Raw genomic sequence first — 54,871 nt, 5'->3', positions numbered from 1 at the left:
GAGTTTCGCCAAAACGGCTGATACGTGGTGATCGACAGTCTTCGGAGATACAACGAGTTCCGCCGCTATCGCTGCATTCGTACGACCGCCGCTGATCAACTGCAGCACGTCGTGTTCCCGACGCGTCAGACCAAGCGGGTGAGCACGGGTTGCGCTGCGAGCGCCAATTGGGATCGACTGGATTCCGAGCCAACGCATTTTCTGCCGGACGAGTCGGACGCAGGCATCTGCCTTGAGCGTTGCGAAGGCCGCTAGGGACTCTCGCAAGGCTGGCTCCTCGTCTGAACCGAGCAACGCCATAGCCGCGTTGAAAGGGCAGTCGAGCGCCGTCCAGATCTTCGCCGCCTGGACGAACTCACCTTCGATCTCGTAACGGTAAGGCTCTGGGACTTGCTGTGGGACTGCCTCTGCGGCCGACTCGAGGATTTGGCCACCGTCAGGCATACACGCAACCCGTTGTGTCCATAAGGCAATCGCGCCGCGGGTCCAGGGGTCGCAGGCGCCCTGTACATCAAGGGCACCGTGCACCTCGCGTGCAGTCCCAGCGCCGTCACCCTGAAGCCAGAATGCCTCTGCGCGTGCGAGTCGTACCGCCGCCAGCCGGACGGGATCACCGGAGCCCAGCGCGGCCTGGAGCGCTTCATCGAGGAATCCCCAGGCCGTTGGCTGCCCTCGCCGGGCCGAGATCATGCCCAGGTTCAGCAACGAATTGATCCGGTTTATGGGAGACACAACGCGGTCGAGCAGCTCCTCGCTGAGTTCGACCGCTTCGTCCCATCGACCGAGCTGCGCGAGGACGGAAGTCCGCTCACCTTTCAGACACGAGATGAACGTGCTCAGGTCGCGCTCGTCGCGATAGGCAATTCCCTCTACGTAGTATCGCTCGGCCTCACCGAACCGCCTTTCGTCACAGAGGATTGTGTAGAGATTGAGGTACGCCCGTCCGACCTGTTCCTCGTTTCCGTGCGACAGGGCGATTGCGAGGGCTTCGCTCAGTAGTCCGAACCAGTCGTCCCCGGTGACCGCGGCGCAGCAACCCTCGGTGTTGAGTGCGTCGCTCAGGACGGCGAAGAGACCGAGCGGCTCGGCGATGGTCCTAGCCGTCCGAGCCAACGCGACTGCCTCGGCATGATCGCCGGCAAGCATCCGGCTATTCGCTAGGTTGGAATAGGCCCAGGCGAGCTCGGCAGTTGGTCCGAGCGGTTCTGCGACGGCCACGGCCGATTCGGCGAGAGTCATCGCGTCGTCCCCGCGCGAGAGCCGCCACATTGTGCGCGAAAGTCGCCGCATCGTGTCGGCTTCGCGCCGCCGGTCTCCGGCTGCTCGCCACAATTGCAGGGCGCGGCCGCGGGCCTCGGCGGCGTCGTGCAACCTATCGATCAACGACGCCTCGTAAGCAAGCGCGTCGCACAACTTGGCGATGGTGACCGGATCGGTCTCGGTGGCGAACCGTAGTGCTCGCGCGTACTGCGCTGCGGCCTCGCGATGTGCCGCAAGCTCGCTTGCCCGCGCTGCGGCTGCCGAGGCGTGGCGCAGTACAGCCGCCGCATCGCCAGCGGCCTCGGCGTGAAAGGCCAACCGGGCGTCGTCATCACACGCACGCTCGTTCAGTGCGGCAAGGACGCGAACATGAATCGGTGCTGCCCGATGGGCTGGCACCGCCTGCGCCACGGCAAGCCTTGCGATCTCGTGCCGGAACCTCAGCTCGCTTCGACCGAAACTGGCGTCCACCACGAGCAATCCTGAGGACAGCAGCTCATCTAGGACCGCGGACGGGCAGGTCGCTGCGGACTCAAGCAGCGGCAGCTCGACCCGGTTTCCAATCAGCGCGGCGATGTCCAGCGCCGCGGCGGCGCGTTCGCTCAACCGAGCCGTGCGGGCCAGTACGGCGTCGCGCGCAGATGCGGGAACGTCGGCCATGCCGGCCTGGATTACCTCGGTGACGTAGAAGGGGTTTCCGCCGGTGAGCTGATGTAGCTCGCCCGCCTCGAGACCGCTACCGTCGGCGAGGATCGAAACCGCCTCCGCTGACAGCGGTTCAAGCTCGATCCGCCTGGTGCCACGCTGCGAGGCAAGCTCGCCGAGGGCAACGCGAAGGGGATCGCGTGGTGCCAGACCCTCATCGCGGTAGGTGACAATGAGCAGCACCGTGGCGTCCCGGAGGCGGCGACCCAGAAAACGGAGCAGATCAATCGTCGCTTCGTCGGCCCAATGAACGTCCTCGATAACGACGATGTCGAATTGGTCGGGGCGGCTGATCTGATGCAGCAGCCCGTCGAAGAGTTCCTCCCGCGGTGCACCATTTCGGCACAGTTCGAGCAGTGGGCCGCCCAGCTGGGCCGCGAGATCGAACAGCGGCCCGAGCGGACGCGGGGTGAACAGGCCATCGCAGGAACCCCATGACCACCGTCCGTCCGGAACTTCGCTCGCGACCTGTTCGACCAGCGCGGACTTTCCGACACCGGCTTCACCGGCCACCAGCACCAAACGCCCGTCGCCCCGTCGAGCATCGCCGGCGTATTCGATCAGCGAAGCCACCGACGATTCCCGTTCCAACAATTGCATCCAGGTAGTTTGGCCCGCTAGCAGCTACGGCCGCCAGCGGTTAAACCGACACTCGCGGTCAAAAGGGCGCCATCGCCTACCAAGCGGCGCCTGCTATCTGACGGGTTGTCGCGTTCAGGCGATTGAAGAGATTCGTCACGCCGATCATAAGAACGAGGGCCGCCAAGCCCCTCTCGTCGAAGTGCCGAGCCGCTTCGTCCCAGATGTCGTCCGTAACCGGATCCGGGCGGTCGCTGAGGCGGGTGGCAGCCTCGGCCAGGGCTAACGCGGCGCGCTCGGCGTCGGTGAAGTACGGGGCTTCACGCCATGCTGCCACGGCAAAAAGTCGCTCGGCAGTCTCGCCGGCCTTCTTGGCAGATCGGACGCCTGCGTCGACACAGGCGCTGCAACCATTGACCTGGCTCGCCCGCAGATGGACCAGTTCCATGGTTCTTTCGGGGACGCCGCCGTCATTGGTGACCTGGAAGAGCTTGAGAATGGCGGGCATGGCGTCGGGAAGGATCGTTGCTGGATTGCTTATCCGCGCTTGCATGAAGGTTCCTCTCGTTGTGTCTCATATCGACCAGACCTCGGCCGGTCACTCTTATGACACCTCGCCTCGGATGAATGTGACCGATGGACGAGAGGAGCCTTCGTGCAGTGCGGCTTGACGGTTACGGCTTCTTGTCAGCCTCGAGTAGATCGGCCAACGCAGCCATGCTTTGATCAATTGCCGGTCGCAATTCGTCGCGAAGGTGTAGCAGCGACGGATCGACGTCATCGCCGAGCTCACCTCGCAGATGCAGGTCGAGCGTCACCAAGCGTGGGCCGTAACCGCCGCCCATGCAGTACACGGCGTCGAAGATTTGACCGCCGATCTCATGCGTATCGATCGTTGTCGCGTGCTCGAACTCGAGGACGGTCGCGCCGTTCTCTCCTACGGACAAACGCAATTCGATCTCATCCGGCGCCGGGTCGACTCCGCCGAGAGCGACGGTGAGCAGATTGGGCGCCTCGCAGCGGATGACCTTGCCCGGCCCGAAGTCCCCCTGGCTGAAGCTGCCGCCAACTTTGAGGTCGCCTTCTACCGGCGCGTACCAACGGCGAAGGCGAGCTGGGTTTGTACATGCGTCCCAAACGTCCTCGATCGGGGCGTCGTAGGTTCGACGAAAGACTGCACAGCGCGCTTCGCCGGCCGGGATCTGGCGGCGCCGTAACTCGTGGGTGGTCTTGGTTGCGTCTTCGGTTTCGGTAGTCATTTCTTGTTCATTCCTTTCGCAATGGAGGTGTCAGCGCGGCGTTCGCGCTTGCCGCGGGCCAATTCGGTGCCGAGTGCGTCCAGTCGCTGCGTCCAGAAGCGCCGGTACGGATCGAGCCACTCGTCGACTTCTCGCAACGGCTCGGCGTCCACCGAATAAAGCCTGCGGGTTCCCTCGGCCCGCACTGTCGTGAAACCGCTGTCGCGCAGAACCCGCAGGTGCTGCGAGACCGCTGGTTGGGATATGCCGAACTCGGCCTGCACCACAGCACCGATCTCACCCGCAGATTGTTCGCCGTCTGCGAGCAGCTCCAGGATGCGACGCCGGATCGGGTCACCAAGGATGTCAAGAGCGTGCACGAGGCAAGAATATAGGCAGCCACTTATATAAGCAAGCCCTAATTAAACCTCCGCGAATCGTGTAACGCTCGGCATCGATACGGTGCCGAGCGTTACACGATTCACGGGGTTAGGCGGGCAGATCGGGTTCGTCGAAGTCAGCCGCTTCGCTGAGATAACGCCAGCGTGCGTTCTCCTCGATCCGGGCCCGATCGGCGCCGTCGGTAGTGGCCAGGGCTGCCTTTCCGAGCAGCAGTTGAAGCGGCGGGTCGTCCATTTTCGCAACCTGCAAGATGACCTGGGCCGCCCTGGCGGGGTCACCAGGCTCCTTGCCGGTGCGTTTGCGAACCAGCTCGGCCAGGGCACCCACGGTGGGACGGTAGTCCGGACCGATCTCCTTGATCTGCATGGACGATCCTGCCCAGTCGGTTCGAAACGCGCCGGGTTCGATGACGGTCACCTTGATTCCGATTGGGCCAACTTCCTTTGCCAGCACACCGGAAAAGCCCTCGACCCCGAACTTGGCTGTCTGGTAAGGACCAAGGCCTGGCGCCGTTCCGCGACCGCCCACCGACGAGAACTGGATGATGTGCCCAGCGCGCTGCGCGTGAAACACCGGCAAGGCGGCCTTGGTCACGTTGATCGTCCCCCACAGATTGGTTTCGATCTGGGTACGAAAGTCGGCCAACGACGTCTCCTCGATCGAAGCGATATCGCTGTAGCCGGCATTGTTGACCAAAACGTCGAGCCGCCCGAAGGCATCGGTCGCCGCAGCGATCGCAGCCTCGGCGGCCACCGGGTCCGTCACGTCGAGCGGCACGCCGCGGACCTGATCGCCGTACTGGTCGACGAGGTCTTGCAACTGTTCAGGTGTGCGTGCGGTCGCGATCAACTGATCGCCCGAGGCGAGGACGGCCTCGGCGAGGTTGCGCCCAAAGCCGCGAGAACTGCCGGTGATCAACCAAACCTTCGTCATGGCAGTTAGTACAACACCGTTCTGTTAACAAGTCAACGGCGTTGCGCTATTCTGAACGCGTGATCGAGAGCGCACAGGCCTTTCAGCGGGCCCGCAGCCCCGAGCACAAACATCAGCGGTACGAGGCGATCCTTGCTGCTGCCCGGACGCTTGCGCTGCGCGAGGGTGTGCGAACGGTGACCCTGACCGATATCGCGGCCGAAGTGGGCGTGCACAAATCAGCGCTTTTGCGCTACTTCGAGACGCGGGAAGAGATCTACCTCAAGCTGACCGCCGAGGGCTGGAACGAGTGGGCGCGGGCAATGCACGTCGAGATCGACGGCTCCGCTCACGGAATCGTGTCCAGACGCACTGGCGGCTACCGCGGTGAGTCGGCAGTGGCCCTCGCGACCGCGCTGTCAAAGACCCTCACACAGCGTCCGTTGTTCTGTGATCTGCTTGCGCACGCGCCGCTAAACCTCGAGCGCAACGTGTCGCTGGAGTCCGTTCGCAACTTCAAGATCGAGGCTCTGACCGCGGTTGACGACTTGGCTGCGCTGGTAACCCGTGCCGTTCCCGAGCTTGGTGTGGGCGGTGGTCGCGAACTCATCGCAGCGATAAGTAACCTGGCCGGCTCGCTATGGCAGATCGCGCATCCGCCGGAGACACTCGTTGCACTCTATGCAGAGGACCCGCAATTAGCGCATGCCGCCGTGGACTTCGAGCCCAGGCTCAGCCGCCTCGCGTTGGTGCTTACCACTGGGCTGCTAAGCACATCGGTCGGAACAGGCGATGGTCCGGCAATTTAGGCCCCAGAGAACACGATCCGGGCAAACACAATCGGGCCCAACACGATCCGGGCAAACACGATCCGGGCAAACACGATCCGGGCAAACACGATCCGGCAAAATCTGTCATGACCGTCGCGAGTACTCAGCAGGCTTCCTCGCCGAATCAGGCGCACGACACCAACGGCTTCGCCCACGCTGGAACGGCGTCAGCGGGCAAGCACCGTTCGCAGGGCGCTGACGGTGCGCGTCACGCAAGCACCGCGGCCGACAGCGGAAAGCATCACGCCAGCTCCGGTGGGCACCGCTAGCCGCGTCCGCACGCCTTGATCGTCTCCGCGAGGCTGACCTGAACCATTTCGTTTCCTGAGCGGGCGTGGCCTTCGCGGAGGCGATCAATGGCGCGAGGCCAGGTCGCTATGCTCCGTCACGTGACGATGTCTCGTTCCGGACGAAATGCGGCCTCCATTTGGCATTTGCTAACGGGTCTGGTCATCATCACCGGCCTGATCTGGCAACTCGTTCTCGTCCTGCAGAACGTAAACGTGCTAGCAGACGCCGCAGGAAACCCACCGAGTTCGGCGACTCGTGTCATCCGATTCTTCAGCTACTTCACTGTCGAATCCAACATCCTGGTGGCGATTACGGCGCTCACGTTGGCACGCCGTCCTGATCGGGACGGCAAGGTGTGGCGGGTCCTTCGCTTGTGTGCCTTGTTCGGCATCATCGTCACCGGAATCGTTTATTCGACGTTGCTGCGTGGGGTTGTAGACCTTCATGGCGCGGCTGCCGTGACCAACGCGCTGCTGCATTACGCCGCTCCGCTGATGGCAGCCATCGGCTGGCTCCTGTTCGGCCCGCGGCCCCGCATCGACGAGAACACGCTGGTCCTGTCGCTGATCTGGCCGGCGCTCTACGTGATCTACACCTTCATTCATGGGGCGATCTCAAAGTGGTACCCATACCCGTTCATCGATGTGAACGTCCATGGCTATGTGACGGTGATTCGCAACGGCATCGCGTTGAACGTCCTGCTCATCGGTATTGGCGCGTTGTTGATGTGGCTGGACCACAGACTCCCCCGCGTGAACAGTGGGAGCAAAAGCACGAGTGATCAGCTGACAGCCGATCACCCCACAGGCGATACGACCGCAGAGAATCAGCCAGCGGAGACCGGTAGCCGGCCGTAGCGAATCGCCAGGTCCTGCGGCCACTCGACGATCATCGAGTCACCGTGAGCAACGGCTGACCAGGACGCCAGTGCCTCGCTTAACCGTTGCGAAATTCGCCTGACGACCGGCACGGCTGAGGTGATCTGAACGCCCAGCCTCCCGCCTTGATCGATGCTGTGGTGCCGGTTGAAGGAAGGACCGACGAGGCCCCCGCGCACCCGAAGTTCTTTCAGCGGACTTCTTTCAGCGATGTCGAGTAACGCCCACTGGCTCCGACTGATAGACAGAATGCCGAAGAGGCGTTCCCGACCTGAGGAGACACCGTGAAATACATGCTGATGATCTACGCCAACCAGGCGACCTGGGAGGCATTCTCGGCCGAGGAGCAGCGCAAGGGTATCGCTGAACAGGACGCTTTCAACAAGAGATTCTTCGAATCCGGGGAGCTACTCGGCGCGTACGGGCTTGCCGACGCCGTGGCAGCCAAGACCGTTCGGGTACGCCAGGGGGCGCCGACGGTTACGGACGGCCCGTACTTGGAATCGAAGGAATACCTGGCGAGCTACTACCTCATCGACTGTGACAGCGAAGAACGCGCGGTCGAGCTTGCCGCGGAGATGCCGTGGGCTTCGGTTAGCGCGGTGGAGCTGTGGCCGTTGTTGCACGAAGCAGGTAGCGAGGCCTAATAGTGCAACCGGACCAGCGTGTCGAGGATGTACTGCGGCGGTCGACGCCGCAGGTGCTCGGCGCGCTCGTTCGGCGCTATGGCCAATTCGACATCTGTGAGGATGCAGTGCAAGAAGCGCTGCTAGCAGCCGCCCAGCAATGGCCGGCCGAGGGCGTACCCGCGAATCCGTATGGCTGGTTGCTGAAGGTCGCCTCTCGACGACTCATCGATCAGGTCCGCAGCGAACAAGCCCGGCGACAGCGCGAGACGCGGCTCGCAGCCGCAACGCTCCCAGCGGACCTGATCGCGCCGCCGGCAAGCGACGGTCGCGGCCCCGACCGCGACGACACGCTGTCGCTGTTCTTCCTCTGTTGCCACCCAGCGCTGACACCGCCGACGCAGATCGCCCTCACACTGCGCGCCGTCGGCGGTCTCTCCACAGCCGACATCGCCGCCGCATTTCTGCTGCCGGAGTCCACTATGGCGCAGCGGATCTCTCGTGCAAAGCAGAAGATTCGCGACGCGGGCGCATCCTTCTCGATGCCGACTCAGGCGGAGTGGCCAGGCCGCCTGGACACAGTTCTAAAGGCGCTGTACCTCATCTTCAACGAGGGATACACGGCCTCGTCCGGATCCTTCCTCGCCCGGGCCGAGCTCAGTACCGAGGCGATTCGCCTGACTCGTGAGCTGAAACGCCTTGTGCCGCGCAACGGCGAGGTCGCCGGGCTGCTCGCGCTGATGCTGCTGACCGATGCCCGCAGGCTTGCCCGGGCCGACCCCGCTGGAAACTTGATTCCCCTTGCAGAGCAGGACCGAAGCCGTTGGAATCAGGCATACATTGCTGAGGGCGTCGAGCTGATCAGTAGCGCACTCTCGAGCACTCCGTTGGGTCCGTACCAGCTGCAGGCGGCGATCGCCGCGGTGCACGACGAGGCCCCGTCGGCCGCCGACACCGACTGGCCGCAGATACTTGCCCTGTACGAGACGTTGGATCGGATCGCTCCAAGCCCGGTCGTCACCCTGAATCGGGCAGTGGCCGTGTCGATGGTGACCGGGCCCCTGGCTGGCCTCGAGCTGCTCGAGTCGCTCAACGCCGACGGTGAGCTCCACGGCCACCATCGGGTGAACTCCGTGCGGGCACATCTCCTCGAGAGAGTCGGCCAGCCGGCGGCGGCTCGCACCGAGTACCTGCTTGCCGCGCGTCGTACGAATAGTCTGGCTGAGCGTCGGTTTCTCCTTGACCAGGCTGCCCGACTGGAGAGCCACGTGTGACCTCACGAAGCATCAAGCACGACCTTTCCGGTGGTGGCTCGCTCTTCCAGGGCCGCATGCGCGCCGGCTGCGTTCGGCAGCGCGAATATCTGGATCCATGGTTGCCACTCACCACGAGCTGCTCGGCCGAGTGCCTCAGTCTCGAGGCCTCGCAGACCGCCGGGTCGGTCAGTCATCCGCGGACCGAGAACCCAGGAGACCTTGATGCCGCGCTCTTCGGCAAGATCGGCCACATTGCGCGGCGTGTCCTTGCCCCTCGTAGATTCGTCCTCGACCTTGCTGGGTGACCCCGACGAGTACCCGAATTGCACGATGCGGCCGCCAGGCCTGACCAGGCGGGCGGCCTGAGTGCTCGGCGAGCCCCCCACACCGTCGAGCAACAAGGTCGGTGGCGTCGAGCCCAGCTGCTCGCGCAGCTGATCGGCCCACCCCGCTTGGGAATAGTCGACGGCGATGGCACCCAGTGAACGGATCTTCTCGAGCTTGCTGGACATCTGCTCCGTTGCGGTGCCGCTGGCACAGCCAACGACGGTGGCGCCGATGCGTACTGCCTCTTGGACGAGGAGGCTGCCGAGGCCTCCGGCCGCAGCGAGCACGAGCACGACGTCATCAGCAGCCATCTCCGCCAGCTCCAGTACGCCGACAGCGGTGCGGCCGGTGCCGATCATCGCGATAGCCGTGGCCGAATCGAGGCCTTCGATGTCGTGTAAGGACGACTGCTCTGCGACCGCGATCGTGGCATACCCGCCACTGGCCTGCCCGAGGTGGGCGACGACTCGCCGACCGAGCCAGGCGGAATCGACGTGCGGGCCGACAGCGGTCACAATGCCAGCGACTTCTCGTCCTGGTGTCATCGGCAGCGAAGGCAAGGGGAATGGGCCGCCTGCGACTCCCTTTCGGATGAGGGTGTCAATGAGGTGAACACCCGCCGAGTGAACCTCGACGGTCACCTGGCCATCGCCGGCCACCGGGTCGGGCACCTGTTCGTAGCGCAGCACGGCCGGTGGCCCGAACTCGTATTGCCTGATTGCGTACACAGCTAAACCGTAGAAGTTGAAGTCCGGTTCAGGTCAAGAGTGCGCCGAGGCGAGGCCGTTCGGGTGTTGAAAACCTGCAATGGTTGCTCTAGAGTAACCGTTGCCCATGAGTAACGAACCCGGAGTAGAGGCCGTGCTCGACGCACTCGGCGACCCGATGCGCCGGCGCATTCTCGAGTGCCTGCGAAGCGGCGAAAGACCGGTCGGCGAGCTTGCGCAGGACTTGCCGATAGGTCGGCCCGCGGTGAGCAAACACCTTCGAGTGCTGCAGAACGCAGGCCTTGTCGAACACTCCGCACGCGGGACCCGGAACCTGTACGCCTTGGCGCCAGACGGCTTGGACGAAGTTCAGCACTGGCTGGTGAACCTGTGGGGCACGAGTCTGCAGGCGTTCGCAGACTATGTCGTCGAGGTCGAGCAACGGTAACGACAGCAAAGGCAACGAGATGACTGACTCCGTGAATCTGCCCGAACCAAAGCGAATTGCTCCGGTCCGTCAGCAAGTGTGGGCTAGCGCCGACCTGGATCGCACCTTCGCGCTGTTCACCGAACGTATGACCGCCTGGTGGCCGCTGGCTGAGCACAGTGTCTTCGGTGACGGGACGGTCGCCTTCGAAGATGGCCGCTTGATAGAACGGTCCGGCGACCGGTCGTCGGTATGGGCAGAAGTCATCGAGTGGGACGCACCGCATCTGCTGCGGTTGGCGTGGCATCCGGGCAGCGAGGCGACCAGATCAACAGAGGTGCGCGTGAGCTTCACTCCTGACGGTGAGCGCACGCTGGTCCAGATCGAACATCGCGGGTGGGAGGTGCTCGCAGAGCCTGCAACTGCGGCCGACGAGTACCGCAACGGTTGGCCCGCGGTATTGGCGGCCCTCGCGACTGAAGCCGGCGGCGAACAGCCAGCTGCCGAGGAGTGGTACGCGTTGCTGCACCGCCCTGGTCCAGCGCTGGCTCCAGGGCAATCGGTCTTCGCGGCTGAGGCGTTCAGCGAGCACGTAGCTTTTCTGAATCGATTGCACGGGCTAGGCATGTTGGTCGCTGCCGGGCCACTGCCGGACGAGGACGGCGCGGGCATGACGATCGTCCGGGTCCGCCCTGAGCACGGCGACGTGGACGTGACTGCGATGGCCAGGACGGATGACCAATGTGTAGCTGGCGGATTTCTTGAGGTGACGGTGCGGCCCTGGCGAGTCATGTTCACTGCGTGACTAGCGGTTCAGCAGTGACGGCTCAATCGCGCAGCTTGCGAAGGATGCGCGCGAGTTGTTGGCGGTCGGTCTCGCTCAACGCCCCGAAAGACCGTTCTGCCTCCGCTGCTCGAGCCGCTCGGATGGCCTCCCCAGTGCGCCTGCCTTCGTCGGTGAGGGATATCAGGGTTGCGCGGCGGTCGTCAGGGTCTGGGTGGCGCTCGAGGAAGCCGTGCTCCTGAAGCACGTCGACGACCTCCGTGGTCGACCGTGGGGCAATTCTCAGGTGTTCGGAAAGGTCACTCAGTCGCATCTGGCCGTGCCGCATGAGCACGCCGAGGGCGCGGGAATGAGAAGGGGAAATCTGCCACGGCGCCAGTGTCTCGCGTGACGTGTGACGAAGTTTGCGGGCGACTGACCAGAACGCCTCGGACAGCGTCTCGTCGCGTTCATCGCCCACGGGAATACGATATCAGTGACTACTGTTGTACCCTCATGTTGAGGTAACCTCAGTAACGCGCCGACCAGCAGGTCTCAGTCGGCCACCTCAGCACTTGGCGCGCGGTTCGGCCGCGGCCCCTGACATCACAGGTATCGAGCACGACGCTCGCCCCCATCTACACGGGGTGGTTCCCTTGGAATCCAACAATTCAGATTTGAGAAATAGCGCGGCTCCAGCCCGCTCTGGCCGACCCGGCCGCGGCTCTGCGACGGTGACGGCCGCTGAAAAGGTGCAGGCGCGCGAAGTCTCACTGCGCCGCATCGGCAAACTCTTCACCGCTTACAAAGGGCCGCTGACGGTCGTAGTCGGGATCATCGTCGCGTCCTCGATTGTTTCGATGGCCTCGCCCTTCCTGTTGCGGGCAGTCATCGACAAGGCGCTCCCGCGCCAGGACGTGACTCTGCTCGTCTGGCTGGTACTCGGCATGCTCGCCGTAGCGGCAATCACGGCCGCCTTCGGTGTCGTCCAGACCTGGATCAGCACGAGGATCGGTCAGCAGGTCATGCATCGCCTGCGGACGGACGTCTTCGCCCACCTGCAACGCCAATCGATCGCGTTCTTCACCAACACCCGCACCGGCGAGGTCCAATCACGGATCACCAACGACATTGGCGGCATGCAGTCAGTCGTTACCTCGACGGCAACTTCCATCGCGTCGAATCTAACTACCGCGGTCGCCACCATGGTGGCGATGGCAGCGCTCTCCTGGCGCCTGTCGTTGATCTCGCTGGTGGTCACGCCGCATCCTGGCGACCCGGCAATCCACCTGACTCGCCGGGTCGCCAGGATGCGGCGTGAGATCACTGGACAGCGACAGCGTGAGCTCGCTGATCTGAACGTCACGATCGAAGAGGGACTTTCCATCAGCGGAATCCAGCTGAGCAAGACCCTTGGCGCCGGGCCCTCGCTGGTCGACAGGTTCACCGCCTCGTCGATTCGGTTGATCGACTTGGAGCTGCGGTCAGAGCTGGCGGGCCGTTGGCGGATGGCCTCGATGAGCCTCATCTTCGCCGCCATACCTGCCGTGATCTATCTAAGCGCTGGCCTGCCGATGACGGCAGGTGCGATGACCATCGGCACGCTGGTCGCGTTCACTGCCCTGCAATCCGGTTTGTTCCGTCCACTGATGGGTCTGCTGAACGTCGGTGTGTCGATCACGAGTTCTCTCGCCTTGTTCGCACGGATCTTCGAGTACCTGGATCTGCCGATTGACGTTGACGATCCGATCAGCCCGGCCAAGGTCGAGCCAGCACGAATCAAGGGTGAGCTGCGCTTCGAGGACGTGACGTTCGCATACCCGGGCAGCGATTCAGCAGCCGTAGCCGGAGTAAACCTCACGGTACCGGCGGGGACCACGCTGGCCCTGGTTGGCGAGACCGGGTCTGGCAAGAGCACCATGGCTTCGCTGGTAGCGCGCCTGTATGACCCGACATCGGGGCGGGTGACGATCGACGGCATTGACCTGCGCGATCTGCGACTGTCTGATCTGGCAGCGATCGTCGGCGTTGTAAGCCAGGAGACGTATCTGCTGCACACCACGGTTCGAGAGAACTTGCGATACGCCAAGCCGGAAGCCACTGATGCAGAGATCGAGAACGCTGCCCGGGCTGCGCAGGTGCACGAACTGATCGCCGGCCTGCCGGACGGCTACGACACCGTCGTCGGGTCGCGAGGGCATCGGTTCTCTGGCGGGGAGAAGCAGCGCATCGCGATTGCCCGTACGCTTCTGCGCAATCCCCGCGTTCTCGTCCTGGATGAGGCTACGAGTGCTCTGGATACCGAGACCGAGCGGGCAGTGCAGCAGGCGTTCGACGTACTCGCTGCCGGACGCACGACGATCACGATCGCGCACCGGCTGTCCACTGTTCGCGATGCGGACCAGATTGCTGTTGTCGATCAGGGCCGAATCATCGAAACCGGAACGCACCACAGCCTCGTCGAGGACGCGGGCCGGTACGCCGCGCTTGCTTCGTAAAGCTCGGCTCGCGGGCATCAACTCAAGCCCTGCGAGGGACCTCTTGACACGGGTTGGCACGGCTGCCAGTATTCAACCCAGCAGTTAATCAACTGAATGGTTAAATATGTGATGACCGACGAGCTCAGCGCCACCTTCGCGGCCCTCGCCGACCCGACGCGCCGAGCGATTCTCGCCCGGCTCGCGACGAGCGAGGCGACCGTGAACGAGCTTGCTGAACCGTTTGCCATCAGCCTTCAGGCGATATCGAAACACCTGAAGGTTCTCGAAGGCGCCGGGCTGATAACTCGAGGTCGCGAGGGCCAGTTTCGCCCGTGCCGGCTCGAGGCCGCGCCGTTGCAAACCGCGGCGGAATGGATCGAGGGCCAGCGCGCGATCTGGAATGACCGCTTCGACCAGCTCGAGAAGCACCTTCGTCAACTTCAGCAACGTCAGCGCCGGGCCGCTGGTGAGGACCCGCTTAACGGCGCACCGGCAGCAGCGAATCCCCCAGCAGCGAATCCCCCAGCAAAGAAGGGCAGAAAGCCATGAGCGATGTAACGAGCCCGGCAGCGGGCCAAACAGCAGGCACGGTTCCCACGTCTCCCAACGCGCCGTCTGATCTCGGCGAGGTCACCATCGTTCGCGAGTTTGACGCCCCGCGCGAACTCGTGTTCAAGGCGTTCGTCGATCCCGCGCAGTTTGTGATGTTCTGGGGGCCGACCGGTACCCACGTGCCGATCGAGACCGTAGTCATCGAGCCGTGGGCAGGCGGCCGCTTTGAAAGCGTCATGGTCGCCGATGACGGCAGTGGCGAGTATCCGACGAAAGCTACTTTCGTCGAGGTGACTGAGCCCGAGGTCTTTGCCTTCGCTGAATTGGAGTTGGGAATCACCTCGACCGGCACTCTCACTGATCTGGGCGGTGGTCGCTGTCGACTGGTCATCCACCAAACCAACGTGCCGCCCGAGTATCGAACTCCCGAGGCACTGGCGGGTTTCAACACCAGCCTGGACCGTCTGGCGCAGTATCTCGCCACGCTTTGAGCTAGCGTGGCCGCACTGGCTTTGAGTTAGCGCTGCCGCGGTGGGCGGGTCGCTGAGGCACACAGCTGATGGCCTCGGCAGACTGTGCAGGTGACTGTTGATGCGGCGATGGTGGATTCTGCCTCGGTGAGATTGGCCGGGGTGGTGGCCAATACTCCCCTGGAGCGTAATGATCGACTGTCCGAACTGATTTCGGGCGAGGTCTGGCTCAAACGCGAAGATCTGCAAACCGTGCGGTCCTACAAGGTGCGCGGCGCCTACAACCTCATCGCACAACTCGACGCGTTGGCACGAGCTGCCGGCGTCGTGGGCGCCAGTGCCGGCAATCACGCACAGGGCCTCGCATATGCCTGCGCGGCTCTTGGCGTGCACGGCAGGGTCTACCTGCCAAGGACGACGCCGCGTCAGAAGCGCGATCGCATCGCCGCGCTCGGAGGCGAGATGGTCGATGTGATCGTGGCCGGCGATACCTACGACGAGGCGTCCGCGGTTGCAACGTCTGACGCTCAATCCTCTGGCGCCACCTTGGTGCCTGCCTTCGATGACCCACGCACGATCGCCGGCCAAGGCACAGTCGCAAAGGACGTCCTATCCCAACTCGGTTTCGCACCCGATGTACTGGTGATCCCGGTCGGCGGCGGAGGTCTGCTTGCCGGATCGGTCGCGTGGCTCGGTGAGCGACACCCGGAGGTGCGGGTCATCGGTGTCGAACCGGCTGGGGCGGCGTCCGTTGCGGCGGCACTGGCTGCTGGCGGCCCGGTCACGCTCGCAGAGTTGGACAGTTTCGTCGATGGCGCAGCGGTTCGCCGTGCGGGCGACGTCACGTATCCGCTGATTGCAGCCTCGAACGCCGAACTCGTCGCTATCGCTGAAGGTCGGGTATGCATGGAGATGCTGTCGCTGTATCAAGCGGACGGCATCATCGCCGAGCCTGCGGGCGCACTGGCCAGCGCCGCACTCGGTGGCGCCTTCACCGTTGCCGACGGTGCCTCGGTGGTCTGCATTGTCTCCGGCGGCAACAACGACGTCAGTCGTTACGCCGAGGTTGTTGAACGAGCCCTGGTGCACGAGGGTCGTAAGCACTACTTTCTCGTTGATTTTCCTCAAGAACCCGGTGCGCTACGGCGCTTTCTGGACGAGGTGCTCGGACCTGACGACGACATCACCCTGTTCGAGTACGTCAAGCGCAGCAACCGCGAAACGGGGCCGGCGCTCGTCGGTATTGAACTGTCGCGCCCGGAGGATTTGCCCGCTCTGTTGGCCCGGATGGAGGCCTCACCGCCGCATATCGAGATGGTGTCGACGTCCAGCCCGCTGTTTCGTTTCCTGCTTTAGGCCGGTGGTTTTGCAGCCCGGTGGTTCGCTACCGCGCAGGCTCGTCCTGCCTGACCAGGGTTACCCCGGCGAGAATGCATGCGCCGCCGAAGAGTTGCCAGGCGTGCGGCCATTCCCCAAGCAGCAACCAGGATGCGAGTACCGCAAACAAGACCTCGGTCAGCGCCACGAATGATGCGAGCTTGGCTCCGAGCCGACCGATCGCAGCGACTCCCGTCAGGTACGCGATGACAGTAGGGACGAGTACCAGCAGGGCGCCCGGCACGAACCACGCGAAGTCGTTACCAGCCAGGCGCGTGGTGTTCGCGGTGAAGGTGAGCGGGGCGAGACCGATGACTCCCGCGATCGCCACTGCGGCGGCGCCGACGGTGGTGCCACCGGCGGCGAGCAACAGCGGAGGTAGGTCGTCCTGCTGGTTGCCCGCCATGACGAAGTAACAGCACAGGCACAGCGCGGCGGTCAGCCCCCACGCGACCCCGATGAGGTTGACCGATACACCGCTACCGATGCCTACAACGAAACCCATGCCGATGACCGCGACTGCCGCTCCGAGGCTGGTTCGCCGACCGGGGGCCCGCTTGGTTCGCCACCACGACCAGAAGATCATCAGCACCGGCGCCAGATACTCGATCATCAAAGCGACCCCGACCGACAGGTAGTGCACCGCGTTGAAGAAACAGATCTGAAGGCCGCCCACCGCGACAACGCCATAGAGGAGCAGCGTCTTCGAGTTTCGCCACAGGCTCCTCCACTGACCGCGCAGCAGGAGCAAGGTCGGTATGGCCAGGACGGCAGCCGCTCCGGCCAGCCGAAGTAGCACCGCCGCCCCCGCCGACCAGCCCGCGTCGAGCAATGACTTCGCCAGCGGCCCGGACAGCCCGAACGTCGCAGCAGACAGCATCGCCAGGCTCAGTCCGGTCCGCGACGCCCGGGACGCGGTCGGTCGGCCGGCGATTACGCCGTCAGCTGCCGGAATAGCGGCCTGAGCCACCTTTGACACAGCGTCACTCCCGTCAGACCGGCTTCCGGTGAAGCTTGTCACTACCTAAAGTCATCTATGGTGATGACACTAGAGTTAGGCGGGTAAGGAGTCAACATGCTTTTTGCTCATGACACCGAAGTTGCTCTGGTGGCTGCCGCCGCGCTGGTCAACACCGACCTGAACGGTGTCGACGCACTGGCCGAACCGGATGGCCGCCAGGGTCTGGACGACTTCCTGCGCGCGTACCCCTACACCGGCCTGATTGCCGGCGACGGAGCCGAACTCAGCGCCGTTCGCGCGCTTCGCGATCGGCTCCGTGCTGTGTGGTCCGCCGCAGAATCGTCGGCTGAAAGCCCGGGCGGCGAGGCGGTCACTGCCGCGGTCGGCATCGTCAACGCGCTGCTCGCCGACGCTGGCGCCCAGCCGTACCTCACCCGTCACGACGAGTGGGATTGGCACCTGCACGTCACCGAACCTGACGCGCCGTTGGTCGAGCGGATCGGGGCGGAGGCGGCCATGGGATTTGTCGATCTCATCCGTTCCAACGAGCTGTCGCGGTTGCGTCATTGTGCGGCCGATGATTGCGATGCGGTGCTCGTCGATTTCTCAAGAAACTCGTCTCGGCGTTACTGCGACACCGGAAACTGCGGTAACCGCGCCAACGTCGCCGCGTATCGCGCCCGAAAGGCTGCCCGTACCGAACCGGGGATTGGGACTGGTCGGCCCGACGACCCCTCGCGGGCCGGTAGGCTCGACCCTGATGAGTAACCCTGAAAATGAACCCCAACCGTCCTTCGCCGACCTCGGTATCGGCGAGCCGGTTCTGCGCGCGCTGTCTGACGTAGGCTACGAAACCCCCTCGCCGATTCAGGCCGCAACAATTCCGCCGCTGATGGCTGGACGCCACGTGGTCGGCCTTGCCCAGACCGGTACTGGCAAAACCGCTGCGTTCGCGCTGCCGATTCTGTCGCGCATCGATCTGAACCAGCGAACTCCGCAAGCTCTGATCCTGGCGCCGACCCGCGAGTTGGCGTTGCAGGTTTCCGAGGCGATCAGCAGGTACGCGCACTACCTTCCGGGCCTCAATGTGCTGCCCATCTATGGCGGGCAGAGCTACGGCATCCAACTTTCCGGCCTGCGCCGCGGTGCCCACATCATCGTGGGCACTCCCGGTCGGATCATGGACCACCTCGACAAGAAGACCCTCGACCTGACCGAGCTGCGCTTTCTCGTTCTCGACGAGGCCGATGAGATGCTCAACATGGGATTCGCTGAGGACGTCGAAACAATCCTCGCTGACACGCCCGACGACAAGCAGGTTGCGCTGTTCTCTGCGACTATGCCGAGCCAGATCCGTCGGATCGCGAAGAAGTATCTGAACGACGCTGCCGAGATCACCGTCAAGTCCAAGACGATGACGTTGGCCAACACCCGTCAGCGATATATCTATCTCGCGCATTCGGCAAAGATGGACGCTCTCACGCGCATCCTCGAAGTCGAGACCTTCGACGCGATGATCATCTTCGTCCGCACGAAATCAGCCACCGAGGACGTCGCCGAGCGGCTACGTGCACGAGGTCATTCAGCCGCCGCGATCAACGGTGATCTCGTGCAAGCCCAGCGGGAGCGAACAATCGGTCAGCTCAAGTCCGGCGCGCTCGACATCCTGGTGGCGACGGACGTCGCGGCCCGCGGCCTCGACGTCGAGCGGATCAGCCACGTCGTCAACTACGACATCCCGCAGGATTCCGAGTCCTACGTCCACCGCATCGGCCGGACGGGTCGAGCCGGACGGTCGGGCGAGGCGTTGCTGTTCGTGACACCACGAGAGAAGGGGTTGCTGGCCTCCATCGAGCGAGCCACCAGGCAACCGATCACCGAGATGTCGATTCCTTCGGTGGACGACGTGAACGCCCAACGGGTCACGAAGTTCACCGATTCGATCACCGCCAGCCTGGACTCTCCGGAGCTGGGTTTTTTCCGCACCTTGATCACCGAGTACGAACAGGAACATGACATTCCGGTGGCTGATATCGCCGCCGCGCTTGCCGTGTTGTCCCAGGACGACAAGTCTTTCTTGCTCAAGCCCGATCCGCCGGCCGTGAAGAAGAAAGACCGGGATCGTGAACGACCCCGGGACCGCGAGGGCGTCGAGGCGCGTCCTACGACTCGGGTCGCCGGCCCCAGGGCGCACGGCAAACACAAGTCGGACGTGCCGATGGCCAAGTACCGCATCGCAGTCGGGCGCCGGCACAAGGTGCAGCCCGGCGCAATAGTTGGCGCGCTGGCCAACGAAGGCGGCCTCAGCCGTGGGGACTTCGGCCACATAGACATCCATGGCGACCACACCCTGGTCGAGCTGCCGGCCGACCTTTCCGATCGGACCTTCCAGGCGCTGGAGCGCACTCGGGTGTCCGGTCAGCTCATCCACCTCACCCGCGACGACGGGCCGCCGCCCCGTCGCCGGGTCTCGTCCACCGAGCCGCCGCATTCCAGCAAGGTCGGCGCGAAGTTCAAGAAGCCGCGCCACCAGCACTGACCTGTCCCCGGCCCGAATTGGAACGATGATTCGAAGCAAATCCGTAGCCGCGATCGTAGGGCTCATCCTCATCGCGACGCTCGGCATCACAGCTTGCACGAAGTCCAAATCCACCCCTCCGGAGCAGGTTGCCGCGCAGACCTTTCTCGATGCGTTCGGTCGGGGCGACAGTCAGAGTGCAGCCGCGGTGACCACGGACTCGGCGGCGGCGGCCGCGACGTTGAAGGCGAGCCTGATCGGCTTGTCCGGTGGCACCGCCACCAGCGGCAGCCCGTCCTCAGCGGCGGCGCCGAGTGCAGCCCCTTCGAGCACAGCGTCTTCCCCGAGTGCTTCAGCGTCGAGTGCGTCAGCGCTGAAGGGAACGTTCACCGTCAGCGGTTTGGCCGACCGCACGGACAGCAGTGCGACGGCGAACTATTCAGCCTCGTGGACGATTCCTGGCGTTGGCACGCCGTGGACGTACACGGGCTCGCTGCCGATGACCAAGCAGGGCAGCAATTGGCTCGTGAGCTGGTCGACAAGCGACGTCCATCCGCTACTGGTCACCGGTTCGCATCTGACCCTCAAGCGAACCCAGCCTGCTCGGGGCGCCATCGAGGACAGCGACGGTAAGTCACTGTTCAACCCCACTCCGGTGGTCACGGTCGGCATCGACCCTGCTCAGGTCACCAACCTGGCAAGCGTTGCCGCAACGCTCGGCGCTGTCCTGTCCAGCTACGGCATCACGGCTGCAGACATCGTCAAGAGCGTCCAAGCCGTACCGCCCACCCAGTTCGTCCCGATCATCACCCTTCGCCGACCGGCTTACGAGCAGGTCAAGCCGCAGATCTACAACTTGCCGGGTGTGCAGTTTCCGACCAGTACTGAACTGCTGGCGCCCACCTCGACCTTCGCCCAGCCGCTGCTAGGTCGCGTTGGTACTGCAACGAAAGAGATCATCGACAACTCGAAGGGCCGCATCCAGGCCGGCGATACCACCGGACTCTCGGGTTTGCAGCTAAGTCTCGATGCCCAGCTGGCCGGCACCGTGGGCGTCGAGGTCTACGCAGCCACCGATTCGACCGGTGCGCTCGGGGCAAATCTCGGTTCGGTTGTGGCGGCCAAGGCGGGCACGCCCGTGAGACTCACGCTCAACAGCGCGGCTCAGCTCGCAGCCGACGCCGCGCTGTCCGCAGTGCCGCTGCCCGCCGCGCTGGTGGCAGTTCAACCGTCAACGGGCAAGATCCTGGCCGTCGCCAACAGTTCGGCCGCGACCGACGATATTGCCCTCAACGGTGAATACCCGGCCGGGTCGACGTTCAAGATTGCGACCTACACCGCGGAGTACACGGCCAATCCCACCCTGACCGCGGCATCGCCAGTCGATTGTCCGGCGACGACAGTGGTCAACGGTCAAACCTTCGAGAACGAGAACAAGTTCTCGCACGGCATCATCCCGATGAGCGCAGCGTTCGCGTACTCCTGCAACACCAGCGCCATCAACCTGGCGATGAAGATGCCGACAGACGCGGTCAGCAAGGCCGCAGCCGCGCTCGGCCTCGGCGCGAAGTGGGCGTTGCCGGTCGACGCGTTCTCCGGCTCGTTGCCGCCGCCGACGACCCCGAACGAACAGGCGGCCGCGGCGATTGGTCAGGGCAAGGTGTTGGTGAGCCCGCTGCTCATGGCCTCAATGGCGGGGGCCTCCGCCACCGGTAAGCCGATCGAGCCGTCACTGCTCGCGAACAAACCCGGGAACCCACTGGCACCTCTGCCGGCCGCACTGACCGCCCAGATGAACGTCCTGCTTCGCGCCACCGTGGCCCAACCCGGTGCCACCGCCAATGCGCTAGGCAACCTGCCGGGCGAGGTACGCGGCAAGACCGGCACTGCGGAGTTCGGCACCGACAAGCCGCCGAAGACGCACTCCTGGTTCGCTGGCAGCCGTGGCGATCTGGCGTTCGCGGTCTTCGTATACGGCGGCGATTCGGGCAACGTGCCCGCGCTGCCGATCGTAAACAGCTTCCTGACCGCATATACCGGCTAGGTCCACCTGCGCCGTGGTCGATTTCGGTGCGAGTATGAACATCCGCGTTCATTGCCGGGGGGACGGACTTCATGCTGCTACCGATGTCGCCCACCGACTCGATGTTTCTTGCGGTCGAGGCTCGGCAGCGTCCGATGCACGTCGGTGGGCTGCATCTCTATCAGCCGCCGAGCGATGCGCCCGCAGACTACGTCCAGAATCTGTTCCAGAAGCTGAGCTCGGCGACTGACATCGCTCCGTTGTTTCGTAAGCGTCCCGCGCGCTCGTTGTCCACGCTGGGCCAATGGGGTTGGGAAGACGACGATCAGTTCGATATCGAACATCACGTCCGGCACAACTCATTGCCGAAACCGGGCCGCATTCTCGAGCTCCTGGCGTTGTGCTCGCGGTTGCACGGCACTTTGCTGGACAGAAACCGGCCGTTGTGGGAGGCCCATCTGATCGAAGGTCTCGACGACGGGCGTTTCGCGATCTACTTCAAGATGCACCATGCGCTCGTGGACGGCATCGCTGCCTCGCGATTGCTGCAAATCGTGCTGAGTTCGGATCCCGACGATCGTGACCGGCCGGCACCCTGGTCATATCGACCGGCTGAGCCGAAACGCCCGGCGCAGTCGTTGGCCGTTGAACAGTCCGCCCCGCCGGTCGCGGCCCTGAAATCGGCCCTCGCGATGGCCTCGGACGCGGCCGGGCTCCCCCGTGCCCTTGCGACCACCCTTCGCCGCGGATTCCGGGACGAAGCGGCTTCGGTGTCTTTCAGCGCGCCGAAGACAATGTTCAACGTGCCGATAACCGGTTCGCGCCGGTTTGCTGCCCAGTCCTGGCCGATGGCGCGGATCAGGCGGGTTGGACGAGCCAGCCGCACCACTCTCAATGACGTCGTACTGGCGATGTGTTCTGGCGCCCTTCGCACTTACTTGAACAACTTCGACGCGCTACCCGACGCTCCGCTGATCGCAATGGTTCCGGTCGCCCTGACCCCGAGAGATCGGGATCGCGAGGGCGGCAATGCCGTCGGCGCCGTGATGTGCAACCTCGGCACCGATCTTGCCGACGCCGGCGAGCGACTGGCCGTGGTGCACGCCAGCATGAGCGATGGCAAGGCAGCCCTGAGCGCGATGACGCCGCTACAGATCCTGGCGATGACCGCGCTCGGAGCCGGCCCGCTATTGCTGCAGTCGATGCCCGCATTGCAGAGCTTCGCGCGACCACCGTTCAACCTGATCATCTCCAACGTTCCCGGGCCGCGAAGGCGCCTGTATCTCGACGGCGCCCGCCTCGACGGCGTCTACCCCCTGTCGGTTCCGTTTGACGGTCAGGCGCTGAACATAACCTGTACGAGCTACACGAGCGAGCTGGCGTTTGGCCTGACCGGATGCCGTCGTACGGTGCCACATCTTCAGCGATTGCTGACCTATCTCGAACAAGCCTTATGCGATCTCGAAAAGGCGGTTGAGGCCGACTAGGACGCTTTGCAGTCCGTATCCGTGAGATCGAGAACCTGAACGGTTTGCGACCCGATCGCATATGCCACACCGAGACCGGGAACGACCGGTGCGGAAAGGTCCGTCGTGGTGGTCAGAGTACCTCCGGTCCGCGCGGACAGGCACGAGACGATTCCCTTTTCCACGGACCAGAAAACACCGTCACCCGGCCAGACAGCGATGGAGCCGTCCAAGAGCCTTGTGCTTGGCGCAGTGGCGATCACCTGCAACGTAACGGGATCGATCAGATCGATGATCCCGGATCCTTCGGGTCGTGACCCAGCCGCCCACAAGCCGTGTTCCGTCCAGGCGAAACTGATCTCGCCGATCGGAACTTGGCGAACTACCAGCACGTGAAAGCTCGAACCGTCAATCGTGGTCAAGGTCGAGACGCTACCAGCGGCCGTGCTTGCGATCACGCGATCGCTGGCTGGGTCGAACACGAGTGAGCGCACCGACGTGTTCAGTCCTTTCACCGGTTGCGGCCGCGCGTTGTGTTCAGCGCTGCTCGAGCTGCTGTCGGCGCCGTTCTCGACCGGCAGCAAGTACAAGCCGCGATCAGTTCCGAGCCAGAGCTGGGAGTTGTAGGCAACCGCGGTCGTGACGCCCACATCGACGGTCTGACGGCTGAGCTGGCTCAAGGACAACGGGTCATATTCGTACACAACCGTCTGCCGGGGCCCTTCGCGTTGCAGAGTCCACAGCCGATTCGTCTGGCTGTCCAGGACGAGCTGCACGGCGCCGGTCGGAACGATGGCCGTCGCCAGGACCGCGTGCGGCGCGAGCGGCTCGAGCCTGGTCAGCATGGGCGGACTCGCGGTGAGGGCGAAGACCATGTCGCCACCAGAGACCAGGTCGACGGCGCGTCCGGGAAGGGCAATGGGTGCGACAGCTGGACTGTCGCGGTGTACCTTCGCCGACGGCGCGACGGTTGGCTGAGCAGTTTTGGTCTGGGCCCGGTTGTGGTTGACCAGGCCTACCCCGATCAGAACGACCAAGAGGGCTAAGGCGATCACCACGCGATTGGGCCGGCGCGGCGGCCGCCGGTCGGCATCGACCTCGGTGATCAGCTCTATCACAACTACAGCATGGCCTGTTCCCGGCGATTTACCAGCGATCGATGTGCAGGACCTCATCGAGGGGTTGGCGCGGCGCCGGTTTGAAGGTGTCGCCTGTGTAATACGCCGTAGGAATCATGAGGCCCTGTTTGACGTCGTCCGGCAGCCCGAGGATTTCGGCGGCCTCGTCCTCATAGGTCATGTGCAGGGTTGTCCACGCCGTCCCTATCCCGCGAGCTCGCGCCGCCAGCATGAAACTCCACGCGGCCGGCAGCAGCGATCCCCACAGCCCGGATTGATTGCCGGCGGGCAGCGTCCGTCCCGCTCGAATGCAGGGGATCACCAGGACGGGGACCTCGTCGATGTGGTCGGCCAGGTAGGAGACGCTGTCGCCGATGCGTCGCTGGACCGGGCCGCGCTCGGCATCATCGGCATACAGCCGGCCGGCGTAGCTTGGCGACTCCTGATATTTCGCGACCGCCCGACGGTACAGCTCGCCGAGCTTGGCGCGCTGAGCCTCGTCGTTGATGACCAGCCAGTGCCATCCCTGGGTGTTCGAGCCCGACGGTGCCTGCAGGGCTATCTCCAAGCATTCCCGGATCACCTCGAGGGGCACGGGCCGGGTGAGATCCAAGCGCTTGCGGACCGTCCGGGTGGTCGTGAGCAATTCGTCCGGGCTCAGCGGCATCGTCGTCATGCCCCCATCGTCGCAGAACGCTGATCTGATCCGAACATTGCGACCGGCCCGCTGGTGACGCCGCGAAAGTAGAGTCCTGTTGTGCAGAGCGCGACCCGCGGGTTGATCATGGTGATCGAGGACGAGTCCGCGATTGCTGACATCGTTCGCCTGAATCTGGCTCGAGCGGGCTACGGGGTTCATGTAGAGCGCGACGGCGACGCCGGCCTCGCCGCGATTCGGACACTCAAACCGGCGGCAGTGATCCTCGACATTGGGCTCCCCGGCATGGACGGCATCGAGGTGTGTCGGCGACTTCGGTCAGCCAACGACTGGACCCCGGTCCTATTCGTCACAGCTCGTGATGACGAGGTGGATCGGATCGTGGGACTCGAACTCGGCGCTGATGACTATGTGACGAAACCATTTTCGCCGCGAGAGTTGGTGGCGAGGGTAACCAGCGTGTTGCGCCGGACCCAGGGCAGTCCCGGTGTCGAGCCGAATCTGGTGGTCGACGATGTTCGGCTCGATCCGGTTGAACGCCGGGTCTTCGTGACAGGCGCGGATGGCAGTGGTGCCCTCGAGGTCGAGCTGACGGCCACCGAATTCGATCTGCTGGGATATCTGATGCGCCGCCCGGGGCGGGTGTTCAGCCGTGAACAACTGATCAGCGAGGTCTGGGGCTATTCGGCGGCGGGGGGCGTGCGCACGGTGGACGTGCACATCGCCCAGGTCCGGGCGAAGCTCGGCGACGCGAGCCCGATCAGAACCGTGCGCGGCGTCGGCTATGCCGCGCAGCCACGGGTACGGCAGCCGCATCCACAGCAGGGGGATTCGCCTTGATCCGACGGGCCAGCCTGGCGCAACGGATCTCGTTGCTCGCCACGGCGGTAGCGGTGATCACCGCGGTGCTGGCCGGAGCGCTCGCCGTTGGGCTGATCCAGCAAGGCAATGCCGACAGTGCCCGAAAGACGCTTTCGAAGCTGGCGGATGCCGCTCAGGCAACGGCCGAACTCGGCGTCGACGCGGCGGTTGCCCAGCGCCGAGCGAGTAGAACGTTGCAGGCGCTGAAGATCCAGGCTGTCACGGTGCAGCAGAACGGCAAGCTCAACGGCGCGAATGCACTGGGTCAGGTGAGCATCACGCCGGCTGACGTTCAACGACTGCTTGCGGGCAAGAGCGTCTCCGAGCAACCGAAGGTCGAGGGCCAACGCGTACTCGTCGAGGGTCGGCCAACCAGGGTTGGCGGCATCGTGCTGGTACAGCGACAGGCGGATGCAATCGCGTTTGGCAATCAAGTGATCCGGCGAGTTCTGATCGCCTTGCTGGTCGGCGTCGCGATCGCCGTCGTGCTGGGTCTGCTGGTGGCACAACGCATCTCCCGACCGCTGCGGCGCACAGCCGAGGCCGCACATGCGCTGGCGGCAGGTCATCGCGATGTCGGCGTGACTCCAGAAGGGCCTGCTGAGGTCGCGGAGGTCGGTGTCGCGGTGAACACGCTCGCCTCGGCGTTGTCACACTCCGAAGCCCGTCAGCGGGAGTTTCTGCTTTCGGTATCGCATGATCTTCGCACACCGTTAACCGCGATCAGCGGCTATGCGGAGTCACTGGCCGACGGTGTGGTGCCTGCTGAGCAGGCCGCCCAGGTCGGTGCCGTGATGTTGACCGAAGCGCAGCGGTTGAATCGGCTCGTTGCTGACCTTCTCGATCTAGCGCGGTTAGGGGCACAGGAATTCCGGGTAGACATCACGCCGACAGATCTGACCGAATTGGCCCGGGCGGCGGCGAGGGTCTGGTTCGACCGATGTCGGGCCGCGGGTGTCACGTTCACCCTCGAGGAGCCTGGATTCGCGATTTGGTGCCAGACCGATCCATCGCGGGTGCGCCAGATTCTGGACGGCCTATTGGAAAACGCCTTGCGTGTGACGCCCGCTGGCGCGCCGATAGTGCTGTCCGTTCGCACGAGCAGCGCGCCGCCTGCGGCTGAACTCGAGGTGCGCGATGGCGGCCCGGGTCTGTCCGATGCTGATCTCGCCGTCGCATTCGAGAGATCCGCGCTTTACGAGCGGTACCGGGGCGTGCGTCAGGTCGGCACCGGCTTGGGGCTGGCCATCGTCGATGGGCTTACCCGGCGGTTGGGTGGCACGGTCGAAGCGGGCCACTCGTCGGAGGGCGGGGCCCGCTTCACCGTTCGGCTGCCGCTTGTTTGACGGCTACTTCTTGGCGTCGACGATTTGAGACGCGGTGAACGTCGAGGTGCCGGTCCCGCCGACGACCACGGGGTCTCCGGTCTTGACGTCTGCGATGCTGGCTCCGGTCTTCTTGTGTGCTTGGGTGTGAATCTTGGTGTCGGCGTTGACTACGTACGTTTGGGTGACGTTGTCGGCCGATTTCACTGCAATGGACGTGGCCGAAACAGCCGTGACCGAGCCGCGGATCGCCTCGTGCGTCGTGAACGTCTTCGCGCCCTTGTCTTCGGTGACCCAACTGGCGTGCGTCACCTTGCGCAGCTTCGCGATTCCTTCGCCTCTGACGAACCGGCCGTTTGCCTTCGCAGCCTTCGCGCCAGCACCGTTGCCCGACGTTGAAGCACTGGTGGACGGCGTCGCGGACGGGCTCGTCGTGGGGGTGCCGGACGCTGCAAGCGCGGCCGTGCCGGCGCCGCCGATGATGGCAGCCGTCGCTCCGGCGATGGCGATCTTCTTCCACATGTGGTGCTCCTCAGTTCGTGACGGGTGGCTCTGCGTATGAACCTTGCTCGGCTCGGGTGTGTACCCGGCCAAGGAATTGTCAGGATTGTGTTCGGGCTAGCGTTGTGGATCGTGACGACGACACTGCACTCGGCGCGGCCCGCCGATCTCGCGCTTGCTGCCGCCTACCCGATTCTGCGGCTACGGGTCGACGTGTTCGTCGTCGAGCAGGAATGCGCCTATCCGGAATTGGACGGGCGGGACCTGGAACCCGATGCGTTGTGGGTATGGGCCGAGGACGATGGCACGGTGACCGCCACGCTGAGAATCCTGCGCGACAACGACGGCCGAGCCAGAATCGGGCGGGTGGCGACAGCTGAGCGTGCCCGGTCGAACGGAACGGCGAGCCTGCTGATGCGCGAGGCGCTGGAGATCGTCGGAGCCGATACCGCGATCACGTTGGACGCGCAGGCTCGCCTGGAAGGCTGGTACGGCCGATTCGGGTTCGTTCGCAGCGGTGCTGATTTTCTCGAGGACGGCATCGTCCACGTCCCGATGGATCGGCCTGCCAGCTAGGACCTTGGCACCCGGCGATAAGCGTCGAGGTCGAACTTGCGGGTGATTGCCCGGAAGGTGATGGTGGTGCGCGGCCATAGCGTGACATTGCGGCCATGGTCGTCCAGGTACCAACTCTGGCAGCCGCCGACGTTCCACACCGTGCGTTTCATTCGCCGCTGCAGACTCTTGTTGTATTCGGCCAGGCGGCCTTCGTCCACTTCCACGCTCGCCACGGCGTGCCGGCGCATGGTTCGGATCGCATCGACGAGATAGGCAACCTGGGATTCGATCATGAAGACCATTGACGAATGGCCCAATCCGGTGTTTGGCCCGACCACGAAGAACAGGTTCGGAAAGCCGGCTACGGTCGCGCCTTTGTAGGCCTGCATGCCGTGCTCGCGCCAATGCGACGAGAGGCTTTGACCGTCCTTGCCGGTGATGTGCGGCGCCAGCGGCATCTCGGTCGGTGTGAAACCGGTAGCGACAACGATCGCGTCGACGGCGACGGACCGCCCGTCCGCGGTCTCGATCGAATCGGTAGTGATCCGCGCGATCGGAGCGGTGATCAGGTCGACATTGCTCTTGGCCAGCGCGCGGTACCAGTGGTTGGACATCAGTACGCGCTTGCAGCCGAGGGCGAAATTCGGGGTGAGTTGCCGACGCAGTGCTGGATCATCAATGGATCTATGGATGTTCTTGATTGCTGCGCCCTGAACGTACTTGCCCAGGCCGGGCTTGACGGTGAAGATCGGCACGAGTGCCTCTCGTCCCCAGTAGATGGCTTGGCGCGAGAGTCGCTGCGCTCCCGGGACGTAGCGGTAGGCGAGCTTCTCCCAGCGGCTGATCGCGCGGTCGCGCCGCGGCATGATCCACGGGGGTGTCCGCTGGTAGACATCGACCCGCTCGGCGATCTTCGCCAGTTCGGGCACGATCTGGATCGCCGAAGCCCCGGTGCCGATAACGGCGACTCGCTTGCCTCGAAGGTCAAAGTCATGGTTCCAGCGGGCGGAGTGGAAGATCTCGCCGCCGAAGTCGTCGAGACCTGCGATATCGGGCAGCTTCGGTTCGGACAACGCACCGGCCGCGACGACCAGCACGCGCGCGGTGAGAGATCCGGCGGTGGTGCTCAGCTGCCAGTTGCCTGTGCCGACATCCCAGGCCGCTGCCGTGAGCGCGATACCGAATTCGAACCGGTCGAGGACGGCCGACGAACTGGCGACGTTGCGAAGATAGTCCTGAATCTCTGGCTGCGAGGAAAAGGACCGGGTCCAGTCGGGGTTGAGCGCGAACGAGAACGAATAGAGCTGCGAGGGCACATCGCAGGTCGCGCCCGGGTAGGTGTTGTCCCGCCAGGTGCCCCCTACGTCCGCACCGCGGTCGATCACGAGAAAGTCCCGCGTCCCGTTCTTGTCGAGCTGAATGGCCGCGGCCAGACCACCGAAACCGGCGCCGACGATGAGGACGTCGACGTGTTCGGGAAGCGTCATGGGGCCAGATTAGTGGTCGATCTCAGCGACCGGTTCCATGAGGACGGCGCAGGCAGACCTCGGAGCATAATTAGTTGAAACAATTTACTAGGATGTCCAACTATGGCCCTCTCCGTGCAGCGAAGCACTCATCCTCGCTCCGACGCCGACCGCGCCGCGATCCTCGCGGCCCCTGGTTTCGGCAAGTACTTCACCGACCATATGGTCAAGGTGGACTGGACTGTAGACGGTGGCTGGGCAGACGGCGAGGTACTGCCGTACGGTCCGCTTTCGGTCGACCCGGCGACGAGCTCGCTGCACTACGGCCAGCTGATTTTCGAGGGTCTGAAGGGTTACCGTCAGCCCGACGGCTCGATTGCGACCTTCCGTCCGGAGGCCAACGCGGCTCGTTTCCAGCGCTCGGCCAGGCGGCTGGCGATGGCTGAGCTTCCGACGGAGAAGTTCGTCGAGTCGCTGATTGCGCTGACCGCCGTCGACGCCGAATGGGTGCCCGAGGGTGCCGATGCGTCGCTGTACTTTCGTCCATTCATGATCTCGACCGAGGTCGGCCTCGGCGTGCGGCCCGCGAACGCCTATTCGTACCTGTTGATCGCCTCGCCGGCGGGGCCGTACTTTCCGCGCGGCGTGCAGCCGGTGAGCGTGTGGCTCTCGACCGAATACACCCGGGCGGCCCCAGGCGGTACCGGTGAGGCCAAGTGCGCGGGCAACTACGCGGCGTCACTTGTTGCGCAGGCTCAGGCGGCCGAGCAGGGCTGCGATCAGGTCGTCTGGCTCGATGCGCACGAGCACCGTTACGTCGAAGAGATGGGCGGCATGAATCTGTACTTCGTGTACGGCAGCGGCGCTGACGCCCGGCTGGTGACACCGAAGTTGAGCGGCACGCTGCTGCCGGGCATCACGCGTGACTCGTTGCTCACCATGGCCACCGACCTCGGCTACCGGACCGAAGAAGGATTGATCTCGACGGACGACTGGCGCGAGGGCAATGCCCGCGGCGAATTGACGGAGGTTTTCGCCTGCGGCACCGCTGCCGTCATCACGCCGGTCGGTCAGGTGAAAAGCGCGACGCACGAATGGACGGTTGGCGACGGCACGCCCGGTCCTGTCACGATGCGCCTACGGCAAGCCCTGTTGGACCTGCAAACGGGTCAGGCGTCCGATCCGCATGGCTGGATGTACAAACTCCGCTAAAGCGGTTTTCGCTGTACTGCTCTAACCTTGGCGACAAATGGACGCTGATGAGTACGTCAAGCAACTCGAGCGCGATGCTGCGCTGTTCGTGCGCGCTGCCCAGTTCGCCGGGTTAGACGCGGTTGTTCCGTCCTGCCCACGCTGGCAGGTGCTCGCTCTGATGCAGCACCTGACCCGGGTGCATCACTGGGCGACGCTGATCCTGGGCGGCGGTGACCAGGCAGCCTTCGAGTTCGAACGGCCGACGGCGGACGAGGTCTATGCGGTCTTCGCGACCGGCGTCGCCGGACTGACGTCCTCGCTTCGGGAGGCGCCCGACGACCTTGACGTGTGGACGTTTGCCGGAGACAAGGTGCCGAAGATGTTCTGGGCGCGACGGATGGCGCATGAGACCGCGATCCACCGAGTGGACGCAGAGCTCGCTGCCGGGATGGGCGTCACGGAATTCGATGCCGATTTCGCAGCCGACGGTATCGATGAGCTGATGTTGACGATGGCGCCGGGCCGCATCTCGACCAAGGACGTGCCGCGAGCGTTCACCGCGACCTTGACGCCGCTCGACTCCAATGCCTCGTGGACGATCTCGGTCCGTGCCGGTGACAGTGCTGGGTCGTACGCCGCGATGCCGGGAGCTCGTGACGACAGCGACCTGAGCGTGTTCGGCCTTGCGAGTGATCTCTACCGTTGGGCGTGGAACCGTGCTGGGGACGACGAGATATCTCTGCGCGGCGATGTCGCCTTGGCGGACGTGTGGCGCGAGACCCTCGTCGTGGGCAGCCGGTAGTTGTTGGCCGCTTCGCTTGCCGACGCTTACTTGGTTGGCCAGCGTTTGAAGTTCTGGTACGACCGAGACTGGGTGGGCCCGCGTTGGCCCTGGTAGCGCGAGCCGTAAACCGCGCTGCCATATGGGTGTTCGGCAGCCGACGACAACCGGAAGAGGCAGAGCTGGCCGATCTTCATGCCGGGCCAGAGGGTGATTGGCAGGTTGGCTACGTTCGACAGTTCGAGCGTGATGTGCCCGGAGAATCCTGGGTCGATGAATCCCGCGGTCGAGTGGGTGAGCAGCCCGAGGCGGCCGAGCGAGGACTTGCCCTCGAGCCGTCCCGCCAAGTCGTCGGGCAGCGTCACGACTTCGAGCGTGGAACCGAGGACGAATTCGCCCGGATGCAGCACGAACGGATCGTCGCCTTCGGGTTCTACAAGCGAGGTCAGCTCGTCCTGCTGTAGCGCTGGATCGATGTGGGTGTACTGGGAGTTGTTGAAGACGCGAAAGAACCGATCCAGCCGAACGTCGATGGACGATGGCTGGACGAGATCTGGCTCCCACGGTTCGAGCTTTAGCCGCTCGGCGGTTACCTCGGCGCGGATGTCGCGATCGCTCAGCAGCATGGCCGGAGGTTACCGAATGTGCGGTCGGTGACCGGCAGGGGGTGCAATGGGATGGACGCCCCCTGCGCTGCGTCGGGCGGCGCGAATCGGTAAGCGCGCCGTTACGAAAAGTTTGTCAGGTGTTGGAACTGCGGTCATGAATTCGGCCACATTCGTATTGCGGCGTCTCTACGGTAATGATGCGTAATTTGACACGTAATCGGTTGCCTAGTCTTCTGGAGCATTCGCATGAAACGCAGTCGCGTTGTATTGGTAATTGTGGGCGCACTGGTTGCGTTCATAGGCTTGGCGCCGGATAGCGGCGCCCAGGAGATTCCCGCGACCGACACTTACTCGAGTTGGTTATGTGCACAGAATGCGGCGAATGGCGAGTTGGACAACTGCTATTTGCAGAGCGCGGACGCACCGGTCAATCGGGGCACGTTGGCGGAGCGGGCAACTGGGTGGCTGGGCCATGGCGACGTCTTCACCATGAGTTCTCGAACGCCGGGGCCGGCCGTGTCGCCTAACTCGTACAACCAGCTCTTCAGTCTGCACATGGTGAAGAACGGCGTGTTCCAGATCCGGAATTCCAACGACTGTCTGATGCCGGGCTGGTTTGACGGCTGGTATCAGACGCGCCTCATCGAAGCGCACACCTGCGATGGCTCCAACACGTGGGAGCAGTGGAACCTCGAGCCCTACCGCAACAGCCACGGCGAGCAGGCCTACATCGTACGAAACAATCAAGACCAGCAATGTTTAGCGACCAGATACGTGGCGATGGCGGCCACGACCGCACTGACGCTGTGGCCCTGTGACGGCTCCAACGCCGAGTTGTGGAAGTTTCCGGACGAGACCGGAAACCAGAATCAGCCGATAAATGATCGATTGACGGATCTCGCTGCGGTTTATGCGATGGGTAAATGTGACGCCATTCAGTCGAGTGACCAGTGTATTTTCACTCAGACGGCAGAGTCTATTGCCGGCCATGGCGCACCGGTTTGTGTGTCTCAATATTTCTCCACCGATACGCCGGTAAAAGGCACGGTCTATACGGCTACGAGTACGTACGCGACCTCGAAAATGACCGGCGAGTCATACAGTCTCGGAGAAACCGAAGGCGTCAGCGTTCATTTCGGCGGCAACAATGATTTCTTTCAGGCCGTCTTCAGCTCGTCTGTCACGAGCACGTTCACGCGGCAGAACCAGACGACGACCACGACGCAATCCGGCCAGAGCTGGCAGACATCGGGCCCGGATCTGCAACCCAACGAGTACGGCTGGATCCTCGAACAGCCGATTACGAAGACCTATCGCGGAAAGTACGTTTTCGACGTCGGCGGCTTCGCTGAATGGACCTACGCCCCCGATGCCGACATCGTGGTCAATGTTCCTTTCGACCTCGATGAATCACACGGCCTCATGAGCTCGGGCAAGGGCCCGATCGCGAAGCTGGGGTGTCCTCAGGCGATGCCGGTTACGCATTGACGGGCCCTCGGGTTAGTTAGCTCGGGTCGCCGCCTGTCGACCCCCCGCTCTCTGGCGATGTGATGGGCGACTTCTGCCACGGCCATCGCCCCGTGATTTCAAGTTCCAACGAGAAACTGAGGAAGGTGCGGATGAGAACGATGCCGGCGAGGACGCCGATGCTCGTCAAGGTCGGCTCGGCTGCCACGGTGCGGATGATGTCTCCGGCCACGAGCAACTCCAGGCCGAGAAGGATCGTGCGACCGAGCTCGCGGCGGTAGCGGGTGTACACGTTGGTGACATCGTGTTGGAACCGATTGATCGCAAGAGCTGAGGCGATCGCCGAGCCGATCACGATGACGACGACTCCAGCGCCGTCGATCACCATTCCAACGTGTTCCACGACGTCGTAGAAAACCATTGCCACCGCCGTCTATTTGGCCGCCTGACCGGGCCCCTGTGAACCGACACGTTTCGTGTGAGTCGGTTCCTGGTGGGTCCAAGGCTGCACGCTATACCGCTGGTGGGCTGCAGGGCTTGCTTTTCGTCCTCACTCCTCGACCGGCAGTCTCCGAAGTCGTGGAGGGTTGACACGGGTCGCTCGATGGACTGGGTTGAGGGCATGAGCCAACCTGAACCCACCGAAGTCACCAATCTCGATCGTTACGGCGACGCTCCGCTCGAATGGAGCCGCGCGAGCGACGCACTCGCCACCTGGCAGAGCCTCGACCACACGTATTTCCTGGGCACCTGTCGGCCCGACGGCACACCGCACTCGGCCGGCGTCGGTGCGCAATGGCAGGACGGCCACCTCTACTTCACCAGCAGTCCCGAGGCCCGCAAAGCCCGAGATCTGGCCGCCAACCCGGCGTGCACACTGTCCGCGCACCTGCCGACGATCGACCTGGTCCTTGACGGCACTGCGGCCCGGGTGACCCACCCGTCAACGCTCGAGCAGGTCGCCGCGGCCTACCGTGAGTCGGGCTGGCCGGTCGAGGTCCAGGCCGACGCGTTCACCGCTCCGTTCAGCGCGCCGAGTGCCGGCCCGCCGCCGTGGCACCTGTACGAGCTGGATTTCCATACCGTCGTCGGGGTCGCCACGGCGGCGCCGAATGGTGCCACTCGCTGGCGCTTCTAGCGAAGCGGATCTTGACGCGTTACCGGTTCGGGCCGAGACTGCGGGAGAAACCGGCCGGAATTCCCGCGAGCAAGACGGAGGCGTCATGAACCGCGTGCCCGATGCAGAGTTGGTGCTTGTGCCCGGAGGATCGCTGATCACGCCGACACCTGAAGAAGGACGAGCGCTCGCGATCACTATGGCCCGTCACATGATTCACAACATTCAAACGGACTTGGACGTCCTCGTCGCCGGCCGGCCGAAGTACGCAGCCAATCCAGACAGCCTGATCGCGGCGAGCCAGGTCGTGGCCATCGAGTTTCAGACCATCGCGGCAGCGAACAACTACTGGCGAGCCTGAGACATCGCGGATCGTTAAACGCGAATCTCTGAACGCGTCGGCGCCGCAAACGGAGCCGGACGCTTCGCTGTTTGGCGCGCGAAATACACTGAGCGCGAGGTTGGTTCTACAAACGAAGGGCCCCGCCAAGTATGAGTTGGCGGGGCCCTCGCTGATCCGGCGGTGACACGTCCGAATCTCGCGGTCGGCCCGTCAGATTCTCGCGCCCTGTCACGGGCTCGTGCTGGCCAGTTTCCTGGCTGCCTGAATCCTCGTTTTCCTTCCGGTCCCGCTCCCGTTGCCGGGTGCGTAGGTGAATTTCTACTGCCCGAATGCCCTTGTGCGCAAGGGTTTCCGCGAAATTCGACGAACTGATTTTTCGGCCTCGGCGTGTCGCGCAACAGGTGGGACGAGTGTGGCGAAACCACAGTCGAGTGACTGAAATGTCCGGTCTCTGCCTCAGGTTGATGGTCAAAGTTCGCGTGTCGGTAACCGGCCTCGTCACGTCCTTGACCTTTAATTGGAGTCAAGCCCCGCCGGGTATGAGCCGGCGGGGCTTTCGCTTGCCCCGTTCGGTTACGATTGCTCAGTTCGCGGGTGTAGTTCAATGGCAGAACATCAGCTTCCCAAGCTGACAGTGCGAGTTCGATTCTCGTCACCCGCTCAAATGAACGGGCCCGTACAGGCTTTCCGTGAGGAGGCCAGCAACGCTGCTGGTTTGCGGGCGTTGCCGTCGACCGCTGTTCATCACCAACCGCGTTCGTCGGCTGAGCCTTCGTGTAATCCTCGCCGAGTGTCTCGGCACCAGCTCCGCGCGCGGGTTGAACTCGGGCCTGGAGTGCGCGATAAACGGAGATCGGCTCCGCGTGCGATGATCGGGCGCGTCCTACCCGCTTCGCCGTCAGTTCTGCTGGATTACCGATAGCACGTTGCCGGCCGGATCCTTGAACCAAGCAATGAGCGGGCCGCCCTGCCGGTTGATCCCCCGCTCGTCCACCCATTCATAGTGCTCGAACTGCACGCCGCGGGCAGTGAGTTCATCGACGGCACTCTCGATGTCTTCGACTGGAAAGTTGAGGATGGTGAACGTCGCGGGCACGTGATCTGGCTTGGGGTAAACGAGGGTGTCGCGGTCGCCCGCGAGGTGTAACTCGAGCATGCCGTTCTGCTCAGAGACCCGTAGGCCGAGTGTCTCGCCGTAAAACTGCCGAGCCTTGGGTACGTCGTTCACCGAGAAGCCGCTGAATGCCTTGGAGTTCTCTAACATCATCGTCCCTTCTGCACGGTTCCAACTAGGGTCGTCATCGAGTTGCACTGCACGATGGAAGTATCTCTCGGTTCTGCGCCCCTCACCGTTAGCTGGCCGAAGCCTGGTCGCGGGCGGGCCGGAATGAGCGGAGCGAACCGAGCAATGCCAACGTCGCCAGCACCATCACCGCGACACCGTACTCGCGCGCGGTCGTCCGGACGCCTCCGCCGTGCACGACGAGGAACCCCGCGATGACGGCAGGCAAACCCAGTGCCAGATAGGAGATCACGTAGATCGTTGACAACACGCCGGCCCGCTCGTGCGGTGCGGCAAGCGGCATGACCGTCCGCAAGGCACCCTGAAAGCCGGCTCCGAAGCCAACCCCTGCCACGGCCGTACCGGCGAAGAATCCCACGGTCGAATTGGACGAAATGGCGACCAGCGTGATGGCGACACCGACTATCAACGAGGAAGTACCCAGCAGCATGACAGTTCGGGGCTGAGTCGTCTGCAGCGCGAGAATCGTGGCGGCGCCGCTGAAGGCGAGGACGGCTAGTGCCAAGCCACCGAGCACGACGGCGTTTGATCCGACCACGAGTCGGACGAGGGTTGGGCCGAGAGAACCATAAAGGCCGCCGAGAGACCAGACTGCCACCAATACCGGTGCCGCGAGCAGCATCTGACGACGGACTGCTGGAGGTAGGGCGAACTCCGGGCACAGCGAGGCGATCGCGCCAGGCTTGCGCGTGGAGGACTCACGCATAAGAAGCACACCGAGACCCTGGAGCACGATCACGCTGAAGATGGCGAGGTAGACCAAGTGGGTGGGGGCCGGCAGGTACTGGACCAGAAGGCCCGAGCCGATGGCACCCGTGGCCGTCCCCAAGATCGGTCCCACACCGTTGGCGATCGTCCCTCTCGTCCTGTGCAGGTCGAGCAAACCCGCGCCTATGGCTCCGACGGCTGCTCCCGTCGACAGCCCCTGGACGATGCGGGCGAGCAGTAAGGCGGTGACGCCGTCCGCGGAAGCGAAGATCAACATGGCCGCGGCCTGGACGACGATCGCGGCAATCAGTACGGGCCGCCGGCCGATGTGATCTGAGAGCGATCCGACAGTCAGCAGCGCAGACAAGACGGCGAGGGCGTAGATGCCGAAGACCACGGTGACGGTGATGGGTGAGAACCCCCACTCAGCCTGGTAGACGGAGTACAGCGGCGTTGGCGCGCTGGAGCCGGCGAGAAAGACCACCGCGATCGATAGTTGCAAGTAGAAGGCCACCGAATTCGGAAGCCGCCAAGACTCGCGCGCTGGTAGAGCCGGCCTCTGGTCGAGGATTGCTGGGACAACGGCGGCTTCGGTGGCAGTGCTGGCGGACATTGGCGCTCCAGATGCGGGCGTAACAGACAGGTCTGTCTGACCTGATCAAGGCTAGACAGACCTGTCTGTTGTGTCAACTGGATTAAGCCGAGCGAGGCTGGCCCCGCGCCTGAGGCGAGCCCTTAGCGGACGATCCCGACCGGGCCCACCCACTCCAGGCTGTCGAGATTTACGACAATCGCCTCTTGGGTGTTCCGCGCGATCACCACGACGGCCTCCACGTCCGGGTCGGGATTCTCCTCGCGGTGCGGTACCCACGCCGGGACGTAGATGTAGTCACCGGGGCTGGTCCGAAGTCTCGTCTCGATGTCTCCATTGCCGCCTCCGGGGTTCGAGGTGTCGAGAAAGACGAACTCCGGATGGCCACTGATGATGTAGATACCGGTCTCGGACTGCCCATGATGGTGGTTGGCCGACCGGGTCGCCGGCGCGACGTGCGTCTGGCCCATCCAAAGTTGGTTCGACCCGACGGTCTTGGCTGAAATCGCCTCGACCCGGCGCATGCCCATCGTCTGCGCGGTCTGAGAGGACAACGCCGATGGCGTGACTTGGTGAAGCCGATGATGAAAGCCAGTCATCTCTTAAGCATTCATCAACATCGCTGCAACCTTCAACGCGGCGGGAAGGGATAGATTCGAACTATGCGCTTTGCCTTCAAAACGGCCAATCAGAACACCACGTGGACGGACATTCTGGCGGTGTGGAAAGAGGCCGATGATATCGATCTCTTCGAGTCAGGGTGGCTGTTCGACCACTTCTACCCGATCGTTGGCGATTCGGCCGGCCCCTGCCTGGAAGGGTGGATGGCCCTGGCCGGTCTGGCGCAAGCGACGCAAAGACTGCGCCTCGGCACCTTGGTCACCGGCATCCACTATCGCCACCCCGCTGTGTTGGCGAACATGGCCGCCACGGTCGACATCATCTCCAACGGGCGTCTTGAACTCGGTATCGGTGCAGGTTGGAACGAAGAAGAGTCCGGGGCGTACGGCCTCGAGCTCGGCGGCCCGCGTGAACGCAGCGATCGCTTCGAAGAAGCGTGCCAAGTCCTGATCGGCTTGTTGTCGCAGGAGACGACCGATTTTGACGGCAAGTATTACCAGCTGACGAATGCGCGTAACGAGCCGAAGGGTCCGCAGCAACCTCACCCGCCGATCTGCATCGGCGGTGCCGGTGAGAAGCGCACGCTCTTGACCGCAGCACGTTATGCCCAGCACTGGAATTTCGGCGGGGGCACTCCAGAGCAATTCGCGCACAAACGCGACGTCCTCTACTCCCATTGCAGTGATATCGGTCGTGATCCAAAGGAGATCACGCTCTCGAGCCACATTCGTCTCGACTCGGCAGGCGACCTGGGTGCGACCATTGATGAAGTCGCGGGCCTTGCCGAGGTCGGCCTTGACCTGGCCATCGTGTATCTGCGCCCGCCGCTCAGTCCGGCCGTCTTGGCGCCCCTGGCGGACGCCCTGGCGTCACTGCGATGAGGAGCTAGGCGTGCAGCAGCGAAATCTCGGCCAACAGGGTTTGCGAACCTCCGCACTAGGCCTGGGCACCATGGGCATGACGATGGCCTATGGCCCGAGCGATGACGAGCAGAGCATCGCGACGATCCATCGAGCGCACGAACTCGGAGTCACATTCTTCGACACAGCCGAGCTCTACGGCCAGGGCACAGGCTCGAACGAGAAGCTGTTGGGCAACGCAGTCAAGGGCTTTCGCGACGAGATCGTGATCGCGACCAAGTTCGGATTCGACCTGAGTGGTAGCCGTCCGAGCGGCGTTGACAGCAGGCCTGACCACATCCGCGAGGTTGCCGACAACAGTTTGCGCTACCTAGACACTGACCGGATCGACGTCTTGTACCAGCACCGCGTTGACCCGGATGTACCGATGGAAGATGTCGCCGGCGCCGTCAAGGACCTCATCGACGAGGGCAAGGTTCGCTATTTCGGGCTCAGCGAGGCCGGTCCGGACGCGATTCGGCGCGCGCACTCCGTCCAGCCGGTCTCCGTCCTGCAAACCGAGTACTCGATCTTCGAGCGGGACGTCGAGGAGGCGATATTGCCCACCACTCGCGAACTCGGAATTGGCTTCGTCCCGTACTCGCCACTCGGACGGGGGCTGATCACGGCTACCGTCAAGCCCGGCAACGAGTACCCCGAGGGCGATATGCGCCGACGCGACGAGCGATTTCAGGGCGCAAACTACGAAGCGAACGCCCACGCTCTAGAGCAACTCACCGAACTGGCTGCGAGCAAGGGTGGCACCATTGCGCAACTGGCGCTCGCCTGGCTGCTCGCGCAGGGCGACGACGTGGTTCCGATTCCTGGTACCCGAAGCCCAAAGCGGCTTGAGGAGAATCTAGGTTCGCTGGAGATGACCCTCAACGCGGCAGACCTGGCTCGGGTCCACGAGATCTTGCCGAACGGATCGTTCGGCCTCAGATATCCAGCAGCTCGGATGCCGACCTGGCAGTGACGCAGGTCGTAATCAGCTTCGCGCCGCGATCAGCTTGGCGCCGCGATCAGCTTGGTGGCGTGAACGGGCCGCCACCATAAGTTGGCCCGGCCGGTGGTTGGCTGTTGGTTGGCTGGCTGCTGGATAGGTGAGGCACCGGAGCGGCCGGCGTAGTTGCAGGGGTTGGCCAGTGCGCGGCTCCTCCGATCCCGTCGGCCAAGCCTGCGCGGCGTCGGCGCTCGGCTAGAACTGTCATCAGCAGCACGGGTGTCGGTAGCGGCCACGGTGGCGGCGGAGTGATGACGCTGAGCACTTGGATGCGGAATGTCTCCCCGATGTTGTCTCGAGCCTCCGGCGACATCTGGCTTGCGCGCTGCACGAACTGCCGAACGCCGAAGGCCAAGCCGTCATCGACCCGGCTCAGATCAAGCGAGCTGGCCCAGCCCTGAAGCTCGTACGGAACACCGAAGCGTGGATCGATCAGCGTGTTCGGCGCCCCGGCCCGTTCGCTCAACACAAACGTCCCGGCCATGAAGTCACCGATGCGCTTGTTCGACTCGCTGATTGCGAGCACAGCTGCCCCAGCCGCCGTGCCGATCGGGAAGATCAGGCCCGGTTTCTCGATGAGTAACGAGGACATGCCACGAACGAACGCCTGGCGAAATCCGATCGGGCCACCGTCGTCACGGACGACGCGCAAGCCCAGCGCCATCTTGCCCGGCGTGCGTCCGTGCGTCAGCCATTCGAAGACGGTCGGATAGCCACCGAACACCGCAACCAACTCGACGATGAGCACTGCAGCCACCGTCGCGTCATCGCCGTCTCCAACGAACGCATCGAGCAGAGCGAGCATCACCAGGGCTGTCAGCTGGATGGCGGCGTCGAGCAACGAGGCGGCCAACCGCGACCCGAGGCCTGCTCGTTGCAGCTCCAAGGTGACTGCTTCACCTGACACCATCCCGCTCACTCCGACAGTCTGTCGCACACACGGCGGCAGTCGAGCCGAACGACGCGAGATCGCGCCTAAGCTGCTCGGGTGGATGTCGACGTCTTCATCGCTGCGCACGCGGGCGAATGGAATCGACTCGATGATCTTGCCAGTCGACGCAGGCTCACCGGAGCCGAGGCGGACGAGCTGATCGCCCTTTACCGGCGGACGGCGACGCATCTTTCGCTCATTCAATCTCGTGCCCCCGACCCGGCAATCGCGGCCCGACTGTCTGGATTGCTGGCACGTGCGCGCGGTGCGGCAGTGGGTGGCACATCGGTAAGCGGTTGGTCGGCGCTGGGACGCGCAATCACAACCGACTTTCCCGTCGCGGTCTATAGAGCTTGGCGCTGGTGGGTGGCCGTGGCGGCGGCGAGTCTCGGGTTGGCGGCCGTGATGATGGTCTACGTCCGAGACCATCCGGAGAAGCTCCGCACGGTGCTGTCCGACGATCGGATTCGGCAGCTTGTGGATCATGACTTCGCCGACTACTACAGCGCGCACCCGGCCCAGTCTTTTGCTGCGCAGGTCTGGACGAACAATGCCCTGGTGACGGCGTTCTGTCTGTTCCTCGGAGTGACCGTGGTCGGACCTCTCTACCTGATGTTCACCAACGTGCTGAACCTCGGCGTCACCGGCGGGGCGATGCTTGGCGCGGGCAAGGCCGGTGTCTTCTTCGGACTGATCCTGCCGCACGGGATGCTCGAACTTACCTGCGTGTTCATCGCCGGAGGCATCGGCCTGAAGACAGGCTGGGCGTGGATCGATCCGGGTGAGCTACCCCGCGCACGCGCGCTTGCCGAGGCCGGACGAATCACTGGCGTGGTGGCCATCGGGGTGGCTGGCGCACTGATCGTCGCGGGCTCACTCGAGGCCTTTGTGACACCGTCCGGATTGCCTACCTGGGCACGTATCGGCCTAGGTGGCGTCGCTGAGCTGGCGTTTCTGGCCTACATCTTCGTGCTCGGACGCCGTGGGGTCGCCGCTGGCGAGACCGGCGATCTCCGCTTCGGCGAACGCGAGGACGTCCTGCCGGTGGCATAGTCCCCGGGTTCCACTGGCGGGCGTTTCCGGTCCCCGAGGCGTTCGTGCGGGGGTTATCCACAGATTGTTGTGTTCGGCCTCGGTGGTTGGTTGGTGTCTGCAGGATTGGGCGCGTGATGCGTCTGAATGCTGGTTTTGTGGTGGCGGTTGTGTGCGTGGCGGTTGCCGTGGTGGGTTGCGGTTCGGGTTCGCAGGGTGGTCGTTCGGGGCCTGTCGTCGGTAGTTCTGCCGGGTCTGCTTCGGCGGTTGGGTCGGGTTCGTCGTCGCCGGGGGTGGTGGCCAGTCCGGGTCCTACGGCGAGTGTGGTGACGACGGGTCCTAATTTGTTGCCCGGTCAGACGCGGCCGGTTCCGCCGGCTGGGCTGATGGAGCACACCCAGCGAGGTGCCCAGGCAACGGCGGTGTTCTTTTGGGCTGCCATCGACTGGGGTTATTCGACGGGTGACGGTTCAGTCCTTCGAGGAGTTTCAACGGATGGATGCAAGCCATGCCGTGAGCAGCTCGCGATCTTCGACGATGTCGGGGCGCGAGATCTGCATTTCAGGGGTGGACATATCGCTGTTCGCCGTATCGCGACCGTTTCAGAATCGGAAGCGAAGAAGTATGGCCAGTTGGCGACGGACACGACGATCGACGCTGAGCGGGTCGTGACCGTTGACCGCGGCGGCAAGGTCACAGGCGCAGGCGCAGCGGCCGTCAGCTTTACTCAGCGCATTTTTGTGACGTGGGTCGGTTCGGGTTGGAGGGTCACAACCACGGCCAGGATCGTCAACCAGAAATGAGGAAAATTCGTTCGAGGATGTCTGTGATCCTGGCATGCGCAGCGATCGCATTCCTCCACCTCGCGTTTCCCGCGTGGGCCGACGAACCAATTGGCGTGATCGTTGCAGGCGGCAACGCTGAGCTGACGATTGCCGGGTCCTCGGCTGGGACTGCGTCGTCGGATGGGTCGGCGACCCGGCCTGGTGCGGTGGGTTCTGGTGTGGGGTTGGGGGTGGTGCCGCGGGTGGTGTCGTTTGATTGTGGGCCGGCGCAGGTGTCGCGGGTGTGGCGTGGGGGGTCGTCGGTGGTGGGGTGTGATGATCCGTTGTTTGTGTGTTCCTCGGCGGCGCGGTTGGGGGTGGCGGCGGGCTCGCATGTGGGGGTGCGGGTGACGTATCCGGTGAATGGTAGTGGTGGGTTTTCGGAGGTGGATTGCGCGGCTGGCCCGGGGTCGGGGGTGGTGGTGTCGGCGGGGGTGGTGTCGCAGGTGGTGCGGCGGTTGTTGCCGGTGGCGCCGATCGGGACGCCGCAGCCGGTGGGTTTGGTGGGGTTGCCGGTGTTGTTGTGGTTGCGGGTGTCGGGGTCGCCGGGGGTGGGTCCGGTGGTGGTGCTGGGTCAGCGGGTGGGGTTGCGGGTGGGGTTGGCGGCGGTGTCGTGGTCTTTTGGTGATGGGGTGTCGGTGGTGGCGCCGGATGCGGGTCGGGTGTGGGTGGCGGGGGTGGATTGTGGGCGGTGTGGTGAGTATTTCGGGCATACGTATCGGGGTCGGGGTGTGGTGGTGGTGACGGCGCGGGCGCGGTGGTCGGTGCAGTATCAGGTTGGTGCTGGGCCGTGGCAGGCGATCCCGGAGCCGATCGAGGGGCCCCCGGCTTCGACCAGGCTGCTGCTGAAGGAATCACGATCCGTCCTCATCCCGGACCCGCAAGACCAGCCGCGTGGGGCCCGTTAACAAGGCAATATCGCCAACGGTTGCAACCGGCGGCGGTCCTAGAGCTGCCCGGCGGCCTTCAATTCCAGATAAGCGTCGGTGACCTCGGCGGCAAACGTGGCGGGCGAGGCATCGACCACCCGCGCGCCAAGGCGCTTCAGCTGCTCGGACACCGATCGCCGGTCGGCCAGCGCTTGTTCCGCAGCGGCCGCGGTATAGACCTCGGCTGAATTTGCTCGGGCTCCCGACAGCTCAGTCAGTCGCGGATCGGCGACCGAAGCGACCACGACTTGATGCCGAAGCGACAGCCGACGGACGGACAGCAGCAGCCCCGACTCCGCCGAAGCCGAATCGAGCGCACCGAAAAGCACCACCAAGGACCGCTTGGATACCTGATTGAGCACCTCACCGGCCAGCAGCTGAGGATCCGTCTCGACGAGGGCCGGCTCGAGCGGTGCCAACGCGGCCACCAGCTTCGGCAATACCTCGGCGCCACCAGCCGAGCCAAGTCGTGCTCGCACTACCACGTCCGCTGCGACCAGTGCTACCCGATCTCCCGCGCGCGATGCCACAGCCGCCAGCAACAGGCAAGCGTCAAGCGCCGCATCCAGCCGCGGCTCGTCGCCGATCCGAGCTGCCGAAGTACGTCCGGTATCGACCGCCAGGACCACGTGACGATCACGCTCCGGTCGCCATGTTCGCACCATGACGTCGGTTGCCCGTGCGGAGGCACGCCAGTCGATAGCGCGCACATCGTCGCCGGCCACGTACTCGCGCAACGAATCGAATTCAGAGCCGCGACCGCGCTGGCGCATCAGCACCGCACCCTCGATCTGCCGCAACCTCGCCAGCTTCTCCGGCAAGAACTTGCGTGAGGCGAAAGACGGCAATACCCGAACGCTCCCGGGCAGGGTTTGACGTCGTTGACGGGCGGCCACACCTAGCGGACCGGTGGACCGCACCGTCAGCTGAACCGCACGTCGTTCGCCGCGCCGATTAGGGGTCAGCCTGGTCACCAACGTCATGCCCTCGCCGACGGCGAGCGACACACGTTGCTCCCGCGGCGCCGCATCAGCCGAGGGGACCCAGGCATCACGAACTCGTCCTCGCCAGATTCGGGATCCCAGATTGACTAGCTGCAACCGGGATTCGCCGTCCGCGCCGAGTCGAAGCGAAGGAGTCGGATCGCGCGCAAATTCGAGCCGGGTGATCGCAGCGGCGCGCGTGAGATCGAATGCGACCAGACCAGCCAGCACGACCGTCCATACGAGCAAGGCGCCCACTCCGATCGGCGCGAGAACCAGGCCCAGCGCGGCAAGCAGAACCAGCCGACCAGTAAGCACCATCAGCTAGTCACCGTCAGCGGGGTGCCGGCACGCCGGCCAGCACGGAGTCGAGAACATGGTCGACGGTGGTGCCCTCGATTTCAGCCTCCGGCCGCAGCGATATGCGATGCCTGAACGTGCTGCGCGCCAACGCCTGCACATCGTCTGGGGTCACAAAGTCCCGTCCCGAGAGCCACGCCCACGCGCGGGACGTGGCGAGCAACGCCGTCGCGCCCCGGGGCGAAACCCCGAGCGCAGACGCTGGCGCGAACCGCGTTCCGCGCGCCAGCTCCACGATGTAGGAGAGGATCTCCGGGGCGACATGAACTTCGCGCACCGACCTAGCGGCAGCTTTGAGGTCAGCGGCCGAGGCGACCGGCCGGACGCCTGCCGCGGTCAGGTCGCGCGGATCAAAGCCGGCAGCGTGAGCCGCCAAAACCCGAACCTCGGTATCCCGATCAGGCAGCGGCATCGTTACCTTCAGCAGAAACCGGTCCAGCTGTGCTTCGGGCAACGGGTAGGTGCCTTCGTATTCCACCGGATTCTGCGTGGCGATCACGCAAAAGGGATCGGGGAGCGCGCGGGCGGTTCCCTCGACCGACACCTGTCGTTCCTCCATTGCCTCCAGCAGCGCAGATTGGGTCTTCGGCGGGGTGCGATTGATCTCGTCGCCCAGTAGCAAATTGGTGAATACCGGCCCTGGCCGGAAGGTGAAGTTCGCGGCTGCCGCGTCGTAGACCAGCGAGCCGGTGATGTCGCCAGGCATCAGATCGGCCGTGAACTGGATGCGCTTGGTGTCCAAATCGACTGCCGCCGCGAGCGCTCGAACCAGAAGCGTCTTCGCTACGCCGGGCACGCCCTCGATCAACACGTGCCCTCGGCACAACAGCCCGATCAAGACACCGGTAACCGCCGGATCCTGACCGACCACGGCCTTGGCCACCTCGCTGCGGACGCGGGCCAATGCCTCGCGCGGGTCAGCCCGAAGGCCGTCGGTCGGGCGGTGGTCAGGCAGCGTCACAGAAAATATCCTTCGTCCTGGCGAGTGTCACTTGAAAGAGTCATCAGCATCGGAGCGCGCAGTCGGAGTGGCTGCCTCGAGTCGATCCAGCTCACCCGCGAGCGCAACCAGGGCCGCGTCGTCGACCGGTGTCGGGCCCGTCAACAACCTAAGGGTCTCGGCGGTCGGCACTCCGCGGTCGCGATCGAGCCGATCGGCCAGTTCGGCGGGTGTCGCTCTCGGCCCCAGACCCAACCGAGCGGTTAGGCGTTCCACTGTGGCCAAACGCAACGCAGCCGCCGCGCGGTCGCGGGCTCCTGCCCGCAAATAGAGGCGACCGTGTCCCTCCACGATCTCGGCAGCCCGGACCACCACGGGCAGCGGCTCGGTAACGGCGGGCCCCATCCTGCGGCCGCGCCACAGGACGAGCAGGACGCCGACCACGATCGACCAGCCGAACACCCGCTCAGTCCATGGCGGAAAGATCGACCAAACCGTGGGCTCGCCACTCCCGGCCGCATCCTCGCCTGGCATGAGCCATGCGACAGCGTGCACCGAAGTGCCGGCAGAATCAGTCGAGATCGCGTTGATCGCCAGCGCGGCCACGCCAGGCTCGGTCAAGCCGTCGTTGCGGATCAGGTGCTGTGAGCCGAGCACGACGATCTCGTCGAGCAGGGCCCGCCCGCCGTAGCAGCCCGGCACGCCGCCATAAACCTGCGTCCCCGCAGGAAAGCGCACTGGGCCGGCGGCTACCGCACCGACCGCGGCGCAGTCGGGTGCAACCGTGCTCGCCTCGGAATCGACGTCAGTCTCAAAGAGACGAGGATCAACGTTTCGCAGGATCTCGTTGCTCGGAGCGATCAGCACAAGGCGGTCGCCGCGACTGATCAGCGATTGCAACTGCTCGGCCGAGAAGTCGTCCGGCGAGCTCACCACTACCGTCTGGCCGGTGGGAACGTCGGAAAGCGCGGTGACGCGGTTGACCTCGGTGCCGCGATGATCCAGTAACTGCGCGAGCGCCTTACTGCCTGACTTGCTTGGCGAGGCCGGGTCCAACGGCACTCCGGGCGCAGGCCGGGTTAGCGCAACGACGAAGGCTCCGATGATCACCAGCGCGGCGGCAGCCAGCCAGATCCGGACGCGATGGGAGGAGGCACGTTGAGGCAACGCCGACGCGGTCGTGACAGCAGCAACGCTCACTGCGGGACCGCGTAGCTTTCGAGTGGCCGAGGCCGGACAAGGCGCTCGATACGCGCAGATCGAACTGCTTCGTATGCCGCGCGCGCGCCACGCACATCAGCCTCAGTGCTATGCCGGTTGCCGAACCAGACCTCGTCGAAATCACGCGCCGCCAGCGCTAGGCCTTCCGCTGCCGTCGGAAGCAGCGCACCCGCCTCGCGAGCCAGTTCAACGGCCGTGCGTCCCGGGCGCGGCAAAAGCACGCCCCTGACCTCAACGATCTGCGCGGTTGCTCGCAACCACTCGCGCTGTGCCTCTCGTAGCCGTCCTGCAGCGTCGTGTTGCTCGGCTAGCCGGCGATGGTCGACGTCGACGGACGAGCGGAGCGGATCACGATCTTCGTTCGCCGCCCACCTGCGGCGTGGCAATCGCGAAGCTCTCACGACTGCCAGAATGACGGCCGTAGTCACCAGCACGAGTAGGAGCAAGGTCAGAGTTCCCGCGGTCGACCCTCCGAAAACAAAGCCCATTCGATCAGCGATCCACCCGATGGCACGGCTGGTCACGCTCGGGTCATCGCGATGGTATTCGGCCTTGCGCAGTTCGATTTCCGCGGCACGCCGGGCAGCATCTGCGCCGATCGGCCCGCTCACCGTCAGCGTTCCTTTCCGTCCCAGCGCCCGTATTCGTAGCCGGGCTCGCTGGGATCCTGCCCGTACGGCGAAGCCGGCGCGGGTTTCGGACTGGGAACGCCTGGGACGGGCCCCTGATATTGCGGCGGTTGGTACTGCGGTTGATACTGCTGCGGCGGTTCGTACTGCGGCGGTTGGTACTGCGGCGGTTGGTACTGCGGCGGTTGGTACTGCGGTTGTTGGTATTGCGCCTGATATTGCGGTTGATACTGGATTGGCGGTACCGCAGCGAGCGCGCCGCCGGTCATGCCGGCAACTCGCTGCTGCAAGACGATGTCCAGACCCTCTTTGCGCATTCGCAGGTCGACATAGAGCAAGGCATCGATGCCGGCACGAATGGGCGAGGTCAGCGTGGTCGACAAGAAAGTGCCGATCGCCGCGATGAGGACGTAGGACGCCGGCAGTGACGTAGGTCCGGTGCTGGTGTCGACATCGAACGGCGTGAAGCCGCTGACTGCCCCCGCGATCAGCACAAACGGAATCTGCACGAAGAAACCTACAAATGCTGCTATTACGAAGCCCAACAGCCGAATGCCGAAGACGCGCCAGAACATCCCGCGCACCAGTGCCCTCGATCGCCCGAGTGCTTGGCGGACCCGGGCGTCCTCGACGACGAGCGCGGGTACCGCGACCGCCCAGATACCCCACAGCCAAATCCCGGGCGCGAAACAGAGGATCAAGCCGAGGCTGGGGACGATCGAAACCACGATCGACAGCATCACCAGACGAAACAGACGAGGTCTGATCCGCGTCCACACCTCGCTGATCGTCAACTTGTTGCCGAGGACATCCTCGGTGATGACCAAGGTCAGCATGCCGGCCAGGACCGCTACGAAGAGCGCGCCCAGCAAGGCGCCTAGTAACGCGGTCCCCTCACCGCCTGCCACCTGGCCGACGTTGACCTGGACACCGTTCGGATCCGTGTTGTCGAAGCCAGAGGAAACCTGCCCGAACGCGAAGATCTGCACCAACGCCAGCACTGTTGCCTGCATGAGGGCGACGATCGCGGACAGCAAGAGCGTGGCGCGGGGATTGCGACGGATGACCCGGAAGCTGCCGTCCAGGATGTCGCTCAGGTTCAACGGCCGAAGCGGCACGCAGCCGGGCTTGGGGGCGAACTGCGAGTAGTAGTCGCCCCCGCTGGGCATGCCTGGATAGCCGGCGCCCTGCTGGTACTGAGGTTGCTGGTACTGGATTTGTTGGTAAGCAGGTTGCTGGTAAGGAGGTTGTTGGTAAGGAGGTTGTTGGTAAGGAGGTGGGTTGGCACCCGGGTCGTTTTCCCATGGCGGCGGGCCCCAGGACTGTGGCCCTGAGGGCGGCGGTGGTGGCTGAACCACAGGTACTCACTTCGTTGGCGTCAGATTCTGGCCGGGGCTGTTGCTCCCGGTGCGGTCATCTTGTCAGTACCGGCACCAAGAAGTTGCGCGGTCCACCAATCAGGCAGCCAAACGGGTAGAAGTCGAAACAATCCCCGAAGCGAAAAAGGGTCAGCGCGGCCAGTTGAGAGTGGGTGCCAACGCGAGCAGACCCACGCCAGCGGCTAGCGCGAGAAACATCAATACCGACAGCAGCACGATCACGTCCATGAACGGATCGCGGACGGAAGCGGCGTTAGCTTTGGCCGCTCGTCGTGCCCGCCACGCGTCGGCGGCACGAGTCGTAACTGGCACAACGGCGCGCGTCGTTGCCGGCGCGGCGGCAGGCTGCCGGTTGCTCGTTGCCGTCCTGGACGGTGCGGACGTGATGGCCACAAGTTCGGTCTACGCCTCGTGAGCGAGATTCGCGACCTCAATTCAGAATCGAAATAATGCCGAGACCATTCGGACCGCAAAAATTCACCAAAGGGTTATTTCGTAACCTCTGGAGACGCTCAGCTCAGAGGCCGGCACGCATCCTGATCGCTTGTACCTCGGCTATGCCGGCACGAAGCCCGTACAGCTGGTCAGCAACCTCGTCAGTGAGCCGACGCAACCGCGGCTCATCGAGTTCGGTGGCGAATTGCCATGCGGTACCGCGTACTTCGGCCGCCGACCGACTGAGCTCAGCGACCGCGAAACGCAATGGCCCGAGGACGCCGGCAGCGACGTCGGGATTGGGTTCGGCCGCCAGCAAGGCCAGCCGTCGGTCGGTTAGTGCCGCCGTCCGGGTGAGATCGGTTGACAGATTTCGCAACACGAGCGGAGCGTCCACCTCAGCCAGTACGCGACCGGTCGCCGTGACTGAATCGAAGAGCGTGACGCGCAGCCGACCGATCTCGCGGCCTGGGCGATGGGTCGCTGTCGCGGCCCGGACCATTAATGCCCCGCGGTTGAACATCCGTGATCGGCGAACCCGGCGGACCGTCAGCCAGATGCCGAGAATTCCGAGCCCCACGACGCATGCAAACGTCGCCATCAGGCTCAGCAGCACCAGAACCATTCCCTCGAGCACCCCGACCACCGCCTTCTCATTCGGACACCCATCACGGTACGGTCGTCGCGGCCCCGGGGCCAAGCTCTTCGCAGAGCGCCGTTCTCAGGCAGGCGCCTCGGTCGATTGCGCTCGTAAGTAGCCTCCGAAGTGCGGCACCGAGAACGCGATGCTGCCTCGTTCAGCCGAATAGATCAGGCCCTTCTTCATAAGCGCATCGCGCGCGGGCGAGAGCGACTGGGGCTTGCGCCCAAGAAGCTCAGCCACTGCGGCAGTCGAGACCGCTGCGCCGCTGTCTGCGCTTTCAGCCTCGGCGGCGGCCGCCATGCCGCGCAGGTACTCCCGTTCAGCCGGCGTCGCTCGCTCGTAGCGCGAGCCGAAGAATCCCACCGCGAGTTCTGCCGATGCCTCCGGGCTCGCGACTTCGACGTCGGCAGCCGAGATTGGGTTTCGCGGGGCCGCATCCCAAACCGCCTTGCCGTAAGCCTGGATGAAATAGGGGTAACCGGCTGTGACTGCGTACATCGCCTCGAGGGCTTCGTCGGTGAATTCGGCATCCTCTTCGCGCGCGGGCGTCTGCAACGCCTGGTCGGCGGCAGTGCGGTCGAGACGGTCGATGCGTGCGTAGGAGAAAAGCCGTTCGCTGTACGACTTGCTCGCGCTGAGCACTGCGGGCAGATGTGGCAATCCGGCCCCCACCACGACAAGGGGCAGTCCGTTTTGGCTCAGCTCGTGGCAGGCCGCGCACAACGCTGACACATCGACGGGGCTGAGGTCCTGCATCTCGTCGATGAAGAGCGCGATTCCGCGCCCATTGTCGGCAGCGAGTCCTGCCGCGTCTGAGAACAGTTCGACGAGGTCGATCTCGATATCACCCGAGTCGGCCCGTCCCGGCACTGCGGGAGCCTCGATACCCGGGTGCCACCGGTCTCGCAGCTTGGTTTCGGTCGGCGCCTTGAGCGCGAAGGATTTCAGCACGCCAAGCACGTGCCGGGTGCTCTCGCCGTCGGTGCCGCCGAGTTCGCGAACGGCGAGATGCAATGCGGCCGCAAGTGGTCGCCGCACGCTCTGATCGGGACGGGCCTCGAGTTTGCCCGTTCCCCAGCCTGCGCGCACGGCGGCGGACCGGAGGGAGTTCAGCAAAACCGTCTTGCCGACCCCGCGGAGTCCGGTTAGCACGATCGAGCGCTCGGCTCGACCTCGCGCGATCCGTTCGAGCACGACGTCGAACGCCGCGAGCTCTGCCGTTCGGCCCGCAAGCTCAGGCGGACGTCGACCGGCACCTGGCGCGTACGGATTGCGGATCGGGTCCATGATCGGACTTTATCGGCTTCTCTAGCTCTCACCTTAGACATCCTGATATTGCCCGAGAGCGTGTCGCTACGCGGAGGGGTACCGAGAAAACTCACGCAAAGTCGTTACCTGACTACGTAGCGTTTCGTTAAGTCCCGGTAGAGAGGGAGGTGAGTCATGACAATCGCGACGATGCGCATCGCTCGGCGGCTTGCGCTGCTGGTCGGCGCTTTCGCCGCGTTCTGGCTCATCTCGCTTCTGAGCCATTCTGCGATCGCTCACGCCAGCGGGCTGTCAGACCACCCGAGATCGGGCTCCGGGCACGTTGGGTCGCTGGTAGCAAAAGCCGCAAGAAGCAACGGACCGGTCAAGCCAGCCGCGCTCGGACAGCGGCACGGCCGCCAGATTGCGCAGCCGCACGCGACCACGCGCCAGGCCGTTCAACACCAGTCGAGCAAGCACCAGGCCGTCCAGCCGAAAGCGCCGGTATCAGTCGCCAAGATTGCCATGCCGGCGACAAGGCTGGTACGCGCGGCAGTTTCGACGAGTCCGGTGCCTGTCGCGGGTGAACTCGTGAATCCCGTCCTGAACGCGGTTGAGGCAACGGCCTCGGCGACTGATACTTTGCTCGGCCAGACCGTGGGTGCGATCGTCCCCGTGTTACCGCCGGTCGTGACGGCGAACCCGACCCTGCCGAGCGATCCGTCTGTTGTTGTCTCGGATCATCGGGTGCCCAGCACTGCGCTCGCCACCGTCGCTGGGCAAGCTGGCGCTGGGTCGGCGATGACCGCCGTCACGACTTGGACGGACTTGGCGATCGGGCTGGTGGCACAACGGGCCGCCGATCGCCCGCTGGGCAGCCAAGCCGAGCTCACATCCACGCCTTCCCCCGTTAGCTCGCCCGTGCCGTCGGCACCCTCGGCCCCGACCGAACCCGACCACAATGGCATCGCAACGTCTAGCGCGGCCGGCGCGAGCGCCGGCGACATCGTCGCGGCATTTGTCAGCTCTCCGCCGCATCTTTGCGGCTTGACCGTTCACCAGACCGATGACTTCACCGGTGGTGGCGCGCTAGACGATCCAACCTTCTCGCCCGACTAGTTCGCGGGTCGCTGCTTCAAACCCACGCTTCGGCGGGTTGCGGCGGCAGACGCGCACGTCGGCCACGGGACGTCCCGTGGTTCGAATTCAGTCGGAACCTCAGAGAAGGAATCACAGTCATGAACTGTTGGATCAAGCGTGGCTTACAAGGCTCAATGCTCATCGGCGGACTTTGGCTCGTCGGCGCCGGAATTGCCTCGGCAGAAGATCTCCCGCAAACCGCCGACACGGCAATCAACTCGGTTGTCGGTTCAGGCGCTCTCGGCTCGTCGGTCGATGCGCCCGTTGCCGCCTCGGTGAATGTCACCGGCAACTCCATCGGCGTCCTCGGCAACGCTGTTACGCCGCCGGCGACTACCTCCAGTGCGGCCAGCACTCCGGCGGCGGCTGGTCCGGCCAGCGTCCACGCCCCGGTGTCTGCCCCGGTGGGTGTCACCGGCAACTCGATTTCGGTGCTCGGCGGTAGCTCCGCTGGTGCTGCATCGGCTGGTTCAGCATCCCCGGCGGGCTCAGCAGAGCCAGCGGGTACGGCAGGTGGCTCGGCCTCCTCGAACCCGGCCAGCCCGGCCGTTGCTGCGCCGGTTGCCGCCCCGGTGACCGTCTCTGGAAATGCGATCTCCGTGCTCGGGCGGGGAGCGACAAGCTCAGCTGCCAACTCCGACGAACCAGCTGGCACCCCGGCGGCAGGCTCGGCCGGTACGTCGAGTGCGGGGACTGGAAGTACGGCCGACGCGCCTGTGACGGCACCTGTTCTGGTGTGCGGCAACGCGGTAGGAAACGCATCAGCCAGTTGTCAGACGGCTGCATCCGCAGGTAGTCCCGCTGCCGGAGCCTCGACAGCAGACGCTCCGGTGACCGCTCCGGTCACGGCATCGGGTAACGCGGTCGGAATACTCGGAAGCGCCAACTCGACGTCATCGGCCTCGGGCAACGATCCGGCCACCGGCAGTGCCACGACGACAGGCTCGACTACAGGCTCGACTACAGGCTCGAACGACGACGGCGTTTCAGCTCCGGTGAATGCTCCGGTCACGGCCTGCGGCAACGCGGTCGGCAACGCTTCGGCAGCTTGCGGTGTCTCGCCTGCAGCCCAGGCGGCCCCCGCACCGGGAACGGCAATCACCGCGCCCATCACAGCCCCGGTCACCGCATGCGGCAACGCGATCGGTCTTTTGGGTGGCGCCAGCACGTCCTGCGGAGTCGCGACTGACGCGCCAGGAGTCCCGACGACACCGGTGACGCCTGGCACGCCGGTCACGCCCATCGTGTCGCAGACGCCCCAGGGTGCCACCGATGTCCCGCAGGACGTTGTCGTAGACGCGGCGGTGGACGCTGGTCCGGGCACCGGTGAAGCAACCCTGTCTGCAGACGAGAGTTTGCTGGCCAGCACCGGAGCATCGGTTGGTGCGGGTATGGCGATCGCGCTGATCTGTTTGCTCCTGGGTGTCCTGCTACTCGGCAGCAGCCGCAAGTCAGATCGCGTAGTCAGCTAGCTCGGGCCCAACGATCGACTGCCCACCCTGGCGGGGTCAGCTTCGCCGGGGTGGCAGGTCGATGTTTGCCGTCGTCTCGAGCATGACGTCGCCGATCTCGCCCATCACCTTGATCTGCTCGGGCGTGAGCCGATCTATCAGGTATTTGCGAACCGTCGCCACATGGCCGGGCGCTGCTGCGGCAACGACTTCGAAGCCGGCGTCGGTCAGTTCGGCGACTTGACCGCGTTTGTCGGTCTCGCATTCGACTCGACGTACCCAGCCGCGCTCTTCCAACCGGGCCACGGCGTGCGACAGGCGGCTCCGTGACGATCGGGTGTCGCCGGCGAGCTCGCTCATTCGCATGGCACGGTCGGGATGTTCCGAGAGGGGCACCAGAACCTCGTAGTAGGCATGCGACAGACCACTGTCTGCGTGCAGTTCGCGATCCAGAACGTCGACGAGGGATCGGAAACCCGCGATGAATGATCGCCACGCGGGCCCTTCCTCACTGTTCAGCCATCGTGGTTCGGTCATCTCACGCCTGTTCATGTG

57 protein-coding genes and 1 tRNA gene (1 of these 58 only partly in view) are annotated in these 54,871 nt (G+C 64.3%); 31 read left to right on the top strand and 27 right to left on the bottom strand.

Annotated features, from left to right (window positions below):
• The 5 genes from ACSMXN_RS24430 to ACSMXN_RS24410 all read right to left on the bottom strand — a co-directional run.
• A protein-coding gene (locus ACSMXN_RS24430) for an AAA family ATPase (protein WP_022916078.1) crosses the window boundary here: on the bottom strand, positions 1-2,565 show its 5' portion. 54 nt of this gene lie to the left of the window's left edge; only the first 2,565 of its 2,619 coding nucleotides appear in the window; it begins with the start codon at positions 2,563-2,565; its stop codon lies beyond the left edge, outside the window.
• Between the two features lie 76 nt (positions 2,566-2,641).
• Positions 2,642-3,097 carry a carboxymuconolactone decarboxylase family protein gene (locus tag ACSMXN_RS24425; protein WP_022916077.1) on the bottom strand — a complete coding sequence of 152 codons (456 nt, stop codon included), beginning with the start codon at positions 3,095-3,097 and terminating at the stop codon, positions 2,642-2,644.
• A gap of 121 nt (positions 3,098-3,218) precedes the next feature.
• Positions 3,219-3,803, bottom strand: coding sequence for an SRPBCC domain-containing protein (locus tag ACSMXN_RS24420; RefSeq protein WP_022916076.1), 585 nt, complete (start codon positions 3,801-3,803; stop codon positions 3,219-3,221).
• The gene (locus ACSMXN_RS24415) at positions 3,800-4,162 is read right to left on the bottom strand and encodes a metalloregulator ArsR/SmtB family transcription factor (protein WP_022916075.1); all 363 of its coding nucleotides are present in this window, start codon (positions 4,160-4,162) and stop codon (positions 3,800-3,802) included. Before ACSMXN_RS24415 ends, ACSMXN_RS24420 begins: the two co-directional genes overlap by 4 nt.
• Positions 4,163-4,271: 109 nt before the next feature.
• Positions 4,272-5,117 carry an oxidoreductase gene (locus ACSMXN_RS24410; protein WP_022916074.1) on the bottom strand — a complete coding sequence of 282 codons (846 nt, stop codon included), beginning with the start codon at positions 5,115-5,117 and terminating at the stop codon, positions 4,272-4,274.
• A 59-nt stretch (positions 5,118-5,176) separates the two neighbouring features.
• Here ACSMXN_RS24410 and ACSMXN_RS24405 point away from each other — a divergent pair, with 59 nt between their 5' ends.
• From ACSMXN_RS24405 to ACSMXN_RS24385, 5 genes are all read left to right on the top strand, one after another.
• Positions 5,177-5,905, top strand: coding sequence for a TetR/AcrR family transcriptional regulator (locus ACSMXN_RS24405; protein WP_022916073.1), 729 nt, complete (start codon positions 5,177-5,179; stop codon positions 5,903-5,905).
• A 107-nt stretch (positions 5,906-6,012) separates the two neighbouring features.
• Positions 6,013-6,195 carry a hypothetical protein gene (locus ACSMXN_RS24400; protein ID WP_155958566.1) on the top strand — a complete coding sequence of 61 codons (183 nt, stop codon included), beginning with the start codon at positions 6,013-6,015 and terminating at the stop codon, positions 6,193-6,195.
• A gap of 126 nt (positions 6,196-6,321) precedes the next feature.
• Positions 6,322-7,074, top strand: a complete 753-nt coding sequence (locus ACSMXN_RS24395) for a Pr6Pr family membrane protein (protein WP_455407797.1) — start codon at positions 6,322-6,324, stop codon at positions 7,072-7,074.
• Positions 7,075-7,379: 305 nt separating this feature from the next.
• On the top strand, positions 7,380-7,742 hold the full coding sequence (locus tag ACSMXN_RS24390) for a YciI family protein (protein WP_022915581.1): 363 nt from the start codon (positions 7,380-7,382) through the stop codon (positions 7,740-7,742).
• Between the two features lie 2 nt (positions 7,743-7,744).
• A complete protein-coding gene (locus ACSMXN_RS24385; protein WP_022915582.1) occupies positions 7,745-8,995 on the top strand; it encodes an RNA polymerase sigma factor in 1,251 nt (416 codons plus the stop codon).
• A 2-nt stretch (positions 8,996-8,997) separates the two neighbouring features.
• On the opposite strand, the gene ACSMXN_RS24380 is transcribed toward ACSMXN_RS24385, so the two are convergent.
• Complete coding sequence (locus tag ACSMXN_RS24380) at positions 8,998-10,032, bottom strand: zinc-binding dehydrogenase (protein ID WP_022915583.1); 1,035 nt, start codon at positions 10,030-10,032, stop codon at positions 8,998-9,000.
• A 106-nt stretch (positions 10,033-10,138) separates the two neighbouring features.
• On the opposite strand from ACSMXN_RS24380, the gene ACSMXN_RS24375 reads away from it, so the two are divergent.
• Positions 10,139-10,459: a metalloregulator ArsR/SmtB family transcription factor gene (locus ACSMXN_RS24375; protein ID WP_022915584.1), complete on the top strand. Its 321-nt coding sequence runs from the start codon at positions 10,139-10,141 to the stop codon at positions 10,457-10,459.
• Positions 10,460-10,478: 19 nt separating this feature from the next.
• A complete protein-coding gene (locus ACSMXN_RS24370) occupies positions 10,479-11,243 on the top strand; it encodes an SRPBCC domain-containing protein (protein WP_081649367.1) in 765 nt (254 codons plus the stop codon).
• 22 nt (positions 11,244-11,265) lie between these two features.
• Here the strand turns inward: ACSMXN_RS24370 and ACSMXN_RS24365 are convergent, their stop codons facing one another.
• A complete protein-coding gene (locus tag ACSMXN_RS24365; RefSeq protein WP_022915586.1) occupies positions 11,266-11,682 on the bottom strand; it encodes a MarR family winged helix-turn-helix transcriptional regulator in 417 nt (138 codons plus the stop codon).
• Between the two features lie 253 nt (positions 11,683-11,935).
• Between ACSMXN_RS24365 and ACSMXN_RS24360 the strand changes: the two genes are divergently transcribed.
• The 4 genes from ACSMXN_RS24360 to ilvA all read left to right on the top strand — a co-directional run bounded on the left by ACSMXN_RS24360 (position 11,936) and on the right by ilvA (position 16,059).
• Positions 11,936-13,699 (top strand): ABC transporter transmembrane domain-containing protein, encoded by a 1,764-nt coding sequence (locus ACSMXN_RS24360; protein WP_027140000.1) that lies wholly within the window; start codon positions 11,936-11,938, stop codon positions 13,697-13,699.
• A gap of 108 nt (positions 13,700-13,807) precedes the next feature.
• Entirely contained in the window at positions 13,808-14,230 is a 423-nt protein-coding gene (locus ACSMXN_RS24355; protein WP_455407796.1) for an ArsR/SmtB family transcription factor, read from the top strand.
• Complete coding sequence (locus ACSMXN_RS24350) at positions 14,227-14,724, top strand: SRPBCC family protein (RefSeq protein ID WP_022915589.1); 498 nt, start codon at positions 14,227-14,229, stop codon at positions 14,722-14,724. Before ACSMXN_RS24355 ends, ACSMXN_RS24350 begins: the two co-directional genes overlap by 4 nt.
• A 90-nt stretch (positions 14,725-14,814) precedes the next feature.
• Positions 14,815-16,059: a threonine ammonia-lyase IlvA gene (gene ilvA / locus ACSMXN_RS24345; protein ID WP_455407655.1), complete on the top strand. Its 1,245-nt coding sequence runs from the start codon at positions 14,815-14,817 to the stop codon at positions 16,057-16,059.
• A 28-nt stretch (positions 16,060-16,087) separates the two neighbouring features.
• Here ilvA and ACSMXN_RS24340 read toward each other — a convergent pair whose 3' ends face one another.
• A complete protein-coding gene (locus ACSMXN_RS24340) occupies positions 16,088-17,059 on the bottom strand; it encodes an EamA family transporter (RefSeq protein WP_022915591.1) in 972 nt (323 codons plus the stop codon).
• Between the two features lie 96 nt (positions 17,060-17,155).
• Between ACSMXN_RS24340 and ACSMXN_RS24335 the strand changes: the two genes are divergently transcribed.
• The 4 genes from ACSMXN_RS24335 to ACSMXN_RS24320 all read left to right on the top strand — a co-directional run bounded on the left by ACSMXN_RS24335 (position 17,156) and on the right by ACSMXN_RS24320 (position 23,069).
• Positions 17,156-17,809 (top strand): CGNR zinc finger domain-containing protein, encoded by a 654-nt coding sequence (locus tag ACSMXN_RS24335; RefSeq protein WP_022915592.1) that lies wholly within the window; start codon positions 17,156-17,158, stop codon positions 17,807-17,809.
• The gene (locus tag ACSMXN_RS24330) at positions 17,802-19,580 is read left to right on the top strand and encodes a DEAD/DEAH box helicase (protein WP_022915593.1); all 1,779 of its coding nucleotides are present in this window, start codon (positions 17,802-17,804) and stop codon (positions 19,578-19,580) included. The genes ACSMXN_RS24335 and ACSMXN_RS24330 overlap by 8 nt, the downstream gene beginning before the upstream one ends.
• Before the next feature lie 25 nt (positions 19,581-19,605).
• A complete protein-coding gene (locus tag ACSMXN_RS24325; RefSeq protein ID WP_022915594.1) occupies positions 19,606-21,603 on the top strand; it encodes a penicillin-binding transpeptidase domain-containing protein in 1,998 nt (665 codons plus the stop codon).
• Between the two features lie 71 nt (positions 21,604-21,674).
• Positions 21,675-23,069 carry a WS/DGAT/MGAT family O-acyltransferase gene (locus ACSMXN_RS24320; RefSeq protein WP_022915595.1) on the top strand — a complete coding sequence of 465 codons (1,395 nt, stop codon included), beginning with the start codon at positions 21,675-21,677 and terminating at the stop codon, positions 23,067-23,069.
• Here the strand turns inward: ACSMXN_RS24320 and ACSMXN_RS24315 are convergent.
• Together ACSMXN_RS24315 and ACSMXN_RS24310 are read right to left on the bottom strand one after the other, a co-directional pair.
• Complete coding sequence (locus tag ACSMXN_RS24315) at positions 23,066-24,166, bottom strand: hypothetical protein (RefSeq protein WP_022915596.1); 1,101 nt, start codon at positions 24,164-24,166, stop codon at positions 23,066-23,068. The two genes, ACSMXN_RS24320 and ACSMXN_RS24315, sit on opposite strands and share 4 nt — an antisense overlap.
• 28 nt (positions 24,167-24,194) lie before the next feature.
• Positions 24,195-24,842, bottom strand: a complete 648-nt coding sequence (locus ACSMXN_RS24310) for a nitroreductase family protein (protein ID WP_022915597.1) — start codon at positions 24,840-24,842, stop codon at positions 24,195-24,197.
• A gap of 108 nt (positions 24,843-24,950) precedes the next feature.
• On the opposite strand from ACSMXN_RS24310, the gene ACSMXN_RS24305 reads away from it, so the two are divergent.
• Positions 24,951-25,664 carry a response regulator transcription factor gene (locus ACSMXN_RS24305; protein ID WP_051149081.1) on the top strand — a complete coding sequence of 238 codons (714 nt, stop codon included), beginning with the start codon at positions 24,951-24,953 and terminating at the stop codon, positions 25,662-25,664.
• Positions 25,661-27,031, top strand: coding sequence for a sensor histidine kinase (locus ACSMXN_RS24300; protein ID WP_022915599.1), 1,371 nt, complete (start codon positions 25,661-25,663; stop codon positions 27,029-27,031). Before ACSMXN_RS24305 ends, ACSMXN_RS24300 begins: the two co-directional genes overlap by 4 nt.
• A 3-nt stretch (positions 27,032-27,034) precedes the next feature.
• On the opposite strand, the gene ACSMXN_RS24295 is transcribed toward ACSMXN_RS24300, so the two are convergent.
• Entirely contained in the window at positions 27,035-27,532 is a 498-nt protein-coding gene (locus ACSMXN_RS24295) for a hypothetical protein (RefSeq protein ID WP_022915600.1), read from the bottom strand.
• Between the two features lie 111 nt (positions 27,533-27,643).
• Between ACSMXN_RS24295 and ACSMXN_RS24290 the strand changes: the two genes are divergently transcribed.
• The gene (locus ACSMXN_RS24290) at positions 27,644-28,087 is read left to right on the top strand and encodes a GNAT family N-acetyltransferase (RefSeq protein WP_027140001.1); all 444 of its coding nucleotides are present in this window, start codon (positions 27,644-27,646) and stop codon (positions 28,085-28,087) included.
• Here the strand turns inward: ACSMXN_RS24290 and ACSMXN_RS24285 are convergent.
• A complete protein-coding gene (locus ACSMXN_RS24285; RefSeq protein ID WP_022915602.1) occupies positions 28,084-29,556 on the bottom strand; it encodes a flavin-containing monooxygenase in 1,473 nt (490 codons plus the stop codon). The two genes, ACSMXN_RS24290 and ACSMXN_RS24285, sit on opposite strands and share 4 nt — an antisense overlap.
• Positions 29,557-29,658: 102 nt before the next feature.
• Between ACSMXN_RS24285 and ACSMXN_RS24280 the strand changes: the two genes are divergently transcribed.
• Positions 29,659-30,747 carry a branched-chain amino acid aminotransferase gene (locus tag ACSMXN_RS24280; RefSeq protein ID WP_022915603.1) on the top strand — a complete coding sequence of 363 codons (1,089 nt, stop codon included), beginning with the start codon at positions 29,659-29,661 and terminating at the stop codon, positions 30,745-30,747.
• Between the two features lie 37 nt (positions 30,748-30,784).
• Positions 30,785-31,531, top strand: coding sequence for a maleylpyruvate isomerase family mycothiol-dependent enzyme (locus ACSMXN_RS24275; protein WP_022915604.1), 747 nt, complete (start codon positions 30,785-30,787; stop codon positions 31,529-31,531).
• Positions 31,532-31,557: 26 nt separating this feature from the next.
• Here ACSMXN_RS24275 and dcd read toward each other — a convergent pair whose 3' ends face one another.
• Positions 31,558-32,136 (bottom strand): dCTP deaminase, encoded by a 579-nt coding sequence (gene dcd / locus ACSMXN_RS24270; protein WP_022915605.1) that lies wholly within the window; start codon positions 32,134-32,136, stop codon positions 31,558-31,560.
• Between the two features lie 228 nt (positions 32,137-32,364).
• Here dcd and ACSMXN_RS24265 point away from each other — a divergent pair, with 228 nt between their 5' ends.
• A complete protein-coding gene (locus ACSMXN_RS24265) occupies positions 32,365-33,606 on the top strand; it encodes an RICIN domain-containing protein (RefSeq protein ID WP_022915606.1) in 1,242 nt (413 codons plus the stop codon).
• Positions 33,607-33,622: 16 nt separating this feature from the next.
• Here the strand turns inward: ACSMXN_RS24265 and ACSMXN_RS24260 are convergent, their stop codons facing one another.
• Positions 33,623-34,006 carry a DUF1622 domain-containing protein gene (locus tag ACSMXN_RS24260; RefSeq protein ID WP_022915607.1) on the bottom strand — a complete coding sequence of 128 codons (384 nt, stop codon included), beginning with the start codon at positions 34,004-34,006 and terminating at the stop codon, positions 33,623-33,625.
• A gap of 201 nt (positions 34,007-34,207) precedes the next feature.
• On the opposite strand from ACSMXN_RS24260, the gene ACSMXN_RS24255 reads away from it, so the two are divergent.
• The 3 genes from ACSMXN_RS24255 to ACSMXN_RS24245 all read left to right on the top strand — a co-directional run bounded on the left by ACSMXN_RS24255 (position 34,208) and on the right by ACSMXN_RS24245 (position 35,706).
• On the top strand, positions 34,208-34,723 hold the full coding sequence (locus ACSMXN_RS24255; RefSeq protein WP_027140002.1) for a pyridoxamine 5'-phosphate oxidase family protein: 516 nt from the start codon (positions 34,208-34,210) through the stop codon (positions 34,721-34,723).
• Positions 34,724-34,808: 85 nt separating this feature from the next.
• A complete protein-coding gene (locus tag ACSMXN_RS24250; RefSeq protein ID WP_035944829.1) occupies positions 34,809-35,063 on the top strand; it encodes a hexameric tyrosine-coordinated heme protein in 255 nt (84 codons plus the stop codon).
• A gap of 572 nt (positions 35,064-35,635) precedes the next feature.
• Positions 35,636-35,706: transfer RNA gene (locus ACSMXN_RS24245), tRNA-Gly, on the top strand.
• A 237-nt stretch (positions 35,707-35,943) separates the two neighbouring features.
• On the opposite strand, the gene ACSMXN_RS24240 is transcribed toward ACSMXN_RS24245, so the two are convergent.
• The 3 genes from ACSMXN_RS24240 to ACSMXN_RS24230 all read right to left on the bottom strand — a co-directional run bounded on the left by ACSMXN_RS24240 (position 35,944) and on the right by ACSMXN_RS24230 (position 38,247).
• Positions 35,944-36,309 carry a VOC family protein gene (locus ACSMXN_RS24240; RefSeq protein WP_027140004.1) on the bottom strand — a complete coding sequence of 122 codons (366 nt, stop codon included), beginning with the start codon at positions 36,307-36,309 and terminating at the stop codon, positions 35,944-35,946.
• 88 nt (positions 36,310-36,397) lie between these two features.
• Positions 36,398-37,669 (bottom strand): MFS transporter, encoded by a 1,272-nt coding sequence (locus tag ACSMXN_RS24235; RefSeq protein ID WP_022915611.1) that lies wholly within the window; start codon positions 37,667-37,669, stop codon positions 36,398-36,400.
• A gap of 122 nt (positions 37,670-37,791) precedes the next feature.
• Positions 37,792-38,247 carry a cupin domain-containing protein gene (locus tag ACSMXN_RS24230; protein WP_027140005.1) on the bottom strand — a complete coding sequence of 152 codons (456 nt, stop codon included), beginning with the start codon at positions 38,245-38,247 and terminating at the stop codon, positions 37,792-37,794.
• Positions 38,248-38,310: 63 nt separating this feature from the next.
• On the opposite strand from ACSMXN_RS24230, the gene ACSMXN_RS24225 reads away from it, so the two are divergent.
• A complete protein-coding gene (locus ACSMXN_RS24225) occupies positions 38,311-39,150 on the top strand; it encodes an LLM class F420-dependent oxidoreductase (RefSeq protein ID WP_022915612.1) in 840 nt (279 codons plus the stop codon).
• 10 nt (positions 39,151-39,160) lie between these two features.
• A complete protein-coding gene (locus ACSMXN_RS24220; protein ID WP_022915613.1) occupies positions 39,161-40,144 on the top strand; it encodes an aldo/keto reductase in 984 nt (327 codons plus the stop codon).
• Between the two features lie 46 nt (positions 40,145-40,190).
• Here ACSMXN_RS24220 and ACSMXN_RS24215 read toward each other — a convergent pair whose 3' ends face one another.
• Complete coding sequence (locus ACSMXN_RS24215; RefSeq protein ID WP_155958569.1) at positions 40,191-41,081, bottom strand: RDD family protein; 891 nt, start codon at positions 41,079-41,081, stop codon at positions 40,191-40,193.
• Between the two features lie 78 nt (positions 41,082-41,159).
• On the opposite strand from ACSMXN_RS24215, the gene ACSMXN_RS24210 reads away from it, so the two are divergent.
• The 3 genes from ACSMXN_RS24210 (at position 41,160) to ACSMXN_RS24200 (ending at position 43,866) form a co-directional block, all read left to right on the top strand.
• Positions 41,160-42,155: a stage II sporulation protein M gene (locus ACSMXN_RS24210; protein WP_022915615.1), complete on the top strand. Its 996-nt coding sequence runs from the start codon at positions 41,160-41,162 to the stop codon at positions 42,153-42,155.
• Positions 42,156-42,271: 116 nt separating this feature from the next.
• Positions 42,272-42,937 (top strand): DUF6318 family protein, encoded by a 666-nt coding sequence (locus ACSMXN_RS24205; protein WP_455407795.1) that lies wholly within the window; start codon positions 42,272-42,274, stop codon positions 42,935-42,937.
• A 17-nt stretch (positions 42,938-42,954) separates the two neighbouring features.
• Positions 42,955-43,866, top strand: a complete 912-nt coding sequence (locus ACSMXN_RS24200) for a hypothetical protein (protein WP_455407654.1) — start codon at positions 42,955-42,957, stop codon at positions 43,864-43,866.
• Between the two features lie 38 nt (positions 43,867-43,904).
• Here the strand turns inward: ACSMXN_RS24200 and ACSMXN_RS24195 are convergent, their stop codons facing one another.
• The 8 genes from ACSMXN_RS24195 to ACSMXN_RS24160 all read right to left on the bottom strand — a co-directional run bounded on the left by ACSMXN_RS24195 (position 43,905) and on the right by ACSMXN_RS24160 (position 51,764).
• A complete protein-coding gene (locus ACSMXN_RS24195) occupies positions 43,905-45,191 on the bottom strand; it encodes a DUF58 domain-containing protein (protein ID WP_022916102.1) in 1,287 nt (428 codons plus the stop codon).
• A gap of 13 nt (positions 45,192-45,204) precedes the next feature.
• Positions 45,205-46,200, bottom strand: coding sequence for an AAA family ATPase (locus ACSMXN_RS24190; protein ID WP_027140094.1), 996 nt, complete (start codon positions 46,198-46,200; stop codon positions 45,205-45,207).
• A gap of 18 nt (positions 46,201-46,218) precedes the next feature.
• Positions 46,219-47,370, bottom strand: coding sequence for a DUF4350 domain-containing protein (locus ACSMXN_RS24185; RefSeq protein ID WP_022916104.1), 1,152 nt, complete (start codon positions 47,368-47,370; stop codon positions 46,219-46,221).
• The gene (locus tag ACSMXN_RS24180; RefSeq protein WP_022916105.1) at positions 47,367-48,002 is read right to left on the bottom strand and encodes a DUF4129 domain-containing protein; all 636 of its coding nucleotides are present in this window, start codon (positions 48,000-48,002) and stop codon (positions 47,367-47,369) included. The genes ACSMXN_RS24185 and ACSMXN_RS24180 overlap by 4 nt, the downstream gene beginning before the upstream one ends.
• A gap of 2 nt (positions 48,003-48,004) precedes the next feature.
• The gene (locus tag ACSMXN_RS24175) at positions 48,005-49,378 is read right to left on the bottom strand and encodes a hypothetical protein (RefSeq protein ID WP_455407653.1); all 1,374 of its coding nucleotides are present in this window, start codon (positions 49,376-49,378) and stop codon (positions 48,005-48,007) included.
• Positions 49,379-49,528: 150 nt separating this feature from the next.
• Complete coding sequence (locus tag ACSMXN_RS24170) at positions 49,529-49,792, bottom strand: hypothetical protein (RefSeq protein ID WP_022915832.1); 264 nt, start codon at positions 49,790-49,792, stop codon at positions 49,529-49,531.
• A 124-nt stretch (positions 49,793-49,916) separates the two neighbouring features.
• Positions 49,917-50,480 (bottom strand): hypothetical protein, encoded by a 564-nt coding sequence (locus ACSMXN_RS24165; RefSeq protein WP_022915833.1) that lies wholly within the window; start codon positions 50,478-50,480, stop codon positions 49,917-49,919.
• 75 nt (positions 50,481-50,555) lie between these two features.
• Positions 50,556-51,764: an ATP-binding protein gene (locus ACSMXN_RS24160; RefSeq protein WP_022915834.1), complete on the bottom strand. Its 1,209-nt coding sequence runs from the start codon at positions 51,762-51,764 to the stop codon at positions 50,556-50,558.
• A gap of 156 nt (positions 51,765-51,920) precedes the next feature.
• On the opposite strand from ACSMXN_RS24160, the gene ACSMXN_RS24155 reads away from it, so the two are divergent.
• Together ACSMXN_RS24155 and ACSMXN_RS24150 are read left to right on the top strand one after the other, a co-directional pair.
• Positions 51,921-52,844 (top strand): hypothetical protein, encoded by a 924-nt coding sequence (locus tag ACSMXN_RS24155; RefSeq protein ID WP_022915835.1) that lies wholly within the window; start codon positions 51,921-51,923, stop codon positions 52,842-52,844.
• Between the two features lie 119 nt (positions 52,845-52,963).
• Positions 52,964-54,337: a hypothetical protein gene (locus ACSMXN_RS24150; RefSeq protein ID WP_022915836.1), complete on the top strand. Its 1,374-nt coding sequence runs from the start codon at positions 52,964-52,966 to the stop codon at positions 54,335-54,337.
• 36 nt (positions 54,338-54,373) lie between these two features.
• Here ACSMXN_RS24150 and ACSMXN_RS24145 read toward each other — a convergent pair whose 3' ends face one another.
• Positions 54,374-54,853, bottom strand: a complete 480-nt coding sequence (locus tag ACSMXN_RS24145; RefSeq protein ID WP_022915837.1) for a MarR family transcriptional regulator — start codon at positions 54,851-54,853, stop codon at positions 54,374-54,376.
• Positions 54,854-54,871 lie beyond the last annotated feature (18 nt).

Source organism: Parajatrophihabitans canadensis, assembly GCF_053764775.1.
Note: the sequence above shows the minus strand (reverse complement) of the source record. Positions and strands in the feature narration are given on the sequence as shown.

Bases quoted from the DNA above. Each gene is read 5' to 3' on its own strand.
- ACSMXN_RS24250 (WP_035944829.1), top strand. From the start codon at position 34,809: ATGAACCGCGTGCCCGATGCAGAGTTGGTGCTTGTGCCCGGAGGATCG.
- ACSMXN_RS24320 (WP_022915595.1), top strand. From the start codon at position 21,675: ATGCTGCTACCGATGTCGCCCACCGACTCGATGTTTCTTGCGGTCGAG.
- ACSMXN_RS24395 (WP_455407797.1), top strand. From the start codon at position 6,322: ATGTCTCGTTCCGGACGAAATGCGGCCTCCATTTGGCATTTGCTAACG.
- ACSMXN_RS24265 (WP_022915606.1), top strand. From the start codon at position 32,365: ATGAAACGCAGTCGCGTTGTATTGGTAATTGTGGGCGCACTGGTTGCG.
- ACSMXN_RS24215 (WP_155958569.1), bottom strand. From the start codon at position 41,081: ATGGTGTCAGGTGAAGCAGTCACCTTGGAGCTGCAACGAGCAGGCCTC.
- ACSMXN_RS24330 (WP_022915593.1), top strand. From the start codon at position 17,802: ATGAGTAACCCTGAAAATGAACCCCAACCGTCCTTCGCCGACCTCGGT.
- ACSMXN_RS24425 (WP_022916077.1), bottom strand. From the start codon at position 3,097: ATGCAAGCGCGGATAAGCAATCCAGCAACGATCCTTCCCGACGCCATG.
- ACSMXN_RS24275 (WP_022915604.1), top strand. From the start codon at position 30,785: ATGGACGCTGATGAGTACGTCAAGCAACTCGAGCGCGATGCTGCGCTG.
- ACSMXN_RS24410 (WP_022916074.1), bottom strand. From the start codon at position 5,117: ATGACGAAGGTTTGGTTGATCACCGGCAGTTCTCGCGGCTTTGGGCGC.
- dcd (WP_022915605.1), bottom strand. From the start codon at position 32,136: ATGCTGCTGAGCGATCGCGACATCCGCGCCGAGGTAACCGCCGAGCGG.
- ACSMXN_RS24310 (WP_022915597.1), bottom strand. From the start codon at position 24,842: ATGACGACGATGCCGCTGAGCCCGGACGAATTGCTCACGACCACCCGG.
- ACSMXN_RS24375 (WP_022915584.1), top strand. From the start codon at position 10,139: ATGAGTAACGAACCCGGAGTAGAGGCCGTGCTCGACGCACTCGGCGAC.
- ACSMXN_RS24325 (WP_022915594.1), top strand. From the start codon at position 19,606: ATGATTCGAAGCAAATCCGTAGCCGCGATCGTAGGGCTCATCCTCATC.
- ACSMXN_RS24240 (WP_027140004.1), bottom strand. From the start codon at position 36,309: ATGTTAGAGAACTCCAAGGCATTCAGCGGCTTCTCGGTGAACGACGTA.
- ACSMXN_RS24285 (WP_022915602.1), bottom strand. From the start codon at position 29,556: ATGACGCTTCCCGAACACGTCGACGTCCTCATCGTCGGCGCCGGTTTC.
- ACSMXN_RS24235 (WP_022915611.1), bottom strand. From the start codon at position 37,669: ATGTCCGCCAGCACTGCCACCGAAGCCGCCGTTGTCCCAGCAATCCTC.
- ACSMXN_RS24260 (WP_022915607.1), bottom strand. From the start codon at position 34,006: ATGGTTTTCTACGACGTCGTGGAACACGTTGGAATGGTGATCGACGGC.
- ACSMXN_RS24150 (WP_022915836.1), top strand. From the start codon at position 52,964: ATGAACTGTTGGATCAAGCGTGGCTTACAAGGCTCAATGCTCATCGGC.
- ACSMXN_RS24400 (WP_155958566.1), top strand. From the start codon at position 6,013: ATGACCGTCGCGAGTACTCAGCAGGCTTCCTCGCCGAATCAGGCGCAC.
- ACSMXN_RS24205 (WP_455407795.1), top strand. From the start codon at position 42,272: ATGCGTCTGAATGCTGGTTTTGTGGTGGCGGTTGTGTGCGTGGCGGTT.
- ACSMXN_RS24145 (WP_022915837.1), bottom strand. From the start codon at position 54,853: ATGACCGAACCACGATGGCTGAACAGTGAGGAAGGGCCCGCGTGGCGA.
- ACSMXN_RS24350 (WP_022915589.1), top strand. From the start codon at position 14,227: ATGAGCGATGTAACGAGCCCGGCAGCGGGCCAAACAGCAGGCACGGTT.
- ACSMXN_RS24155 (WP_022915835.1), top strand. From the start codon at position 51,921: ATGACAATCGCGACGATGCGCATCGCTCGGCGGCTTGCGCTGCTGGTC.
- ACSMXN_RS24280 (WP_022915603.1), top strand. From the start codon at position 29,659: ATGGCCCTCTCCGTGCAGCGAAGCACTCATCCTCGCTCCGACGCCGAC.
- ACSMXN_RS24160 (WP_022915834.1), bottom strand. From the start codon at position 51,764: ATGGACCCGATCCGCAATCCGTACGCGCCAGGTGCCGGTCGACGTCCG.
- ACSMXN_RS24305 (WP_051149081.1), top strand. From the start codon at position 24,951: ATGGTGATCGAGGACGAGTCCGCGATTGCTGACATCGTTCGCCTGAAT.
- ACSMXN_RS24420 (WP_022916076.1), bottom strand. From the start codon at position 3,803: ATGACTACCGAAACCGAAGACGCAACCAAGACCACCCACGAGTTACGG.
- ACSMXN_RS24295 (WP_022915600.1), bottom strand. From the start codon at position 27,532: ATGTGGAAGAAGATCGCCATCGCCGGAGCGACGGCTGCCATCATCGGC.
- ACSMXN_RS24225 (WP_022915612.1), top strand. From the start codon at position 38,311: ATGCGCTTTGCCTTCAAAACGGCCAATCAGAACACCACGTGGACGGAC.
- ACSMXN_RS24335 (WP_022915592.1), top strand. From the start codon at position 17,156: ATGCTTTTTGCTCATGACACCGAAGTTGCTCTGGTGGCTGCCGCCGCG.
- ACSMXN_RS24230 (WP_027140005.1), bottom strand. From the start codon at position 38,247: ATGACTGGCTTTCATCATCGGCTTCACCAAGTCACGCCATCGGCGTTG.
- ACSMXN_RS24195 (WP_022916102.1), bottom strand. From the start codon at position 45,191: ATGGTGCTTACTGGTCGGCTGGTTCTGCTTGCCGCGCTGGGCCTGGTT.
- ACSMXN_RS24255 (WP_027140002.1), top strand. From the start codon at position 34,208: ATGAGCCAACCTGAACCCACCGAAGTCACCAATCTCGATCGTTACGGC.
- ACSMXN_RS24200 (WP_455407654.1), top strand. From the start codon at position 42,955: ATGTCTGTGATCCTGGCATGCGCAGCGATCGCATTCCTCCACCTCGCG.
- ACSMXN_RS24370 (WP_081649367.1), top strand. From the start codon at position 10,479: ATGACTGACTCCGTGAATCTGCCCGAACCAAAGCGAATTGCTCCGGTC.